This window comes from Streptomyces sp. JLBT605 (assembly GCF_058215555.1).
The window spans coordinates 3008778-3066448 of sequence record NZ_CM177087.1; the positions used below are offsets into that span (position 1 = coordinate 3008778).

48 protein-coding genes and 1 tRNA gene (2 of these 49 cut by a window edge) are annotated in these 57671 nt (G+C 68.2%); 25 read left to right on the plus strand and 24 right to left on the minus strand.

Annotated elements, in window-relative coordinates:
* Together AC4BDD_RS13225 and sp36 are read right to left on the minus strand one after the other, a co-directional pair.
* A protein-coding gene (locus AC4BDD_RS13225) for a RidA family protein (protein ID WP_490691201.1) crosses the window boundary here: on the minus strand, window positions 1–273 show its 5' portion. It extends 192 nt beyond the left edge of the window; only the first 273 of its 465 coding nucleotides appear in the window; the start codon lies at window positions 271–273; its stop codon lies beyond the left edge, outside the window.
* Window positions 273–431: a Sp36 family protein gene (sp36, locus tag AC4BDD_RS13230; protein WP_017947820.1), complete on the minus strand. Its 159-nt coding sequence runs from the start codon at window positions 429–431 to the stop codon at window positions 273–275. Before sp36 ends, AC4BDD_RS13225 begins: the two co-directional genes overlap by 1 nt.
* 143 nt (window positions 432–574) lie before the next feature.
* Here sp36 and bagA point away from each other — a divergent pair, with 143 nt between their 5' ends.
* Entirely contained in the window at window positions 575–1552 is a 978-nt protein-coding gene (gene bagA / locus AC4BDD_RS13235) for an ATPase BagA (RefSeq protein WP_490691202.1), read from the plus strand.
* Between the two features lie 58 nt (window positions 1553–1610).
* Window positions 1611–3020, plus strand: coding sequence for an ATPase BagB (bagB, locus tag AC4BDD_RS13240; protein WP_490691203.1), 1410 nt, complete (start codon window positions 1611–1613; stop codon window positions 3018–3020).
* Between the two features lie 217 nt (window positions 3021–3237).
* Here the strand turns inward: bagB and AC4BDD_RS13245 are convergent, their stop codons facing one another.
* Window positions 3238–3576, minus strand: coding sequence for a WhiB family transcriptional regulator (locus AC4BDD_RS13245; protein WP_490691204.1), 339 nt, complete (start codon window positions 3574–3576; stop codon window positions 3238–3240).
* Window positions 3577–3958: 382 nt separating this feature from the next.
* Here AC4BDD_RS13245 and AC4BDD_RS13250 point away from each other — a divergent pair, with 382 nt between their 5' ends.
* Entirely contained in the window at window positions 3959–6223 is a 2265-nt protein-coding gene (locus AC4BDD_RS13250) for a transglycosylase domain-containing protein (protein ID WP_490691205.1), read from the plus strand.
* Between the two features lie 253 nt (window positions 6224–6476).
* Here the strand turns inward: AC4BDD_RS13250 and AC4BDD_RS13255 are convergent, their stop codons facing one another.
* Window positions 6477–6944 (minus strand): GatB/YqeY domain-containing protein, encoded by a 468-nt coding sequence (locus tag AC4BDD_RS13255; RefSeq protein ID WP_490691206.1) that lies wholly within the window; start codon window positions 6942–6944, stop codon window positions 6477–6479.
* A gap of 77 nt (window positions 6945–7021) precedes the next feature.
* Between AC4BDD_RS13255 and AC4BDD_RS13260 the strand changes: the two genes are divergently transcribed.
* A complete protein-coding gene (locus AC4BDD_RS13260) occupies window positions 7022–7948 on the plus strand; it encodes a metallophosphoesterase (RefSeq protein WP_490691207.1) in 927 nt (308 codons plus the stop codon).
* Between the two features lie 71 nt (window positions 7949–8019).
* Window positions 8020–8093 (plus strand) — tRNA-Pro (locus AC4BDD_RS13265).
* A 492-nt stretch (window positions 8094–8585) separates the two neighbouring features.
* Here the strand turns inward: AC4BDD_RS13265 and AC4BDD_RS13270 are convergent.
* The 5 genes from AC4BDD_RS13270 to AC4BDD_RS13290 all read right to left on the minus strand — a co-directional run bounded on the left by AC4BDD_RS13270 (window position 8586) and on the right by AC4BDD_RS13290 (window position 12835).
* Entirely contained in the window at window positions 8586–9266 is a 681-nt protein-coding gene (locus AC4BDD_RS13270; RefSeq protein WP_490691208.1) for a helix-turn-helix domain-containing protein, read from the minus strand.
* Between the two features lie 828 nt (window positions 9267–10094).
* The gene (locus tag AC4BDD_RS13275) at window positions 10095–10241 is read right to left on the minus strand and encodes a hypothetical protein (protein ID WP_490691209.1); all 147 of its coding nucleotides are present in this window, start codon (window positions 10239–10241) and stop codon (window positions 10095–10097) included.
* A gap of 317 nt (window positions 10242–10558) precedes the next feature.
* Entirely contained in the window at window positions 10559–12076 is a 1518-nt protein-coding gene (locus AC4BDD_RS13280) for a LacI family DNA-binding transcriptional regulator (protein ID WP_490691210.1), read from the minus strand.
* 48 nt (window positions 12077–12124) lie between these two features.
* A complete protein-coding gene (locus AC4BDD_RS13285; protein WP_490691763.1) occupies window positions 12125–12505 on the minus strand; it encodes a helix-turn-helix domain-containing protein in 381 nt (126 codons plus the stop codon).
* Between the two features lie 72 nt (window positions 12506–12577).
* Entirely contained in the window at window positions 12578–12835 is a 258-nt protein-coding gene (locus tag AC4BDD_RS13290; RefSeq protein ID WP_490691211.1) for a helix-turn-helix domain-containing protein, read from the minus strand.
* A 501-nt stretch (window positions 12836–13336) separates the two neighbouring features.
* On the opposite strand from AC4BDD_RS13290, the gene AC4BDD_RS13295 reads away from it, so the two are divergent.
* From AC4BDD_RS13295 to AC4BDD_RS13315, 5 genes are all read left to right on the plus strand, one after another.
* Window positions 13337–14281, plus strand: a complete 945-nt coding sequence (locus tag AC4BDD_RS13295; protein ID WP_490691212.1) for a hypothetical protein — start codon at window positions 13337–13339, stop codon at window positions 14279–14281.
* A complete protein-coding gene (locus AC4BDD_RS13300; protein ID WP_490691764.1) occupies window positions 14278–14982 on the plus strand; it encodes an ATP-binding protein in 705 nt (234 codons plus the stop codon). The genes AC4BDD_RS13295 and AC4BDD_RS13300 overlap by 4 nt, the downstream gene beginning before the upstream one ends.
* A 127-nt stretch (window positions 14983–15109) precedes the next feature.
* Entirely contained in the window at window positions 15110–16453 is a 1344-nt protein-coding gene (locus AC4BDD_RS13305) for a hypothetical protein (RefSeq protein ID WP_490691213.1), read from the plus strand.
* Between the two features lie 210 nt (window positions 16454–16663).
* Window positions 16664–17191, plus strand: a complete 528-nt coding sequence (locus AC4BDD_RS13310; protein ID WP_490691214.1) for a plasmid mobilization protein — start codon at window positions 16664–16666, stop codon at window positions 17189–17191.
* Window positions 17188–18915, plus strand: a complete 1728-nt coding sequence (locus AC4BDD_RS13315) for a relaxase/mobilization nuclease domain-containing protein (protein ID WP_490691215.1) — start codon at window positions 17188–17190, stop codon at window positions 18913–18915. The genes AC4BDD_RS13310 and AC4BDD_RS13315 overlap by 4 nt, the downstream gene beginning before the upstream one ends.
* 63 nt (window positions 18916–18978) lie before the next feature.
* Here AC4BDD_RS13315 and AC4BDD_RS13320 read toward each other — a convergent pair whose 3' ends face one another.
* From AC4BDD_RS13320 to AC4BDD_RS13360, 9 genes are all read right to left on the minus strand, one after another.
* Window positions 18979–19947 carry a hypothetical protein gene (locus tag AC4BDD_RS13320; protein ID WP_490691216.1) on the minus strand — a complete coding sequence of 323 codons (969 nt, stop codon included), beginning with the start codon at window positions 19945–19947 and terminating at the stop codon, window positions 18979–18981.
* Window positions 19948–20101: 154 nt separating this feature from the next.
* Window positions 20102–20284, minus strand: coding sequence for a hypothetical protein (locus AC4BDD_RS13325; protein ID WP_490691217.1), 183 nt, complete (start codon window positions 20282–20284; stop codon window positions 20102–20104).
* A gap of 80 nt (window positions 20285–20364) precedes the next feature.
* Entirely contained in the window at window positions 20365–20811 is a 447-nt protein-coding gene (locus AC4BDD_RS13330) for a hypothetical protein (RefSeq protein WP_490691218.1), read from the minus strand.
* A gap of 115 nt (window positions 20812–20926) precedes the next feature.
* Complete coding sequence (locus tag AC4BDD_RS13335; RefSeq protein ID WP_490691219.1) at window positions 20927–21712, minus strand: SPDY domain-containing protein; 786 nt, start codon at window positions 21710–21712, stop codon at window positions 20927–20929.
* 379 nt (window positions 21713–22091) lie between these two features.
* Entirely contained in the window at window positions 22092–22481 is a 390-nt protein-coding gene (locus AC4BDD_RS13340; RefSeq protein WP_490691220.1) for a hypothetical protein, read from the minus strand.
* A gap of 48 nt (window positions 22482–22529) precedes the next feature.
* On the minus strand, window positions 22530–24599 hold the full coding sequence (locus tag AC4BDD_RS13345) for a PrsW family glutamic-type intramembrane protease (RefSeq protein ID WP_490691221.1): 2070 nt from the start codon (window positions 24597–24599) through the stop codon (window positions 22530–22532).
* A gap of 34 nt (window positions 24600–24633) precedes the next feature.
* Complete coding sequence (gene serS, locus AC4BDD_RS13350) at window positions 24634–25926, minus strand: serine--tRNA ligase (protein ID WP_490691222.1); 1293 nt, start codon at window positions 25924–25926, stop codon at window positions 24634–24636.
* A gap of 120 nt (window positions 25927–26046) precedes the next feature.
* On the minus strand, window positions 26047–27273 hold the full coding sequence (locus AC4BDD_RS13355; protein WP_490691223.1) for a damage-control phosphatase ARMT1 family protein: 1227 nt from the start codon (window positions 27271–27273) through the stop codon (window positions 26047–26049).
* A gap of 25 nt (window positions 27274–27298) precedes the next feature.
* Window positions 27299–30826, minus strand: a complete 3528-nt coding sequence (locus AC4BDD_RS13360; RefSeq protein WP_490691224.1) for an NB-ARC domain-containing protein — start codon at window positions 30824–30826, stop codon at window positions 27299–27301.
* Window positions 30827–31091: 265 nt separating this feature from the next.
* Here AC4BDD_RS13360 and AC4BDD_RS13365 point away from each other — a divergent pair, with 265 nt between their 5' ends.
* From AC4BDD_RS13365 to AC4BDD_RS13380, 4 genes are read left to right on the plus strand one after another with little or no spacing between them, the layout of a single operon-like run.
* Window positions 31092–31448, plus strand: a complete 357-nt coding sequence (locus AC4BDD_RS13365; protein ID WP_490691225.1) for a hypothetical protein — start codon at window positions 31092–31094, stop codon at window positions 31446–31448.
* A 5-nt stretch (window positions 31449–31453) separates the two neighbouring features.
* Complete coding sequence (locus tag AC4BDD_RS13370) at window positions 31454–32755, plus strand: radical SAM protein (RefSeq protein WP_490691226.1); 1302 nt, start codon at window positions 31454–31456, stop codon at window positions 32753–32755.
* Window positions 32752–33648 carry a radical SAM protein gene (locus AC4BDD_RS13375; RefSeq protein WP_490691227.1) on the plus strand — a complete coding sequence of 299 codons (897 nt, stop codon included), beginning with the start codon at window positions 32752–32754 and terminating at the stop codon, window positions 33646–33648. The genes AC4BDD_RS13370 and AC4BDD_RS13375 overlap by 4 nt, the downstream gene beginning before the upstream one ends.
* A 17-nt stretch (window positions 33649–33665) precedes the next feature.
* A complete protein-coding gene (locus tag AC4BDD_RS13380; RefSeq protein WP_490691228.1) occupies window positions 33666–34457 on the plus strand; it encodes a hypothetical protein in 792 nt (263 codons plus the stop codon).
* A 77-nt stretch (window positions 34458–34534) separates the two neighbouring features.
* Here AC4BDD_RS13380 and aspS read toward each other — a convergent pair whose 3' ends face one another.
* The 6 genes from aspS to AC4BDD_RS13410 form a co-directional block, all read right to left on the minus strand.
* On the minus strand, window positions 34535–35857 hold the full coding sequence (gene aspS, locus AC4BDD_RS13385; protein ID WP_490691229.1) for an aspartate--tRNA(Asn) ligase: 1323 nt from the start codon (window positions 35855–35857) through the stop codon (window positions 34535–34537).
* Window positions 35858–36332: 475 nt separating this feature from the next.
* The gene (locus AC4BDD_RS13390) at window positions 36333–37082 is read right to left on the minus strand and encodes a phosphoadenosine phosphosulfate reductase (protein WP_490691230.1); all 750 of its coding nucleotides are present in this window, start codon (window positions 37080–37082) and stop codon (window positions 36333–36335) included.
* 256 nt (window positions 37083–37338) lie between these two features.
* Window positions 37339–37995, minus strand: coding sequence for a hypothetical protein (locus AC4BDD_RS13395; protein ID WP_490691231.1), 657 nt, complete (start codon window positions 37993–37995; stop codon window positions 37339–37341).
* Between the two features lie 159 nt (window positions 37996–38154).
* Entirely contained in the window at window positions 38155–39066 is a 912-nt protein-coding gene (locus tag AC4BDD_RS13400) for a phospholipase D family protein (protein ID WP_490691232.1), read from the minus strand.
* A complete protein-coding gene (locus tag AC4BDD_RS13405) occupies window positions 39063–40922 on the minus strand; it encodes an ATP-binding protein (protein ID WP_490691233.1) in 1860 nt (619 codons plus the stop codon). The genes AC4BDD_RS13400 and AC4BDD_RS13405 overlap by 4 nt, the downstream gene beginning before the upstream one ends.
* Entirely contained in the window at window positions 40919–42538 is a 1620-nt protein-coding gene (locus tag AC4BDD_RS13410) for a DEAD/DEAH box helicase (RefSeq protein WP_490691234.1), read from the minus strand. The genes AC4BDD_RS13405 and AC4BDD_RS13410 overlap by 4 nt, the downstream gene beginning before the upstream one ends.
* A gap of 419 nt (window positions 42539–42957) precedes the next feature.
* Here AC4BDD_RS13410 and AC4BDD_RS13415 point away from each other — a divergent pair, with 419 nt between their 5' ends.
* The 11 genes from AC4BDD_RS13415 to AC4BDD_RS13465 all read left to right on the plus strand — a co-directional run.
* On the plus strand, window positions 42958–44142 hold the full coding sequence (locus AC4BDD_RS13415; protein ID WP_490691235.1) for a cysteine desulfurase family protein: 1185 nt from the start codon (window positions 42958–42960) through the stop codon (window positions 44140–44142).
* Window positions 44143–44207: 65 nt separating this feature from the next.
* Window positions 44208–45320, plus strand: a complete 1113-nt coding sequence (locus AC4BDD_RS13420) for a DUF4007 family protein (protein ID WP_490691236.1) — start codon at window positions 44208–44210, stop codon at window positions 45318–45320.
* Window positions 45317–48895 (plus strand): ATP-binding protein, encoded by a 3579-nt coding sequence (locus AC4BDD_RS13425; RefSeq protein ID WP_490691237.1) that lies wholly within the window; start codon window positions 45317–45319, stop codon window positions 48893–48895. Before AC4BDD_RS13420 ends, AC4BDD_RS13425 begins: the two co-directional genes overlap by 4 nt.
* Window positions 48892–49728 carry a phosphoadenosine phosphosulfate reductase domain-containing protein gene (locus tag AC4BDD_RS13430; RefSeq protein ID WP_490691238.1) on the plus strand — a complete coding sequence of 279 codons (837 nt, stop codon included), beginning with the start codon at window positions 48892–48894 and terminating at the stop codon, window positions 49726–49728. Before AC4BDD_RS13425 ends, AC4BDD_RS13430 begins: the two co-directional genes overlap by 4 nt.
* A gap of 143 nt (window positions 49729–49871) precedes the next feature.
* On the plus strand, window positions 49872–50471 hold the full coding sequence (locus AC4BDD_RS13435; RefSeq protein WP_490691239.1) for a hypothetical protein: 600 nt from the start codon (window positions 49872–49874) through the stop codon (window positions 50469–50471).
* Between the two features lie 72 nt (window positions 50472–50543).
* Window positions 50544–51815 carry a DNA sulfur modification protein DndB gene (locus AC4BDD_RS13440; protein WP_490691240.1) on the plus strand — a complete coding sequence of 424 codons (1272 nt, stop codon included), beginning with the start codon at window positions 50544–50546 and terminating at the stop codon, window positions 51813–51815.
* Between the two features lie 604 nt (window positions 51816–52419).
* Entirely contained in the window at window positions 52420–54612 is a 2193-nt protein-coding gene (locus AC4BDD_RS13445; RefSeq protein ID WP_490691241.1) for a hypothetical protein, read from the plus strand.
* On the plus strand, window positions 54609–55274 hold the full coding sequence (locus AC4BDD_RS13450; protein ID WP_490691242.1) for a hypothetical protein: 666 nt from the start codon (window positions 54609–54611) through the stop codon (window positions 55272–55274). The genes AC4BDD_RS13445 and AC4BDD_RS13450 overlap by 4 nt, the downstream gene beginning before the upstream one ends.
* Window positions 55275–55333: 59 nt before the next feature.
* Entirely contained in the window at window positions 55334–56317 is a 984-nt protein-coding gene (locus AC4BDD_RS13455) for an urea transporter (protein WP_490691243.1), read from the plus strand.
* A 192-nt stretch (window positions 56318–56509) separates the two neighbouring features.
* Complete coding sequence (locus tag AC4BDD_RS13460) at window positions 56510–57406, plus strand: VTT domain-containing protein (protein ID WP_490691244.1); 897 nt, start codon at window positions 56510–56512, stop codon at window positions 57404–57406.
* Between the two features lie 98 nt (window positions 57407–57504).
* Window positions 57505–57671, plus strand: partial view of an MDR family MFS transporter gene (locus tag AC4BDD_RS13465; RefSeq protein WP_490691245.1) — the beginning only. 1825 nt of this gene lie beyond the right edge of the window; 167 of the gene's 1992 nt are visible here — the first part of the coding sequence; it begins with the start codon at window positions 57505–57507; its stop codon lies off the right edge, out of view.

Sequence of the window (57671 nt, forward strand, 5' to 3'; positions counted from 1 at the left end):
GACCCGCACGATCTTGTCCAGGTCACCGATGACCGACTTCACGGCGGCCAGGGCGTTCAGCGCGCAGATGCGCGCCAGCTCCTTGGCCTCCTCCGGGGTCACCTCCGCCCCGACCTTGCCGGTCACGCCCAGCTTGCCCTCGACCATCGGCAGCTGGCCGGAGGTGTAGACGTACGCACCCGAACGGTGCGCCGGCACGTACGAGGCCAGCGGCGCCGCGACCTCCGGGAGCCGCAGGCCGAGCTCCGCGAGCTTCCGCTCCGCCGCGCTCATCAGGACTTCTCTCGCTTGAGGTAGGCCACCAGCTGCTCGGGGTTGTTCGGCCCCGGCACGACCTGGACCAGCTCCCAGCCGTCCTCGCCCCAGGTGTCCAGAATCTGCTTGGTCGCGTGCACCAGCAGCGGCACGGTCGCGTATTCCCACTTGGTCATGGTGCTGACTGTAATGCCTCCCTCCCAGCCGCCCCGGATGCTCCCTCCCACCCGGCCCGGATGCTCCCTCCCACCCGCCCTGGATACCTCCCTCCCCGGGGCCTGGTGCGTACTCCCGGCGACGACTGGCTAGGCTCCGCAATGTGAGCAGGCTGCATGTCGTCAGTGGCAAGGGCGGAACCGGCAAGACCACGGTCGCCGCCGCACTCGCGCTGGCCCTCGCGGACGAGGGCCGGCGGACTCTGCTGGTCGAGGTCGAGGGCCGTCAGGGCATCGCGCAGCTCTTCGAGACCGAGGCGCTGCCGTACGAGGAACGGAAGATCGCGGTCGCTCCGGGCGGCGGGGAGGTCCATGCCCTCGCCATCGACCCCGAGTTCGCCCTCCTCGACTACCTCCACATGTTCTACAAGCTCGGCTCGGCCGGGCGGGCGCTGAAGAAGCTCGGCGCGATCGACTTCGCGACGACCATCGCGCCCGGGCTGCGGGACGTACTGCTGACCGGCAAGGCGTGCGAGGCGGTACGGCGCAAGACCCGCAACGGCCAGTTCGTCTACGACCACGTGGTGATGGACGCCCCGCCGACCGGGCGCATCACCCGCTTCCTGAACGTCAACGACGAGATGGCCGGGTTGGCTCGCACCGGCCCGATACACCATCAGGCGCAGGCCGTGATGGGGGTGCTCAAGTCCCCGCAGACCGCCGTCCACCTGGTGACGCTGCTGGAGGAGATGCCGGTCCAGGAGACCGCGGACGGCATCGCCGAGCTGCGCGCCGAGGGGCTGCCGACCGGCGCGGTGGTCATCAACATGGTCCGGCCGGCGATCCTCGGCCCGGAGGCCGTGGACTCGGCGGCGAACGGGCAGCGGGCGGCGGTCGCCAAGGCGCTCTCCCTGGCGGGCCTGGGCGGCGCCCGGCGGGGCGGGCTCGCCGAGCGTCTGGTCGATCCGCTGCTGGAGCAGGCACACGAGCACGCGCAGCGGGTGGCGCTGGAGCGCGCGCAGCGCACCGAGCTGGGCCGGCTGGGGCTGCCGACCCATGAGCTGGAGCTGCTCACCGACGGGGTCGATTTGGCCGGGCTCTACCGGCTCGCCACCGACCTGCGCAAACAGTGGTCGGTATGAGTCGTCACGGCATCGGCGGGACGCGCGGCCCGGGCCACGCGGGAGAAGGCGGATCGGCATGAGCATGGACGCGGCACCCCGGCTGGAGGCCGACGCGCTGCTGGACGATCCGCAGACCCGGATCGTGGTGTGCTGCGGCTCGGGCGGCGTCGGCAAGACGACGACGGCCGCGGCGCTGGGCGTCCGGGCCGCCGAGCGCGGCCGCAAGGTGGTCGTGCTGACCATCGATCCGGCGCGGCGGCTGGCCCAGTCGATGGGCATCGGCTCGCTCGACAACACCCCGCGCCAAGTGCCCGGAATCGACACCTCCGCGGGCGGCGAGCTGCACGCGATGATGCTCGACATGAAGCGGACCTTCGACGAGATCGTCGAAGCGCACGCCGATCCCGAGCGCGCCCAGGCCATCCTGGCCAACCCCTTCTACCAGTCGCTGTCGGCCGGTTTCGCGGGCACCCAGGAGTACATGGCGATGGAGAAGCTGGGGCAGCTGAGGGCGCGCGACGAGTGGGACCTGATCATCGTCGACACCCCGCCGAGCCGGTCCGCGCTGGACTTCCTGGACGCGCCGAAACGTCTCGGCTCCTTCCTCGACGGCAAGCTGATCAAGATCCTCACCGCCCCGGCGAAGGTCGGCGGCCGGGCCGGGCTGAAGATGCTCAATGTCGGTATGTCGATGATGACCGGCACGCTGAGCAAGCTGCTGGGCGGGCAGTTCCTGCGCGATGTGCAGACCTTCGCGGCCGCCATGGACACGATGTTCGGCGGCTTCCGCACCCGGGCCGACGCCACCTACCGGCTGCTCCAGGCGCCCGGCACGGCGTTCCTGGTGGTGGCCGCTCCGGAGCGGGACGCGCTGCGCGAGGCCGCGTACTTCGTGGAGCGGCTGGCCGCCGACCGGATGCCGCTGGCCGGGCTGGTGCTGAACCGGGTGCACGGCAGCGGCGCCTCCCAGCTCTCCGCGGAGCGGGCGCTGGCCGCGGCCGAGATGCTGACGGAGCTCCCGGTCGAGGAGGGGGACCTGGGGACGGGCGGCCCAATGCGCGGCGGAATGCGCGGCGGAGCGGCCGGAACGGACGGGCTGGGCCCGGAGGGTGACAGCCCGTCGAGTGGCGCTGTAGAAAATCTTGACGAAGCCCGCATTGTCGATCGTATTTCCGGGAACGTTGAAGCACGAAGCTCCTCGGCACCGGATGCAGATCCCGGCCCGGCCCTCGCTCCCGACGACGACTCCCCCGCGTCGGCGGAGCAGCTCGCCGCGGGACTGCTGCGGCTGCACGCAGAGCGGATGCAGGTGCTGGCGCGCGAGCAGCGCACACGGGACCGCTTCGCGGCGCTGCATCCCGAGGTGCCGGTGGCCGAAGTGGCCGCACTCCCGGGTGATGTGCACGACCTGGCAGGGCTGCGGGCGGTCGCTGAGCGCCTGGCGATCCAGCCGGGCGCCGGGCAGCCTGTCGCCGACCGCGGCTGAGCGCGCCCGGCCGGTGCCGGGCAGGCGTGAGCACGCCGCCTGACCAAGCCGCGCGACCGCGCTGCCGGCCGCATACGCCGAGGGTCCGCTCGCGGCGTCGAGAGCCCGCTCGCAGCACCGGCGGATCACCGATGAATGCCACGGGATCGCCGATGCGCACCGCGGAAGCGCCAGACCCCGCCGTACGTCGCTCGTGCCGCCGCCACGCGGGCCGCGGTCAGCCCGCGGCGGCGTAGCTGCTGAATTCCTCGTCGTCCGCGACGGACAGGATGCCCGCGCCCCGCTCGTACTCGATGCGCGCGGTCTCCAGGAGCCGCCGCCAGGAGGTGACCGTCGGGCGACGGCGGAGCAATGCCCTCCGCTCCCGCTCGGTCATCCCACCCCACACGCCGAATTCGACGCGGTTGTCCAGGGCGTCCGCCAGGCACTCGGTCCGCACCGGGCACCCCGTGCAGACCGCTTTCGCCCTGTTCTGGGCAGCGCCTTGGACGAATAGTTCATCCGGATCGGTCGTGCGGCAGGCTGCCTGCGCACTCCAGTCGGTTACCCAGCCCATGCTGGTGCCGTCCTCTCCCGAATTGAGGCTCCCCCACGGCGACAAACGGCATATTCACCGTCGCCAGTTGAGGACGTTACGGAAGGCGGGCAGGGTTCAACACCCCCTGCGGGCCCAATCTTGAATGGCCCGAACGGACTATGCGTACGCGGCAGATCACCCAACGGAGTGACCTGGCGACATCACGGACTTCCCGGGAATACCGGGGCAATACACACGCGCCTCTCCGGGAAACTCGCGGCAAATTCCTCAAAACGGGCATGTCTCATCACTCACTTGAGTGATGAAGGAATTGACACGTAGCCGCAGTCCGGGATGGCGAGAAACAGCGTATGCGAACACCTGCCCCCCTGTCCGGCGATTCGCCACGTAGGCTGCCCCCATGGGTAAGAAGCGCTCGGGCGGCGGCTTGACCACCGCGCAGCAGGCCGCGAAATTCCTCGGCGTCAGCGTGCTCGCCGGTGCCGTCATGGCGGGTCTGGCACTGCCCACCGTCGGAGCGCTCGGCCTGGCGGCCAAGGGCACGGTCGAGGAGTTCGACGAGATCCCGGCCAACATGAAGACCCCGCCGCTCAGCGAGCGGACCACCATCCTGGACGCCCGGGGCGGCGAGATCGCGAAGGTCTACTCACGCGACCGCACGGTGGTGAAGCTCAAGGACGTCTCACCCCACATGCGCCGGGCGATCGTCGCGATCGAGGACGCGCGCTTCTACGAGCACGGGGCGATCGACCTCAAGGGCGTGCTGCGCGCGCTCAACAAGAACGCCCAGGACGGCGGCGTCTCCGAGGGCGCCTCCACCCTCACCCAGCAGTACGTGAAGAACGTCTTCGTGGAGGAGGCCGGGGACGACCCGGAGAAGGTCGCCGCGGCCACCCAGCAGACCGTGGGCCGCAAGATCCGCGAGCTGAAGTACGCCATCCAGGTGGAAAAGGAGCTCGGTAAGCAGCGGATCCTGCAGAACTATCTGAACATCACCTTCTTCGGTCAGCAGGCGTACGGGGTGGAGGCCGCCTCCCAGCGCTACTTCAGCAAGCACGCCAAGGACCTCAAGCTGGAGGAGGCCGCGCTGCTGGCCGGCCTCGTCCAGTCGCCGAGCCGCTACGACCCGGTCAACGACCCGCAGGAGGCGACGCTGCGGCGCAACACCGTCCTCCAGCGCATGGCGGACGTGAAGGACATCACCCAGGCGGAGGCCAACAGGGCCAAGAAGCTGCCGCTGGGGCTCAAGGTCAGCAAGCCGCAGAACGGCTGCATCACCGCGGTCCACGGCGCGGGCTTCTTCTGCGACTACGTCAAAGAGATCTTCCTGAGCGACCCGGTCTTCGGGAAGACCCCCGAGGAGCGCGCCAAGCGCTGGCACCACGGCGGGCTGACGATCCGTACGACGCTGGACCCGAAAGCCCAGAAGTCGGTGCAGCAGGCCATCGCGGACAACGTCTACGCCACGGACGAGGTGGCCACCGCGGTCACCCTGGTGGAGCCCGGCACCGGCAAGGTCCTCGCCATGGGCCAGTCCCGGCCGTACGGATTCACCGGGAACCAGACCCCCATCAACCTCTCCGTGGACGATGCCATGGGCGGCGGTATGGGCTACCAGCCCGGCTCGACCTTCAAGCCGATCGTGGCGGCCGCGGCCCTGGAGCGGGGCGTCAAGCCCACCAAGTCCTACTCCTCGCCGTACCGGATGCAGGCCCCCAGCCCGGTGCAGACGTGCAAGGGCGCCTGGCGCGACAACTGGCCGGTGTCGAACGAGAATCCCTCGGAGGAGGGGCCGTACGACATGAGGGAGGCGACCGCGAAGTCGGTCAACACCTACTACGTCCAGCTGATCAGCGAGATCGGCGTCTGCCCGGTCACCACCCTGGCCGACAAGATGGGCGTCAAGCGGGCCGACGGGCGGAAGATGGACCAGGTGCCGTCGATCACCCTGGGCACCCAGGAGATGTCCCCGCTGACCATGGCGAACGCCTACGCCACCTTCGCCAACAAGGGCGTCTACTGCTCCCCGGTCGCCATCGAGTCGATCACCGGCCCGGGCGGCAAGAAGCTGAAGGTGCCGCAGACCTCGTGCGACCGGGCGATGTCGGAGAAGACCGCGTCCACGATCAACACCCTGCTCAAGGGCGTCGTCGAGGACGGTACCGGCAAGGAGGCCGGGCTCAGCGGCCGGGCGAGCGCGGGCAAGACCGGCACCACCGACGAGCGCTACGCCGCCTGGTTCGTGGGCTACACCCCGAACATGGCCGGTGCGGTCTGGGTGGGCGACCCCAAGCACGAGCGCAAGATGAAGCGCATCACCATCGGCGGTCAGTACTGGGACAAGGTCTTCGGCGGCAAGGTGCCCGGCCCGATCTGGCGCCAGGCCATGACCGGCGCGCTGGAGGGCAAGCCGGCGCCGGGCCTGCCGACCGTGCCGATCGGGGGCGGGGACAAGCCGAAGCCGGACCCGGGCCGCGATGACAACAAGCCGGGCGGCGGCACCGGCGGCAGCCCGTGGCCGGAGGTCACCATTCCGCCGGGCGTGATCGGCGGCGACGACGGCGGCATCGACCCCGGCGACTTCGGTGACATCGGCGACCTCGGCGAGATCGGGGGCTTCGGCGGCCGCAATGGCAACGGCGGCGGCCACGGCCGCCGCGGCTGACCCCTCCCGGCGGCCCGTCCCTCGGGACCCGTAGGTAAGGGGCCCGGACAGCTCACCCGCCGTCCGGGCCCCTTCCCTTTCGTCGCACGCGTCACCGGACGGCCACGATCGCGCCACCCCGCCCCACCACCGGGCCGGGCCGACCGCGAGCGGGGATCACCGACCAGGCGCGGCCGAGCCGCGGGGCCGCCCGGCCACGGCCGGCTCCTGCCAGGCTCAGCCGGGACGCGCCGCGAATGCCCTGGTCAGGGCATCAGCCGGCCAGGAGGCGCTTGACGACGGCGGCCACTCGGCCGCCCTCCGCACGCCCCGCGATCTTCGGGTTCACGATCTTCATCACCGCACCCATGGCCTTCGGCCCCTCGGCGCCGCCCGCCTTCGCCTCCGCGACCGCCTCGGCGACCAGCGTCTCCAGCTCCTCGTCGCTGAGCTGCTTGGGCAGGTACGCGGCGAGCACCTCGCCCTCGGCCCGCTCCCGCTCGGCCTGCTCCGGGCGGCCACCCTGCGCGAACGCCTCCGCGGCCTCCCGGCGCTTCTTCGCCTCGCGGGTGATCACCTTCAGCACCTCGTCGTCGGAGAGCTCACGGGCGCTCTTGCCGGCGACCTCCTCGTAGCCGATGGCGGAGAGGGTGAGCCGGAGGGTCGCGGCGCGCAGCTCGTCGCGCGCCTTGATCGCCGCGGTGAGGTCGTCGTGCAGCCTGGACTTGAGCGTGGTGGTCATGGGGTCGAGTCTGCCAGCCCTGGCCGGTCATCACCCGAAAATTTCGTCCTGGTCGGGGGTCTGCGACCATGGTGCCCATGCGCGCGCGATACGGAGTACCCCTGGGAATCACGGCGGTCGGCGCCGCCGGCCTCGCCTATGCCGCCGGGTTCGAAGCCCGATCCTTCCGGCTCCGGCGGGTGTCCGTGCCGGTGCTGCCGCGCGGGATGCGGCCGCTGCGCCTCCTCCAGGTCTCCGACATCCACATGGTCAGCGGCCAGCGGAAGAAGCAGCGCTGGCTGCGTTCGCTGGCCGGGCTCCGGCCCGACTTCGTCATCAACACCGGCGACAACCTCTCGGACCCCGAGGGCGTGCCCGAGGTGCTGGACGCGCTCGGCCCGCTGATGGAGTTCCCCGGCGCCTATGTCTTCGGGTCCAACGACTACTACGGCCCCAAGCTGCGGAACCCGGCCCGCTATCTCATGGAGAAGGCCACCGGCCGGCACGGTCTGAACGGCAACCCGCCGGTCGTCGGCGCGATCCACAATCCGTGGGAGGAGCTGCGGGACGCCTTCGACACCGCCGGCTGGGTGGGCCTGTCGAACACGCGCGGCCGGCTCAAGCTGGACGGCCTGGAGATCGCCCTGACCGGCCTGGACGACCCGCACATCAAGCGCGACCGGTACACCGAGGTCGCCGGCGGGCCGGAGTCGGACGCGGACCTCTCGCTGGCCGTGGTCCACGCCCCGTATCTGCGGTCCCTGGACGCCTTCACCGCGGACGGCTATCCGCTGATCCTGGCCGGCCACACCCACGGCGGTCAGCTGTGCATCCCCTTCTACGGCGCCCTGGTCACCAACTGCGACATCGACGCCCAGCGGGTCAAGGGGCTCTCCACCCACCGGGCCGGCGGCCACACCTCCTACCTCCATGTCTCGGCGGGCTGCGGCACCAACCGGTACACCCCGGTCCGCTTCGCCTGCCCTCCGGAGGCGACCCTGCTGACGCTGACACCCCGCGACTGACCTGCGGCGGCGGGCGGGAAAACCGGATTTCGTCTCCGGCGTCGCGTGGGCTAAAGTAGAGCTCGTTGCACCGGGGTGTAGCGCAGCTTGGCAGCGCGCTTCGTTCGGGACGAAGAGGTCGTGGGTTCAAATCCCGCCACCCCGACTGGTGAAACACCAGGTCAGGGGCCTGATCCGCACAGCGGGTCAGGCCCCTGATCCGTTTCCGTGGGTCTTTTGGGAGCCATTTGGGAGCCGAGCACGGGAGACGGCTCCCAGTCGGCTCCCGGAAGCGGACCCGGGGCTCCAGGAGTGGAGCGCGATGGACTGCCCCGAGACCGTCCGCGCTATAGGCTCTGCGCGCCCGGCCTGACGTCACCGGACGGACTGGGCAGAGTGGCTCTCTGGACGGTTTCGGATCCGTCGGCGATCGATCTCATCAGCAGCGGCCCACGGGCGTCCATGCCGTTCGTACCGACGCTCTCCACCTAGACGCGATGGACCACGCACGCTCCAAAATGCCTGTGGGGCGACAGCAGACGGGATGGAAGCGGGGGTAGTGGGCCGAGGTGGCTGCGGACGCAGTGCGACAGCAGCCACCTCTCGCGACCCTCAGCCACCTATAACTCTCAGGCTGAGCCACATCACTTCAGGGAGATCAATTGTTCCACGGAACCCCCCATATCTTCGGAAGGTGTTCGCGCTGGTGCATCAGGTAATCTTGCGCAGCTGGCGATCCATCCCGGGCAGCCTCGCGAACGAACTCCATTCGCGCGCTACGCCATGCCGACTCCCAATGGAGCCATTCCTCCTGAGGGACATCACTGACTGCAATGACAGCAAGCATGATCCTCCGCGTCAGGGGAGTTCGTCGGGCAACGAAGTTGTGGAAGCTACCGCGACTGATCGGGCGCGCGAGCACACCTTGTTCAGCAAGACGCTTAGCCTTGGCCTCTGCCTTTCGGTACGTGAGCCCTGATAGGGCGTATACCGACACGAGTGCGTTCCAGAGGTCAGTAGGCGTCACCACCATGTCTGGGCGCATCGGCACCTCTTCGCGGAGCATGCGTCGGATCCTGAGCTCCCGCAAGCACTGCCAGTGCAAGCGTCTACCCGTGTTCACGTCGGCACCGCATGCCATGGCGAATCGCTCAACCATATTGAGCGACGGAAGTTCTGTACCGTTAGCCGCCCTACTCAAAGTGGACTTGTTGCAGTCGAGGCGCTCGGCAAGCTGCGTATATGTCAACCCAGTGCGCTCTCGCTGTTCTCGCAGCCAAGCTGCTAGTTCCACGAGAGGCGATGCGTCCTCTGGCAAGTCCTTGGCTCTTCGGCCCATTTGAGATCACGCCCGGCCACAGACGGTGATGTGGCCTGACCCCTGGGACGTAAATACTGCAGAGGTCAGCATGGCTCCACCGATGACCTGCAGTACCTCCGACACCGGATGCCCGAAGGACACAAGGGCGGCAGCCAGAGTCATAGCTACGACTACGACGATGACCACCTGTGTGCTTGGAAACGCAGATGCCTCAGGGGCTCCATGGATAACACACTCGGCTCCGGTGGTCGTGTCCGCTGGCATGGCACGTCTTCCCTTCTCCCACGGCTCGCTGGTCCGTGGGCTGCGCTGACGCCGCATGTCTTATGCGGCGCCGTTGCCCCCATGTTCAGCGCGCTCGCGGCACCGGCGCCACACGCATTGTTGTGCAGATGTCCAACACCTGGACCGCAACAATCCTCCTTGGATACCCGGAGAGTTCGCCAGGATGGAAGAAGAAACCGCAGGTGAGCGCCTCCCACGAAGCGAGGTGAAGCTGCAACCCTCGCCCAACCGTCCAGTGAGCCATCGTGGGGCACATCACTAGCAAGACATTCAAGTCTACTTTCGGCGGCAGGACTTAACGCACACCACGTGGCTTGAACTCTGGCCGCGTGGGTCGATCATGGCCAGTGCGATAGGGGCAAGGGGATGCCTGTCGGCCGGGCGGCAGGAGTTCGATGAGCGGTTGCGCTTGAAGGCCGAGCGGTTTGCGAAGGGTAAGAAGTTCGCAGATCGCCATGGACTTGCGGGGCACTGAGCGGTCGGTGCAGCGGTGACGGCGGGCCTGGGTCGAGGGAGGCCCACGGTCGGCCAGTCGGCCGTGAGGCCCCGGCTCAGCGCGGACTAGAGCGCCGCGGCCTGTCCCTTGGTCAGGCTGCGGTGCCGAAGGTTGACGGACAGGACGTAGACGTCCGGGTCGTCGCCCTCATAGATGACGAGAACCGTTTCGGCCAGCGCGTTCGCACCCGGTGAGTCGGCCCCGGTCGTCACGGGTGCGTCCTCAACGGCCGAGGAGGCGGCGAGAATGACCGGGTCGGCCTCGTCGAGCAGAGGGCGGAGTGAGGCAATGGTGGATCTTGCGACAAGCCCAGCCAGATACACGAGGCCCCCGCTGCCAGATCCGTCTTAGACATCTTCTCGCCGCTGCTGTGAACGGAACCCCGTGCCCCATGCCTTCGCATAGGTAGCCGCACCCGCGCACGGCCGGAGCGGTTGTCCATGAACCCACTGGGTACATGGACCCGGCTCCACAGAGCCTGCGAGTACGGCGGAGCCACCCGCAACACCGGCGCGAGGGCACCGTGGAGCTACCGGAGAGCGGCCGCGCGTGCGCCCAGGAGATCGTTGAGCACACGCACCGGCGATGCCGGACACATCGCCAACCGCGCGTCGAGTGCCGCCTCCCACTGCTCGGTCAGGCCGAGCATGAGCCGCTTGCGCATGCCCGGGGTGACGTGGGCGTAGCGTGCCGAGACCGAGCCGTCGATGTGGCCCATGCGTTCGTCCATGAGCACCTTCTCGGTGCCGAGGTCCTCCATCATCGTCCGGTGGGTGTGGCGAAGGCCGTGGGGTGTGAGGCCCTTGGCGATGGGGAGCCAGCAGGCGTCGGCCCGTTCGCTGGCTCCGCGTCCTCGTGCCGGGACGCCGGGCCAGGGCTCGCCGAGTAGGGGCACGGGCCGAGGCTCTTGCGGGGCCTTCTTTGGGTACCAGCCGGAGACCGCCGGGGTGAACAGCCAGGTCGCGAAACCGTTCCTGCGCCAGTGGGCTGCAGGCTGCGGCGTCGTGCCGCCTCGTACGAACCCGAGGTCGGCGACGGCCTTCTCAACGCGTACTCGCGTGGCTTCGGCGACCCGGTCGGGGCGGTTGAGGACGTTCGACACGGTTCCTGTGGAGACACCCGCGAGGCGCGCGACGTCGACGAGCTTCGCGCCGTGGTGACCGCCAGTGCGGGCCGTGCCCTGTCCACGGAATACGTACGTCTTCCCGTGGCAGGGACAGGGCGTCGGCTTCGTGCGGGCGATGTGGTTGAAGACCAGGGCGGACAGCCAGTCCATCGAGTCGATGGTGCGGTAGCTGTCGTCCTTGGGCGGGCAGCGCACCAGCTCGCCGGTGTCTAGCTCGTACAGCTGCCACTCGACGCGAAACGCGCCAGGTCGGACGAACTCCGTTTCCAGGCCGACGATCTCGCCCCAGCGCTTGCCGGTGTAGCCCTTGAGGACTACGGCGACGAACTCATCGTCGCGGCCGGAAAGCAGGGCGGCCCGCTCGGCGGTCAGCAGGATGCCGAGGGCGTCGGTGACGACCTTCTCCGGGCCTCGGTCGCGCGAGCGGCCGGCGCGTTTGCCGCGCCCGCGCCGCCTGGCCGCCGGGTTGGACGTGATCAGGCCCTCGTCGATCGCGTCCTCGAAGATCAGGTGGAGCGTCGAGCGCCAGGTCTTGACGCTGGAGGCCGCGTACACGGCCTTCTCCTTCTTCTCCCATAGGTCGACGTCCTGGCGCAGGATGCCGGCGAGCGCCTTGTCCTCGAACTCAGGGAGCAGGTGCTCCTCGATGTGGCGCCGGTAGTTCTGCATGGTCGAGGCGGCCAGGTCCTGGGCCTCGTACCAGCGGTTCGCGTACTCGCCGAAGGTCTCCTGGCCGAGCGCTGGGTCGCGCCAGTCGCCGCGTCGGTACTTGTTCTCGGCCTCGCTCGCGGCACGCTGGGCCTCACCTTTGGTGGCGAACCTGATGGCCTTGCCGCTCTCGTCGACGACCGTGAGGTGCTTGCCGGGCGCGATCTTGTATCGGCCGCGCCAGTAGTTTGCGCGCTTCTCCGCGAAACCCAACTTCCTTCTTCCTCCCCCTGCTGTTGGCTTGTGGCTGGCGCGGGCGCGCTACGCGACGGTGTCGTACTGGGTACGGCGCGGCGGCCGGGCTTGCAGACGCCCCGTCATCGGGGCCGCAGTAGGCCGACGAGGCTGGGCGGCGCGGGCCCGTGCGGCGGGAGGCGTTGTCGCTGCCGGAACGGCCACCGCGCCGCCGGGGGATCGAGTCGGGCGCTCTTCGTGGAGGCGGACGATCTCGGCGAGGTGTTCGGCGGTGAAGCGGTAGGCGCGGCCGACGCGGGTGTGCGGAATGAGGCTGCGCCGGGCACGGTCCTTCACCCACCAGGCAGAGCAGCCGAGGGCTTCGGCGATCTCCTCGGGGCGGTAGAGGCGGAGCAGGGAGGCCGTGCCTTGGGTCGGGCGCGGGGGGTGTGCGGGGGCAGGGGGCATTGCGGGGCGAGGCAAGGGCGGGCGGGTCCTTTCGGGTGAGCGACGGGATAGCGGGGTCCTACGCGGACGGGGTCACGAGACGGTCGGCCCCCGCAGGAGGACGAGGGGTGAGACGCGGAGTGCGTCAGCGATGGCGACGAGGTCGTCGACATCGCAGCGGCGCTGACCGCGTTCGATGCGGGACAGCATGGTGTTGGACATCGGCCGGCCGAGGCCGGTGACGCGGTCGGCCAGCTGACGCTGAGCGAGACCGCATTCGGCACGGAGGAATTCAATAGTGCGGGCGGTCCGGATACCTGCCGGACCGATTTCCAGGGATCGGGCTGCCATGGCTCCTTTGTAGCTCGCAATCCCCGGTTTGGTTAACCGGCGATCGTCGGCTATGTTGCGCCGCGCGCGGACGGCGAGAGGGACACTCATTCCCACCACACCCAGGGCGCCGCGGCCTCAGCCCAGACACCTGAATGTGCTTCTGACGTGGGGTGTTGTGTTGTAGCTTCCCCGTCGCAAGCCCGTCAACGGCGTCCCGATGTGATGCTTCTGGCTCGACCGGCAGGGCAACTATTTTGTCAACCGGGGATCGTGCCCTACCGTTTTGACACCGCCCGTTATCCAGCCTGATTCCCGCGGCCCTTTCTGCCGTCAGAGATTGCGCCGGATAGGGCTGGACTTGCGCGACGCGGGTGTGGCTATGTTGACGACACCCCCGGAAAACGCAGTCGGCTCCCGGCGCGCTCCGCGCCAACAGCCCGCCCCCCGTTCGAATCCCGCCCCGACCGACGGTGAGCCGTGGTTCCGCCCACAGGCCACCGAGTGAGGACCGCCCCGCTCTTGGCACGCATCCGCACCATCAAGCCCGAAGCCTTCATCTCCGAGTCGCTCGCCGAGGTGTCCATCCCCGCCGAGCGGACCTTCTTCGGCCTGCTCACCCAAGCCGACGACCACGGCTGCTTCCGCGACCAGGCCGCCGTCATCGCCGGCGCCCTGTGGTCCCTGCGCCCCGAGCACGGCCCCCTGGAGGTCGAAGACGACCTCAACCAGCTCGACGGCGCCGGGCTCATCTGCCGGTACGAAGGCCAGGACGGCAAGCGGTACCTGCACATCGTCACCTGGGCCAAGCACCAGAAGATCAACCGGCCTAGCGGCAGCCGCCACCCGCTCTGCCCGCACCACCAAGGAGGCCGCCCCGCAGCCACCGCCGCGCAGGCTCACGGCGTGGTGTGTGAGCAGGGCATGAGCCCTCACCCCAAGCTCATTGAAGACTCCCGCCATCGGCAGGAACCCTCAATGAACAGCGAATCCGCAGGTCAGACCGGTTTCAGTGAGCCCTCACCGCAAACGCAGGCAGATGCGGTGAGGGTTCACGGTCCGGATCTAGGACCTAGGACCAGGGATCTAGGAAGTACCCCGTTGGGGGGCGCAAGCGCCCCCGCGCCCGGCACCCCCTCGGCATCCGCATCCGGCACTGCCTCGGGCCAGGTGTCGGCGAACGAGCTGATCAGCGAATACGCCGCCGCCTGCACCCACCGCCCGCCCAGGGACGTCCTGGGCCAGCTCGGCCGGGAAGTGCGCAAGCTCCTCGACGAGGGCATCGACCCTGCCCACATCCGGGCCGGGCTGGAGCGGCACCGGGCCAAGGGCCTGCACCCCCGCACCCTGCCCAGCCTCGTGAACGAGGCCATGAACGCCACCACCCGACCCACGGCCGCTGCCGCCACCCACAGGCCGTGGACGAACCCGGCTGATGTGACCGCCGCCTACGGAGGTGAACTCTGACCGCCACCCTCACCCGCGACCCGCAGCGGGTCGGACCGCTCGCCAACCGGCTGAGCGAGATCCTCACCGCCCGGGGCATCGACCCCGACACCATCGCCGTCGAGGACCTGCCTGTCGAGCCGGTCACCGCGCTGGAACTGGCCGACGCCCGCATACCCGCCCGCTACCGACACGCCCTCGCCGACCACCCGCAGGTCACCGCTTGGGCCGACGAGATCGCCCGCACCGGACGCCCCGGCCCCGGCGGCGCCCCGGGCATCGCGGAGGGCCCGTCGCTGCTGATCGCCGGACCCACCGGCACCGGCAAGACCCACCAGGCGTACGGCGCCATCCGAACTCTCCTCGCCAACGGAGTCCGCCTGCGCTGGGAGGCGGTCACCGCCGCCGACCTCTACGCGCAGCTTCGCCCCCGCGCCGGCCAAGACCCTGAGCGGGACCTGCAGGCCCTGGCCCGCTGCCCGCTGCTGCTCCTGGACGACCTGGGAGCGGCGAAGACCAGTGAGTGGACCGAGGAACTCACCTACCGGCTGATCAACCACCGGTATGAGCACCTGCGCCCCACCCTCATCACGACCAATCTCCCCACCGCCGACCTCCGCACGGCCCTTGGCGACCGCGTCGCCTCCCGCCTCGCGGAGATGACCGAGCGCGTCATCCTCACTGGCCCTGACCGCAGGCGCCACCCCGCACCCGCAGCCTGACACCCGTCAGGCTCTCGCGACCTTCCCCCACCACCCCACCTGTCCGCCCCGCCATACGCCCGCCTGCCCGCGCACGCAGCGGACCCTCGGAGTAGCCGCATTGCCCCCTGTGATCCATCCGCTCGCCATGCCTGCCCTTCCGTACGGGCACAGCACATTCCTGCCCGTCGTCGTCCTGGCCCTAGCGACCTGCGCGCTGCTGGTGGGCCTACTCGCCAGGCGCCGTCAACGCCGGAACCGTAGCCCGGAGCGGCCCGGCTCGGCCGCGGTCGTCGCCGCTGCCGTGGCGGCGCTGGTGTGCACCGCCTACAGCGCGGACACCAGCTGGCGGTTCGCCGCCCACTACCTCGACATGCGCAATACCACCGAGCGCACCACGATGTTCGCCGCTGCCGAGCTCGCTCTGTTCGCCATGGCCCTGATGGCACGGCAGAACCTCCACGGCCCGCGACGGGCTGCCGGCCTGCCGGGAGTCCTGGTCTGGGTGATCACCACCATGCAGGCCATCCCCGCCTACGCCGAGTCCGGCCCTGTCGGCGGCACCATGCGCGCCTTCACAGGCCCCGTGATGGCAGCGGTGCTCTGGCACCTGGCCATGGGCATCGAACTACGCCAGCGCACCCCCGACGCTGCCTCCCGCGGCATCGCCGCCGTCCTCACCCGCCAAGCCCGCGAACGGCTGCTCGCCCGCCTGAGCATCATCGAGCAGGACCAGGGCGCCGCCCAGATCATCCGCGACCGGGCCATGAACCGGGCCGTCACCCTCGCCGCCCGCCTCGCCGAGATGACGCCCGAGCGACGCACCGGGCGGGCCGGGCGGCGCACGGTGCGTCGCCTGTCCAAAGCCCTCGCCCGCTCCGGCATCGACGCCGACCCGCACCTGGACGAGCGGCTGCTGCGCCAGCTCGCCACCCGCCGCCAAGCCGCCGCCCTGGCCACCATCGACCTGGCCCCGCGCTGGCCCACCCCCGCCCCGCAGCCCACCGGCCCGCCCGCAGCACGGCACGACCGCGCCCGGGCAGACGCCAGCGAACGGGCAAGCGCCGGTGGACGGGCGGAAGACGGACCCCGCCCGCACCCATCGGACCCGGGCGACGAGGAACCCCATCGGGGCGCCCGCCCGCAATCCGCCCGCCCGAATCCGCAGCCCGCCTCCGGCCCGGAACCGGCAGTCCGCCCGCAACAGAAGGCTCCGGCAATCGCAGGCAGTGGGCTGCCGCCGGGCAACGGCTCAGGCGCGGAGCCGGGCAAGAGCGGTGCGTCGAAGCCGAAGGAGCCGGGCCGCAAACCCCGTGCCTCCGACGAGATCCTTCGCGACTACGCCCACCGCCTCCTCGACGAGACGGGGCGCCTGTCCCGCGACCTCCTGGAACGGGCCGTGCGCGACGACGGCTACAGCGTCGCCAGCGACACCGCCGGCGACATCGTCCGCGAGGTCAAGTCCGAACTGAACGCCGCCGCCTCCCGCTGAGCCCCGCAGCGCCTCTGAAGGTCGTCCCCACACGACCACCTGGCTCAGCAGCCCCCATCCACGACCCCGACACGGAGACCCATGCACGACCGACACCACGAACTCCCCACCAGCCAGCAGGAGGTGACCACCCCGGCCACAGGCCGAGCAAGTTGGTGCGAGAGTAGTACTCCCGTTGGGAGTACTACTCTCGCGTCTCCCGCCCCAGGGGTGGCGGGAGCGGACCAGAGCCGGGGGGCACTGGACCGCAGCGATGCGACCGAGGGCGGCTCGCATCCCGAGGAGGGGACCCACCCCTGCCACAACCCGCACTGCGCGCACAGCGAGCCGCCGCACCCGCCCGCGCGTAACCGCCCGCGCAAGCTCGCCGAGCACAAGCGCCAACACCTGATCGCCAGCCGCTTCAACGACGCCGAGAAGGCAGACCTGCTCGCCGCCGCCACTGCCTGCGCGATGACCCCGTCCGGCTTCCTCGCCCATGCCGCCCTGCGCGCCGCCCGCGACCTCACCCGTACCGCCGCCGAAGTTGCCGGCGAACGCGAAGTCATCGCTGAGCTGTTCGCCCTCCGCCGCCACCTCGGGCAGATCGGCAACAACCTCAACCAGGTGGCCAAGGCCACCAACGCCGGCGTCGAGGTCCCGCACGCCGGGGAGGTGCTCGACGCGGTCCGCCGTGCCGCACAGCGCGTGGACACCTTCACGCAGCACTACCTGGACAACGAAACCCGAGCCGCGTGATCCCCCGAGTCCACAAGCGCGGCACGCGCACCATCGGCCTGCTGCACTACCTGTACGGGCCGGGCACCCACGAAGAGCACATAGACCCGCACCTCGTCGCGGCCTGGGACAGCCTCGCCCCCGACCCCGGCCGCGACCCACAGGCCACCTACCGCGACCTGCAGCGCCTCCTCGACCAGCCCGTCGAAGCACTGCCCAAGCAGGAGCGGCCCGCCCAGCACGTATGGCACCTGTCCGTACGCGCCGCGCCCGAAGACCCCATCCTCACCGACGAGCAGTGGGGCGACATCGCCCGCCGCATGGTCGCCGCCACCGGCCTCGCCCCCGACGGCGACGACACCGCATGCCGCTGGGCCGCCGTGCGCCACGCCGACGACCACATCCACATCATCGCCACCGTCGTACGGGAAGACGGCCGCCAGGCACGCATACGCCAGGACGGCAAGCGATCCCAGGAAGAAGCACGAAAGATCGAGATCGACTACGGGCTCAGGCAACTCAACACCGGAGATGGCACGGCAGCACAGCGGCCGACCAGCGCCGAGCGGCACAAGGCCGACCGGCAGAACAAGGATCAGACCGCCCGGGAAGAGCTGCGAGAGGCCGTACGACGCGCGGTGGCCGGGGCCAACAGCGAGGAGGAGTTCTTCGATCGGCTGGCCGCCGCCGGCCTGCTGATCCGCAAACGAATCGCGCCTTCCGGCGACCCGCTCGGCTACAAGGTCGCGCTGCCCGACGACTGCAACAAGGACGTCGAGCCGATCTTCTACGCGGGCTCCACGCTCGCTCCCGACCTTTCTCTGCCCCGCATCCGAGAGCGCTGGTCCGGCGACGACGAGCCGGGCCGGAGCACCGACACCTCATCGGACCGGATCTCCGGCATCGCCCCGAGTGGTCCGGCTGCGGCGCGGCGCCAGGCGACCACGGCGGCCTGGCAGGCGCTGCTCGTCATCGACCACGGCGACGACGCCCAGGTCGCCGCGCACATCGCCGCGGCCGGCGAGGTTCTCGACGCGCTCGCCAAGACCTCCGCCGCCCACACCCGCCAGCAACTGCGGGACGCCGCGTCCGCGTTCGAACGGGCCTCCCGTTCCCACGTGAAGGCCAAGCGTGGGCACGACCGCGCCCTGCGTCAGGCCGCCCGCGACCTCGTCTACAGCGGCCCAGCCCTCGGCCGCGGAGAGGACGGAGCCACCACGGCCATGCTGATCGACATGGCGTTTTTCCTCGTCACCGCCGCCGCCCACTGGCACGCCAAGAAGCAGCACGCTCAGCAGGCCGCCGCCGCACGCCAGGCCGCCGAGCACCTGCGCGCCGCCTACCAGGCCGCCGCGGCGATGCCCATGGGCGTGCTGTACCAGCGAGGACAGCGCCTGTCGCAGCCCCTGCGACAGCGACAGGTCGCCTACCTGCGCCAGGCGGTGCCGGAGCTGGCCGAGCAGGTCCTTGCCGAACCGGGCTGGTACGCGCTGGCCGCCACCCTGGCCGACGCCGCCCAAGCAGGCCACAACCCTGTGGCCTTGCTGGCCGAAGCAGCGGCCCGCCGGGAGCTCGACACTGCCGATTCCATCAGCGACGTGCTCGTCTGGCGCCTGCGCCGCACGGCCGACCTCCCTGCCAGCGCCCCGGCCCCGGAAGCCGCCCCCAACAGCCGGGCGACCGAGCAGCGGGCCGTCGCAGCGCATCGTCCGACACCGTCGGCCCCGCGAGCGCCACGGCGCTGAGTACCTCGCATCCGTAGCGCCCGTCCTCCAGGCAGGAGGGCGGGCGCTGGACGGTCGAGGAGGTCAGCTCGCCGTGCCGACGATCTCCTCCTGGGCTGCCAGCAGGAACGCTGAGCGAGCCACGCCAAAGCCGTTGATCCGGCTCTCGTGCTGACGATAGAACTCTCCCCGGTCCAGGTGCACGCGGGTCATGAGGAGGTGATCGTCCAGCTCGGGCAGGCCGGGCACGCCGTCGAGGGCGTAACCCAGGTCGCCGTAGGCGCCGTAGAGCTCGCGGAGCAGGGCTGAGCGCTCGTCCAGCGACTCACCCTCCTCGGGGGGATAGGGGCAAAGCTCTCCCGACTGGATCGCCTCTTCGGCTTCTACAAGAGGCCGGGCTATCCCCGCAGCACGGGCGGTAGAGCCGAGCCGCTGGATGTGCACCAGCGCGGCAAGAGCGGCGCAGGCCGGGTGATCCGAGGGGCAGGTCGGCCAGTCCTCTCCAGGGCCGATGCGGATGCGGGGATGCTCCTCTGCCCACATAGCGTTCAGTCGCTCGAATACCGGCTCCACCCCCGTAGTGAAGTAATGGTCGTCGACGAGGCCGGAGAGCGCCCTCACTACGTCGTGGGCGAGGGTGCCGATGTGCCCGGAGCTTACAAGTTCGAGCTTCACCAGCGAGCGCTGAAGGGCCCGCCATGCGTCGCTCATGCTCTCCGTGGTGCCGACTGGGGAGCCGGTGTGTATTCGGCTCGTGCAGATGTCTTCCACGTGGTCGGCGCTGTGCAGGAACTCGGTCCAGGTGTCGCGGCGCTGTTCGCGGCGCCACTGCTCGGCGGTTCCCTGGGCGTTGGTGCGCGCCCCGTCGAGGGCCGCCTTGTAGACGGCTTCCGCTTGGACACGCCCGGCGTCGCGGGTGGCCTGGGCGGCCTCGCGTGCGACCTGGGCGGCCTTGCTGGCGGCTCGGGCTTGCATGAAGACGGCGGGCAGGCCGACGAGGGTTGTGACGGCGGTTATGCCTGCGGCTATCACAGTTGCGGCTTCTTCGGACATCGTTTCCAGTCAGGCAGGGGCGGCTGGGGTTGGTGACCAGTCACGCTAGCGGGCGGTCGCATTTTGGTGACGGTGAGCTACGGCCGCGCGCAGCGGGTGCTCAGTGAGTGGCCACCGAGCACGGACATGTCCTACTCCGCGTAGGAGACGACTACTACCACCGTCCCGGTACGAACGGCAGCGGCGCGGGAGCCGCGTCGTCCTTGGCATCGCGGTGCGCCGGGGCTGTCGCCGAGGATGCCGGGCCAGCGGAGGTGGAGGAGCTGGTGGAGCAGCCCGCCAGGGCCAGGACGGCGTGGGCGCTCAAGCCGAGAGCGGTGATGGTGTGACGACGCATGCAAAACCCCCAGGGTTCTGTGGAGCGGATGGCCTGACCGGGCCGACCCGGTTCCGGCGTCGGCGGGTAAAAGTGGGGGCTCAGTGGCCGAGGTAGCGCAGACCGTCTTCGAGCGTGGGGTGATACCGGTCCACCGGACCGGAGTTGCGGTTGTACCAGGCAGCGTCCAAGCGCGGTTCCTGCGTCTCGTGCCCGGCACGGCAACGCAGCCACACCGAGCCGTCGCGCATGCAGAAGACGATCCAGTTCCGGTATCCGCCGCACTCCGGGCAGGTGCGGACCTCGCCATCGACGACGAGCGGCTGGTCGTAGTGCATCATCAGTCCGGTGATCTCGTCGCGGGGCACCCGCAAGTCCGGTGGCAGGAAGTCGGGCACCCTCGCCTCTGGCACGGCCGGCGCCGGCGCAACCCCGCCGCTGGCATGGTCGGGCAGGGGCGGTTCAGTGTGCATCTGGAACAGCGCGTAACCCGCGAGCTGAGCTTCACGGAAGGCGCGGTCCGCGCGAGCGCGTCGGAATCGGAACAAGAACTCTTCCTCTCTGTCGTTGGGTCGGCCCGGGATATGTGCCTCATACGTCTGAGCTGTGACTCGGGGAGATCGGCCGCGAGCGGCACAACAACCTCCGCTAGAGCGCGGGCGGTCAGCCGTGGCGAACGACCGTGAGCCGACCTTCCGCGCTCTCCGGCACGGTGCGGCGAGGCACCGGGGCCGGTGACGCAAGTGAGGAGGCAAACGCGGCGACCAAGTCGTGGGGGACGCTCGCACTGAAGCTGGCGCACCACAGATACGGGGCGCCGAGCACAGGTTCCGCCCACGCCTGCCAGCCCACCAGGCCAGGGCGCGGATCGGCGTCCTGGATGAGCGGCGGCACCATCTCCAGCGAGACACTGGAGGAGAACCCAGGGTCCGCGGCAGTGGTCCGGGGCCGATCCACGTCGCGGATCCAACCCCGTGCGCCGAGCACGGTGAGGACCGTCTCGGGCCCCTCGTAGTTGCCGTCGGGCGTCTCACGGGCGTCGATCGCAATGAGGAGATCGGCCAGTGCCTCGTACGGGACGCCGGCGGTGAAGTACGCGTTCCACTCCGTCATCACCGAAGCGGCATGCCGGCGGGCACTCAGCTGCCAGGCAACGGGCAGTCCGCCCAGCTCGAACGGGTACGCCGCGAGGACCCACTCGGCGCCGCACAGCCCGTCCGGGCTCACATACAGCAGGGTGTGGCGGGAGGTAGGCCACATGCGCCAGCCGAGACCGACCAGGGTGTCGCCGATCCGCTCGGCGAGCACGCCGTCGTCGCCAGCCAGATGGCGCGGAGTGACCCAGTACACCGGGTCCGGAGAGGCGGGGTGGGAGGGGTCGCTGGGGTTGTGCGGGTGCAGGGGCGCCTCCGTGGGTTCGGGTTGGGTACTGGCTGTCGCCTCGGCCATGTCACGCCGCGGTGGTGACTCGGCGCTGGTGCGGTTGGCGATGGGGAAGGCTGGGTCGATGGCCAGTCGGGCCGGTGCGCCGGGGTCACAGGCAAGCAGTCAGTCGATGAGGGGACGACTTTCCATAGTCGCAGGCATCACCCCCTTGACCCGGACTTCGGCAAGCCCTTGTACGTTGACATGCCGCTGCCACAACGCACCAGCGTTTGCGGAATCTTTCCTGTCTGCCCCCGGCGAACTGATATGGCCGCGATCCCCGCGGGCCTCACCGTGGTGAAGGATGTCGTGGGCTCGCCGCTCGGCCGCACTGTACGGCGCCCTCACTCCGGGCGAAAGCCGACCCGGCACCTATTCCCCGAACACAAGGCGCGGATTTTATTCAGTCAGCCACGTCTTGGGCCTTGTACCCCAGTAGGCCGATCTTGAATAGCGGTGGGAGCATCTGCTCAAGGTACCAAGGCAGATCGGTCATCTCCTCCGCCACAGGGTGGGGCCGCCTATTGATTGAAGGAGAGAAGGAGACATCCGTCCTGCCGGAGAAGAAGAGGAGCAGCCCGCCGGTCTCCCCCTCTGGATGGTAAATAGAGATACCAATATTTTGCCGATGGCGTTCGGGGGAGTCCAGGGTTGCGACGACGTGTCCGAACGTATCGGATGGCGTGCTGTACCAGTCCAGGTCGCCGTCTTCGTCAGGGACGGCGTACGAGATCCCTCGGAGCTCCACTGGTGACCATCCGGATTCGGACAAGGCTTGGACTACGAGGGACACGGAAACCGGCGCCTGGAATGTAAAGTCAATGTCTGCCGTCCGGGACACTTATCCCGCCCCCTTGGGAATCACTCGCCACGTGTAATTCTTCTTGTCGAGCCACTTGACGATATTTTCTGGTATTGGCTTCTCTGAGATCAGGGAGAATTTCCTCCCGCCTTCCTCGGCTATTCGACGCGCGTCGCCGAGATTCGACTTAAACTTCTCCATGACCTTCGGGTTCTCGTTCGCTAGCTCCCAATACCTCCCGGACTTCGCCTCATACCACACTTCGACACCATCATCTCCCGTGAAAGCCCCATCGAACTCGCGTCCCCCTTGTCTGAACGATCCGCGGCCACCCAGATGCTCCTGCAGGTGGTCCTCGTACTCCTTACCGCGCTTCACCCTGTCTCTTCCGGATGACTGCGCTGGCTTCGTCTGCCCCTCAGACTCCGGACTCCCTCCGTCGCCACCGGATCCCGCGGTCATGAGCACGACGCCCAGGGTGCCGAGGGCGGCGGCGTGGATGGCGGCTTCGATAGTGATGGTGCCGGCTACGGCACGGGTGCCTGCGAGGGCGAGTCCGCCGCCGGGTGGGAAGAGCGCGAGCAGGGAAAGCAGGATGAGGGCGAAGCCGAGGTAGGCGAGGAAGTTGTTGAGCGCCTCCAGCAGGTGGAACTTGCGGAGCAGTGCGTCGTCCGGCCCCAGCCCCTTCTGCTGCATGCGCAGCAGAACCACGGTGCCAGTGGTGAGGCCGCCGAGTGCGGTCCAGATTCGGAAGCGGACGATGGCCTGTGCTTCGGCGAGCGCGATCATGCTTGTCGCTTGCCAGGTGCGCAGCAGTTGGGTGAGCTGCCAGGTGATCCAGAGCAGTCCGGCGATACCGAAGCCCATAAGGATGTAAGGGCCGTTGCCGGTGCTGAGCTGGTCCTGGAGTTCGGCGGCGGCCGGGAAGGAGCCCGCGCCGAGGAGGACCAGGGCCGGGAGCATCAGGACGAAGGAGATCAGGATGCCCCATAGCCGGCGCCGGTTCCGCATGGCGCGGGCGGCTTGGCGCACGGTGCGCAGCCCGATGCCGTGCCAGGCGTGTTGGTGGTCGGTGGCGTCGATCTGTCCGGCCGTCCAGACGACGGTGCGGTGCAGGGATTCGGCGCCAGGGTAGGGAGCACGGCCGACCGCGTAGAGGAGGGCGCGGCGCATACGGGCGAAGCGCAGCGCGATCAGCGTCGACCAGGGCACCCGCCACAGGCCGTACCCGGTCAGTGCCTCCAATCCTGTGCGGCCGGCCCGCTCCGCCTGGAGCAGCACGCCTGGGACCGAGCGCTTGGCCCGGCGTATCTGCCACATGTCGACGGACACCGCGATGGCCAGGCACGCTAGCGGGATGGCCCACAGGATGCCGTCGAGGTCGTCGACCAGCGATTTCGTGTCCCGGTCGGCGGGGTGTTGGGCGGAGTAGTTGGCGAGGATGTGGTGGGCGCAGGCGGCCGCAACAGGGACTAGGCCCACGACTCGTACCCACCTGCGGGCACGTATGAGTACGCCGATCCCCAGAGCCGCCGCAGCGGTGTAGGCCAGGTGGGGGCTGGTGTCGGCGGCCGGGTGGACCTCGCCCAGGTCCAGGGAGCTGGAAGGGGCGGGGAACCAGGACGAGAAGATCTGATCGGGGCCTGGGATGTAGGGCGGGGAAAGGCTGTCGGGGATGATCCATCCGCCGGCCGGATGGTCGAGTGCACGGTCCGCATCCAGGCCGAACCGGACCACCGCCTCCAGCAGACCGAACCCGGCTCCCAGCGCCGCGCCGACCACCACGTAGTCGGTAAGGCCCCACTGACGGCGGATCTTGACGTTCCATGCCGCCAGCAGCAGCGGCGTGACCTTGACCAGTTCCTCGATCACCGGGTCGACCGTGTAGCTGGCCGTATTCACCGCCTTGAGCAGCGCCCCGCCCCTGGGCTGATCAGCGGTGGCCCGCGTGTACGCGTACTCCAGCAGTGCGGTAGCGATTCCACAGCCGTAGACGCCCACCGCGATCGCCAGCAGCACTGTGCCAAACCGCACCGACCGGGTCGGCGACGACAACACCAGCAGCTGCGCCACGCCGTACACGGTCGCGGCCACCATCAATAACGCCACGCGCCCATCCCCCTACGGCCGCCGACTCAATGCGCTATGCCTCCGGGGTTCCGTCCGCCGAGATCCGGCGGAAGCCGAGGTACGGGAAGAGTGACTCTGGCAGAAGGACGGAGCCGTCCTGCTGCTGGCACTGCTCGAGGAGAGCAGCCAGGGTGCGGCCGATGGGCAGGCCGGAGCCGTTGAGGGTGGCGACAAGCTTGGGCTTGCCGTCCGCACCGCGGGTGCGGATGTTCGCGCGGCGGGCCTGGAAGGTGCCGAAGTTGGAGACCGAGGAAATCTCGCGGTATGTGTTCTGGCTCGGAATCCAGACCTCGATGTCGTAGGTGAGCTGGGCGGAGAAGCCCGTGTCACCGGCGGCCAGGGTGACGACCCGATAGGCGAGGCCCAGTTCCTTCAGGCACGCCTCGGCATGGCCGACCATCTTCTCCAGCTCTGCCTCGGCGTCCTCCGGGTCGACGATCCGGACCATCTCGACCTTGGCGAACTGGTGTTGACGGATGAGGCCCCTGGTGTCGCGGCCGTACGACCCGGCTTCGGACCGGAAGCACGGGGTGTGCGCGGTCAGGGCCAGTGGCAGCTCCGCCGGCGGGATGATCTCGTCGGCGTAGAGGTTGGTCAGCGGCACCTCAGCCGTCGGGATCAGGAACAGCTCGCGGTCGGCGACGCCGGTCTTGAACAGGTCCTCCTCGAACTTCGGCAGCTGCCCGGTGCCGGTCATCGTCTTGCGGGTGACCAGGTACGGGACCGCGTACTCGACATACCCGTGCCGACGGGTGTGGAGGTCGAGGAAGAACGTGGCCAGGGCACGCTCCAGGGCTGCTCCAGCGCCGCGCGAAACTGCGAACCGGGGGCCGGACAGCTTCGTCGCCCGGGCGAAGTCGAGGGTGCCGGTGGCCTCACCGAGGTCCACGTGATCCTTCGGCTCGAAGGAGAACGCGGGCGGAGTGCCCACGCGCCGGACCTCGACCGCGAACTCCTCGGAGTCACCGTCCGGTGCCGCGTCGTCGGGCAGGTTCGGGATGCTGAGGAGGAGGTCACGGAGCTGCTCCTGGACCTGCTCCTGCTCGGCTTCGATGTCCCGGATCTGGTCCTTCAGCTCGCGGGCGCGCTCCTTCAGTTTGGAGATATCGCCGCCCTGCTTGGCCGTCTGCTGGACCTCGCTCGCCACCCGCTTGGACTCTGCCCGCAGTTCGTCGGCTGAGCGGATGCTCTGGTTGCGCCGGGACTGGAGGTCCTCCAGCACGGACAGGTCCAGAGAGTAACCGCGACGAGCGAGCCGACGAACCGCTTCGGCACCCATGTCAATCAGGGCGCGGGCATCATGCATGAGGAAGATCCTTCTTATCCAGCGAGTGGGATACGGAATCGACCGTAGCAACGGCCGAGCGCTCGCCGATCCGGAATATCTCCGTGTCCCCGCGGTCGGCCGATCTTGGCTCAGATGCCATTACGGTCGAGCTTGAATCAGAGCGTGGGTCCCGCTGGTGCGCCACGCCTGACCGGACTGCTCAAGGGCGCTCAGCATCTGCTCGTCCAGCCCGACGATGACGTCGGACTTCAGGGTGCGGAGTGCCGCGACGGGTCCGGGGAAGTAGGCCGTGAGGTCCGTGAACGGCGTCGTCGCATCCCATAGCCGATCACCGACCAGACGGCGGTAGTTGAGGTCGCCCTTCAGGATCGTCAATGTGGCAGCCTCGAACTCCTTCCGTAGATCCTCGGGCATTGCCTCGTACGGCAGCGGCGCGCAGAAGAACGGGTGGGTGCGCACCTCCAGTTGCCCGGTTGCCATTGCCTCCCAGAGGCGCTTGCCGATCTCGCCTGCCTGGCCGGGCCCCTGGACGAGCCGTCGGAGACAGTCGATGACGTCCGCGGTCGTCGCGTCGGAGACGTAGTACGGGTAGGGCTTCACGTGGAGTACGACGCGGTTCGCACGGCCGCGTTCCAAGAGGTGGTCGATGAGGATCAGGTCGGGGATCAATTCCCTCCCCGCGTTGTCCGCCACCACTGCGACGGTGGTGGGCGCTCCCACGGGGAGCAGCGACCACAACGAGGTGCTGTCGTCGGCGACCAGGCTCGCACCGGTATCGGCGTGTTCCGGATCCCCCGCCGTCACGCGGAAGCCGAGGTCGGCCCGATTGCCCCAGAGCGAAGCGTGCAGCAGGGCCGCGGCCCGTTCCTCGTCACGCAGGTCGACGAGTGCGTCGAGGGCCTGGAGCTCCTCGTCCACTGCCGCGCTGAGCAGCTCGGCCTGCTTGAAGGGCGCGAAGGGATCCACTCCCCGCCATGGCCCCTCGCCGAAGTAGCCGATGGCCGCGAGGAGCTTGCGGTAGAAGTAGCTTTCGGCCCAGAGGAACGGGGCATCGAACCACGATCGTCCGAAGTGTTCACGCCCCCACGCCGCCCAGACCTCGTGGTCCTGGTCCGTGGCGTCGAGAGGTTCGACGACCCCCTTGGTGATCTCCTCCAGCAGAGCGTCGAGCGCCTGGCGCTGTCGCGGCCCGTACGGGAAGGCGTCGCGGACCTGCTGGACCAGAGCTGGATGGCGCTTTTCCAGGACACTCCAGGCGAACGTGCCGGGTTCATTGCTCACGATCACAGGGGCGCTGAGCTCGGACATCTGGCCGGGGCTTCGGCTCGCCCGGTCGTCTGAGGCGCGGGGGGTCTTGGCTGTCATGGTGTCTGAGCCCTTCGCGTGTCGGTCATGTGTCCTTGATGTTCAGCGCCACTACGCCTGCCGCGCTGCCGACCAGCACTTCACCGGTTCGGCTGTCGAAGGTCGCGCAGTGCAGAGAGGCGTCCACCCTGACCTCGGCGATCTGCCGTTGATCGCCGAGCGACCACAGGCGTACGGTCCCGTCTGCCGCGGCCGAGACCAGACGGTCTTCATCGCTGGTGAAGCCGACCATGAGGATGCGCCCCGTATGGCCGGAGAGCTGCGCGGTGAACCTGTCGGTCCCGAGGTCTCGTACGGAAATGTCCCCGGTGCCTGCCCCGACAGCGGCCCGGTTGCCCATCCCGTCCACGGTGACCGCACGAGCCCACCCGCTGGGACAGGTGAACCGGCCCCTGAACTCTCCGGTAGGGGCATGCCACACGCGTACGGAGCCGTCGCCACCGCAGGCCGCTAGAAGGTCTCCGCTGTCGTCAAACGCGATCGACCGCAATCGCCCGGCGTGCACGTCCTGGCTCCACAGCAGTGACCCGCTGGGGAGATCCCAGCATCGGATGTGCCCGTCGCCGGTGCTCGCGGCAAGGCGGGGCACAGATCGGGCCATGGCGGCCGCCCACGTCCGTGTGACGTCCTGGTTCAGCGTGAGGTCCCAGGCCGTGTCGACCAGTGACCAGACTCTGACCGTTCCATCACCGCACGCCGCCGCCACATGATCGGTGCCGCCCGCCAGAGACCATACGCGCCCGTAGCCCGCGGAGAGCCTGCGGCGGAGCACCGAGGTCGACGCGTCGAGGAGCCCTACGTTGCCGGCGCCGTCACCGACTACGGCGATACGCCCATCGGCCGCGAACTGCGTGGACCACACCGTGTTCGACCCGCGGCCCAGCGTTTCGAGCTTGCCCCTCCCTGTGTTCCAGACGCGGACACCGCCGTCCTCGCAGCCTGCGATCACTTTGCCATCGTCCGTACGGGCGGCCGAGCGCACCCAGTCGACACCGGGCGGCAGTTGGGTCTCGCCGGCTGGGCCCTCTGCCGAGAACGCCTGGATCCTCGGTTCTTCGGTAGCGGCGATGACGACGTCGGCGCGCGGGGATAGGGCGACGGCGCGTACGCGTGACTTGAGGTCGGCAATCCGGCGGATGGCTGCAAGCTGCCCGCCGACCGTGTTCCAGACGAGGACGGAGCGATCTCCGGAGCCGGAGGCCAGCAGAGAGGAGTCCGGGGCGAAGGCCACGGTACGCACCCAGTCCCGGTGCGCCGCGCGTTCATCCAGGAGGCGGCCAGTGTTGAGGTCGAAGAGGCGGACGAACTCGTCCTCGCCAACCGCGGCCACGGCTGAGTCGGTCTCTCCACCGATCGCCACGGACCACACCGGAGTCCCGGCCGTATGCATCTTGCGCATCAGCACGAGTCGGTCCGTGTCCCATGCGCACACGGCTCCGTCCTCGGCTCCCGAGACGAGGACGGAGCCAGAGGAGGAGAAGACCAGGCCACGGATACGACGGCTGTGACCCGTCAGCACACCGAGAGGGTCACCGGTATCAGTCCGCCAGAGCCGGATCACCGCATCGTCTCCCGCCGACGCGACGGTGAGTCCGTCCGGGGACAGCACGGTGGCGAATACCCAGCCGGTGTGGGCCTGATGTGCTCGTAGGAGCTGACCGGTGTCCAGGTCCCACAGCCGGACCACTCCGTCTTCCCCGCCCGAGACCGCGAGGTTGCGCACCGCGGAGACGCTGACGACGGCGCCTACGTGCCCGGACGCCACGGACTCCGACGCGGCGTCTTCAGGCGGCAGCAGCCACTTCGCCTCAAGCACGGGCCCGGATCCGGTGACGTGATCAAGAGCCTGGGCCGAAGCGGGCAGCGGCGATCGGCGTAGCACGATGGAGAGCGTCGAAGCGACGTCCGCCGGCTTCTCCAGACCGCTCAGGAGATACCCGGCGCCGGCCATTATGCGCGCGGTCTTCCAGACCTGGTGCTGTGGATGAGTGTCCTCATGCCTCCGGGGCAGGGTGTCCAGCACGGCGCCGTCCGCTGTCAGCGCTTGGTGACCGACTCGGCTGACCTTACGCAAGACGTACGAGGGGGACGCCAGGAGGCTGACCAGCTCAGCGTCGAGATCAGCTTCACGCAGGTGATAGGGGAGATGCCGCCACAAGTAGGTGTGGGCGTCACCCAGCGTCTCCCAACCGCCATCCGTGGTCTGTCGGTACGCCTCGACCAAGGATCGGTGGAGCGCAGCCCAGCGATCCCCGACCAGGTGGCGCAGGCAGGAGCGAAACACGTCGTGCAGCACGACGGCATCCCGATCGGCAAGGTAAGCGCTGACAAGGGAGCGGTCCGACAGAACCCGACAGAACTGCCGTACGACGTGGGGAGACCAGCCGTGAGCGGTGTGCCACCAGTGGGCGAGCACAGACACGGGGATGGGTGCTGCTGGTGGAAAGATCGCAAGGGAGAGGTATCTGTCACGGAGGCCCGAAATCCCGCCGATCGAGACGTTCTCGTCGAGGCTGCGCAGGCTGGATGCGAGGGCTTGCCCGATCGCGTTCTTCCGCTGGTCCGAGTCCCATACGTCGAAAGCCTGGGGACCATACGTACGGATCGCCTTGGTCGCCTCCACGGCGACGCGCTCGGCCGGCGCGCCAGCAACCACATCCTGCGAGACATTCGCCCCCACGATCGCCGCCAACAGCGGCCAGCCACCGCACACGTCGGCGAGTCGAGCGGCTTCGTGATGCCTCAGGGCTCCGACATTACGGGTGAGCAGTTCGCTGATCTCGCTCGACGTCATGGGGCCCAGCCGTACGACACGAGCAGCGGTGGGGCACACGCGGACGTTCCGCGTGGTGACGAGCCGCACGCAGTCTTCCCCGCCCAGTAGGAAGGGCCCGAGATCGGCGGCGGACCAGACATTGTCGATCACCAGGAGAGCTTGGCGCCCTTGGAGTAGGCGTGCCAAGTGGAAGCCGGCCTGTTCCGGATCCGTCAGCGCTGGGCGACTGCCGTCCAGGTGGACGCAGAGGTCGGAGATCAGCTCGACGACTCTGGCCGCCGTGCACCCTTCGCCGGTTTCCACCCACAAGATCTCGGAGAAGGATTCCCGAATCCGGGGATCGTGGCAGACCTGGGTCGCCAGCGTCGTCTTCCCGAAGCCTCCGGGGCCGCAGACTGCCACAGTGGCGATGCCGTCAGCCGCCGACGCCTCTCGCAGAACGGCGACGAGCCCCTCGAAATCGTCTGACCTGTGCACCAAGCCGGGCTCCGGAACGGGTATCGGGAGGTGGTTGTCCGGTGCGACCGCGGGAGCGGGTATCGGAGCACCAACGGATCCCCAGAAACGCTGCTGGACATCCGCGTCACTCCGCTCCAGGGCCGTGTCCAGTAACGCCTGAGAGTCCGGTGCCAGGACGATCTCCTTGCCCCGGGCCTCCCAATTGGACACCGTCCGATCGCTGACGCCGAGGTAGGCGGCGAAGCGGCGCACGCTCTGACGCGTCGCCTGCCGTAGTGCTCGCGCCTCTTCGCCTGTCCAGCGCTGCACCGTGCCCACCGAAGCTCCTTCGACTGACCTCAACGACGGTAACAGCGTAGGACGCGCTGACCAGCGACGTACGGCCTTCGCTGCGACGGGAGTTCAGCACCAGTTCGACGGTCCGGCCTCCAGACCGGCGTGAGCCGGCACAAGCGCGACCGTGTCCCCGTGTCGGCGGTGGTGCTACACGGGTGCGGCGCTACGACAGCCCGCTGACCAGCGCGCCCCGGCAGTCTGCTGACCGCGGAGCACAAAGGCTCCGGAACCGACGGAGAGGTAGGACATGCCGACACCACGTCGCAGCAAGAATGATCACCTCATCTACGCGGATGTCGTGGACTCCAAGAGCAAGGCCGGCGTCTGGATGGGAGAGCGTGCCTCCTTCCAGGACCGGCAGCGCCAGATCATGGAGGCCGTGAAGGACGGACTGGACTGGGTTCCGGTCGAGGGAGCGATCATGGCGATCAGCACCGAGCCCGCGGGGATCGCCGTCATCGCCCCGAACCCGAGCCTGCCCGGCGTCATCGTCCTGGCGGACGGCGGCTCCCCCGCCGCCACGGCCGATCTGCAGGCCCGCTACGAGGAAGTCGTCCGCAAGTCCATGGCGGACCTCGGTATCGCCGCAGAGGGAGCGGCCTGATCATCATGGCCGCCTCCCGCCTTCTGTGGGGGAAGTACGTTCAGTACGACCGGGAGAGGGAGTCCGTACTCCTCGACCCGGTCGGGCTGGACAGCGTGTACCTCAACCGCGGAGAGGTCGCCGACCTCTCCGCGGTTCCCCCGACCGCGACCCACGACGCTCTCACCGAGCTTGGCTTCACGCCGGAGACCCCGCTCGTCGACCGGCGCGAAGCACTCCACCGCCGACTGCGAGACCTCGACCTCGACCCGACACCGTGCCGGATCAGCGGCCTGCGCGTGGTGCTCACTGACCGGTGCAACATGGCCTGCGACTACTGCTTCGTCAAGACCAACTCCGGTAAGCCAGACATGACGCACGAGGAGCTCGCCGAGGGGCTCGCCTACCTCTTCGAGCAGAATGCCGGCCAGGAGGAAGTCTCCATCCAGTGGTTCGGCGGCGAGCCAACCATCCGCTTCGACCTCATGCGCTACGGCGACGAGCTCGCCGACCATCTCGCGTCCCGACACCGGATACAGCGCATCCGTCGAACCGTCGTCACCAACGGTGCCCGCCTGACCGACGAGATGCTGGACCACTTCCTGCGCTACCAGTACGGGATCGGCATCTCCATCGACGGTCCCCCAGCGGTCAACTCCGTCAACCGCAAGTTGCTGGGTGGTCAGCCAGCCGACGACCGCATTCGCACCAATGTGCGCCGCCTACTGGGGGCCGACGGCCTTTACGTCGGCTGCAACCTCACACCCACCGCTGCCAACATCGGGCGTCTCGGCGAGACCGTGTCGTGGATCATCGACGAGCTGGGGCTGAAGTTCATCTACGCCAATACCCCCATCCCCTCGCGCGGACGCTGGGTTGTGAAGGGAAGGGATCTCGCCCGCGAGCTGCACGAAGCCCGGCTGGTCGCCCTGAGCAAGGGCGGCATGCTCTTCTCCGTACTCGACCGCGCCTTCCAGGCGCTGGACACCCGCCGCCCCATGCTCTTCGACCACATGCAGGGCGACCGCAGCCTCAACGCGGCCCTGCTCCCGGGCCACCAGGTCAGCCTTTGCGACATCAACTTCACCGAACCCAGCTTCCTCCACACCCTCAACGAACTGCGCTACCACCCCGAAATCCTGAGCACGATCGCCAAGCAGGTCGCGCCGTACGACGCCTGCGTTGACTGCCCCGCGCTGGCGATCTGCGGTGGCCCGTCTCGGAACGAGCAGGCCCTGGTCGGCGCGGAGGCACCCGATCCGGAGATGTGCGCCTTCTACACCAGCACCGTCGAGATTGCCGCTTGGGACAGCACGGGGGTGCAGTGAGTACCGAAACCGTGCCCGAGCGCGCCACACCGACGGACCCTCCCTTCCGCACGGCGCTCATCAGTACGGCCGGCCACTGCGCGGTCGCGTGTGGCTTCTGCTTCCGCACCGACCGCGCTCACGGGTTCCTCCGCGTCGACACCTTCACTCGGGCACTCTCCCGTCTGAAGGAAATCGGCGTCGACGGCATATGCCTGACCGGTGGAGAACCCACGCACCACCGCAAGCTGCGCCAGCTCGTCCGGCTCGCCCACCAGTTCGGCGTATCTGTGTCGGTGGTGACCTCGGCCCGCACGAAGCCCGAGGTCGGTCGTCTCAGCGAGATCTCGCATCTGCTAACAAACGTCACTCTCTCGGCTGACTCCGTCAACGCGATGAGACTCGGGCGCACGACACGCTCGGTGGCATCCGGGGTCTCGGTCCTGTCGGGGATCGAGACCCCAGTCAAGGTGCTCCACCTCACGTACTGGCAGGTCACGGCGGACGAGTGCCGCGAAATCCACCAGCTGCTGAGCGACGCGGACATCGACATCCAGCTGAGCCCTGTGACCCTCGACGAGAAGGCCCGCGACCGCGTAGGGCTATCGCTCAACGACTACGTCCAGCAGCAACGAGCCGATGCCGACCTCCTCGGCCGCTACGTCCGTCTCAGCCCGCGGTTCCAGGAGCACCTCGTTGCTCTGCGCGCCATGCAGCTCTATCCGGAGCGGCAGCGCCCGTGCCGATCCGCTGCTCTGTACGTGTCCGCGAGCGGCGAGCTACGGCGGTGCCCGTACAGCCGGTCCGGAATCTCCGTTCACGCACCACGCGGCGACATCGGCCGCTTCCTAGCCCGCGGCACGCAGGACTGGACCACACCGGACTGCGCGGCTATCTGTCGTGCGGACCCCTGACCCTTGCGAGGCCCCCAGTGTCGACCGCCGTTACCATCACCGCCCCCGACGAATTCACTGAGCGATGGAGAACACCGCCGAACTTCCGGCTCGCCAGCGACCTCGCCCCGATCGGATTCGAGTTCCCCGCGGCCGTCGACGTCCTGGACGCCATCCGGCAGGACGACGAAGCCCGCTTCACGATCCTGGGGGACGACGACTGGGTCATCCGTATGGACCGCACGGCTACCTTCCGCGATGCTCCCGCCAGCGAGATCGCCACATGGCCCTTCCGTCTCGTGCACTTCAACCTCAGCCGCTTCTACGTCGGGCTGCTGCACGGCTTCCAGGAACAGGTCATGATCCCCTGGCGGACGTTCCTCTCGTCCCTGGGATTCACGTGGCAGCGGTGCGCGCCCATCCTCTTCATCTCAACCGCCGGCTGCTCCTCCACGTACCACAACGACAACTCACACGGCCTGGTGTGGCAGGTGGAAGGCACCAAGACCTTCCACAGCTACCGGGACCCGGACCGCGTCCTGCCGGCCGAAGCGGCGGTCATCGGAGAGACGACCGCCGAGGAGCCGCCGCCACACGACCCCGCTGACCGCCTGTCCGTACGCATGGAACCGGGCGACCTGCTGTGGAGCCACGCCCTTACGCCGCACTGGGTCGCAGCCGAATCACCCCTGGCCATGAGCGTCACCATCTCCCACGGCGGCCTCTGCCACCAGGGCCGCTACGCGGAACGGGAGCTTGCCCTGCGCCGCTACTGGGACGACCACCCCGATGAGGCGTGGCTGCGGGACCTCCGCACCACCCGCTACTGATCCCGTCAGACCTGGGCTGTGCCAACGACGAACCCGTTGGCACAGCCCAGGCACGTCAGCCGCTGGGCGGCCTGGCCCTACGGCGTGAGCCGGTTCGGTCCGCGGAACAGGAACGTGGCCTCGCGGATCGACTCCAGGCCCAGCATCACCATCAGCACCCGCCCGAGCCCCATGCCCAGCCCACCGTGCGGCGGGCACCCGTACCGGAACGCGTTCAGATAGTCCCGCATCGGCTCGGTGCTCATCTCCTTCTCCGCGGCCTGCCTGAGCAGCACGTCGTAGCGGTGCTCGCGCTGGGCGCCGGTAGTGATCTCCAGCCCCCGCCACAGCAGGTCGAAGCTGAGGGTCACGTCCGGCTGGTCCGCGGGCCGCATGTGGTAGAAGGGCCGGATGCTCGTCGGGTAGTGGGTCACGAACACGAACTCGTGCCCGGTCTGCTCCTTCATGTGCGCGGCGATGCCCCGCTCACCCTCCGGGTCGAGGTCCTCCTTGACGCCTACCGGGTCCCAGCCCTTGGCCCGCAGGATCTCCTGCGCCTCGGCCATGGTGACGCGCGGGAACGGCGTCCGCGGCACCACCACCTCCACCCCGAAGTGCTCCTGGATCGCCTCTCCGTACGTCTCGGCGACCTTCGCGATGGCGTGCGCGAGCATCCGCTCCTCGAAGACCATCACGTCCTCGACGTCGGCGATCCACGCCAGCTCCACGTCGACACCGGTGAACTCGGTCGCGTGCCGCGAGGTGAACGAGGGCTCGGCACGGAATACCGGCCCGATCTCGAAGACCCGGTCGATGCCGGCGGCGATCGCCATCTGCTTGTAGAACTGCGGCGACTGGGCCAGATAGGCGGAGCGACCGAAGTAGCCGAGCTTGAAGACCTCGGCACCGGACTCCGAAGCGGTGCCCATCAGCTTCGGGGTGTGCATCTCGGTGCAGCCCTCGGCGTACGCGTACTCGCGCATCCCCTGCTCCAGCGTGGTCTGCACCGCGAACAGCAGCTGGGCAGTGGGCCGCCGGCGCACATCCAGGAAGCGCCAGTCCAGGCGCTGCTCCAGCCCTGTCTGCTCGTCGATCGGCAGCGGGGTCTCAGCCCGGTTCAGGACCTCGACCGACTCCGGGACGATCTCCAGGCCGCCAAGCTTGACCACCGGGTTCTCGACCACCCGGCCGACAATCCGTACGGCGGACTCGGTGGTGAGGTGCTCAAGCTGTTCCTCCAGCTCGTCGCCTTCTCCGCCACGCTTGTGCGTCACCTGCGCCATTCCCGTGTGGTCCCGCACGAGGACGAACTGCATCTTGCGCTGCAGGCGGAGCGTGGTTACCCAGCCTGAGATCGAAACGGTCTGGCCGATGTGTTCTCGCAGGTCAGCGACCAGTACACGGGTCGTCGGGTGGATCATCGCAGCCCTCCAAGGGCGTCGTCATGATCCCTTGGGAGCGTGGGCGAGAAGGGTACTCGCGGTGCCACCACGCCTTTGCCGCCGCCAACCAGCGGCGACCTCATTCAGGCCCGGTCACGGGGGCCAACCGGCGGGGCATTGGGCTAAAGCCGTTCCTCCCCGCGCTCGGGAGGGTCTTCACCCAGGGTGCGAGACTGCCTTCCCAGCTACCGGCAGCTCTCTCGGCTCGCGTGATCCTGTGGCTAGTCGTCTCCGTCAACGCGTTCCCATGAGAATAGGGCGGCGTCCACTGGCGCAGCAATGGAAAACACGATCTTGCCGGGACCGCCCGAACGATTGCTGGGCAATACGGGTGAGACCTCGGCCCGGCCCCCCGCTCGGGAGCCCTGAGCGGGGGGCCGGGCCCGGGCCCTACCTCGGCACTACAAGACCACCGTTCCCCACGGCGCAACCCAGTCCGTGTTGCTGTGGTAGCTCAAGTCATGCACCAGCCGGAGTCGCAGGTGCCGTCCGGCTCATCCGCCGGGTCCGTCTCCGCGGCCATGGGGATGGCGGTGGCGAGTGGGCGTCCGTAGCGAGTGAGATACACCGGATCGCGTCCAAGCACCTCTCGGCGCTGGTTGATCGTGTCTTCCAAGGCGGCGGCCTGCGAGAAGAGATCGGGTTCATCACGCCGCAGCTGACGCCACCCTGCCACGGTCTTGAAGGGACAGAAGAAGCAGGCGCTCTTGGGAGGGATGGGCAGTCCGGCGTCCGCGATGAGCCTCTCGCAGTCGGCTCGGCGCAGCCCCAAATCCAGAAGGGGGTACGCGATGCGTTCGTACGGCTCCGCCCGACGCCGGTTGGCTCGATAGATCTCGTCTACGGAGATACCTATGCCGACCGTGGCCGGAGCCTGGGCGGTGGCGCCCTGTTCCCGCAGCCACCGTCCGATCACCTTGATCTTGAACTCGGCGGTGCAGGAGCGGCGTCCGGGGGCGCCGTTAGCCATCCGCACAGGGATGGGAACGGATCGGCTATCGGGGCGCTTGAGCTGCTGCATGAGCGTCTCGGAGGAGCCGTCGCGTCGACGGCGAGCAAGTTGCATGAGTTCCAGCCCATGGCGCATCGCGAACGGGGTGGCGACTTCCCGCAGGTAGGTGAGGGTAGCCGGATGCTCGCTGTCGTCCCCGACATTGGCGAAGAGGAAGGTCCGGTAGGGAAGACGTTCCTGTGCGGCGAGCACGAGGAGGGCGGTCGACTGGACTCCGCCTCCATACGAGATGACCCTCATTCCATCCCCCGGTTCCTCTGGTGCTCGGCAGCCAACCGACTCCCGGTGGTGGACATTCCATGACTCGTCTGCGGGGATCTGCATGCGAGAGACATTATTGATGTAGCTTGGCTGAATCAAGTATTCATCTCATCAATGCGTGGAGGGCCCTACGATGGGAGGTGTTACAGCCGGGAACGGGCGGGGCGCTTCGGCGCCTACCGGTAGCTCACTGCCCTCTGCGCGTAGCGCGGATGACTACCGCGAGGTCCTCGGACAAGAGGGCCTCAAGGAACGCCACGGCCTCGGCACGTTCCTCGTGGGTGAACGTCCTGCCTGGCGGGAGCGGCTTGCGGGCAGCGCGTGGCCTCTTGTCGCCTACGCGCCGGCCACGTGGCTGCTGCTCCGGGCGCTCGCCCGACAGAAGTCGCTGCACGTACTGGTCATCGACGGAGCGCTCCCGCGAACGTGCATCCGCCAGGATGGTGTCCAGCAGCCACAGCGGCGATCTCGACAAGATGAGGTCGGCCGGGGCGATCTGCCCTCTGTTGCGCCATCGTGCGATGGTCTGGTCGTCTCGTCCGAGGACGAGGGCGGCCTCCTTGATACCGACGATGGGCGCCAGCTGATCGCGAGACTTGACGTCATAGCCCTGCGGGATGCTGTGCTGGAAAGCCGCGAGGCGTTCGGCCGTCATCACCCGGTTGCCCACTCCGCGGAGTTGCAGCACCGTAGCCAACAGCCAGTAGGGATTCCCGGAGGCGATCAGATCTGGCTCAGGCAGGGTCCCGTCGGTGCGCCACTTCTGCGATGTTTGCCTTTCAACGCCGAAGAGGGCGGCGATCTCGGCATGACCGAGCAGATACGGCACGCGTACCGCTGCCATGCCCTCTACCTTTTCCGTCGTCGCAGTGACTGCCTCCGCCGCGCTGTGCAGAGCTGCCCCAAGATATCGCGCGCGGACGCTCTGACGGGGGAGCCGTCCCTGCCGCGTGGCAGGGACAGCGCAGGTGGCTCCTGTCGCGCACCCTGTCGTCTCTGGCCGTTAGATGATCCGCTTCCCCTGCCTGATCTCCCACGGTCCGGTCGGCACGAAGTGGACCTCGTCGAAGTACCGCAGCCACTCGGCGATGGTCTCGACGGCGCGCTGGGCCTGCTCCTCAGTACAGGCGCCGCTCGCGACCAGCTCGCCCTTCGCGTCATCCATGCTCAGACGGCCGGCCGCGCTGAGCTTGCTCAGCCCTGGCAGCTGATGGAGGCGGACGCGAACGCTGGCCGCGAATTCCTGCTCGGAGAAGCCGGGCGAGACGTCGAGTTCGGCGAGATCACGGAGTGCACCGGCGAGTACGTCCGTGCCGATGTTGCGGTGCCGCCCGCAGTACACCCGGTACAGACGCTCTGGGCGCCGTGTTTCGGGCAGCCAGCGGGCAGCCAGAGCCTGCTGCCCGGGGATCACGATTCTGGGAGCCTCCTCATCGCCCTGGAAGAGCTCGGCCTGCTCGCGCAGCTGCCGGGCTAGCTCGAGCGTTGCTGGCACCGCGCTGCGTTCGATGGCGTCGAGTACTCGCTGCACTTCCGGGTGGCTCGCCTCCGCCTCCAGGAGCAGCTCGATATTGGCCTCTGGGACGAGGCCGGTCGCCTTGCCAGTGAGGTTGGCCGAGCCGACAAGGCAGCGGGTGTCGGCGACGTACAGCTTGGCGTGCAGGTTATGGCAAAGCCGTACACGGGCACGCCCGTCGTCGACAGCGAGTTGCATGATCTCGGGATCGGAAACGCCTGCGGCGACCTCTGCGACTGACCACCGGGTCACGCAGCTGATGTCAGTGACGCTGGCTGGGATGACCTCGAGCACCTTCTGAAACAGGTTCTTCTTGATGAAGGGGGCTATGAGGACAACGCGTTGTCTCGCATCCCGCAGAAGCTGCTCGAGCTGCTGCCAGACGTGATCGTTTGTCACTCGTCATCCTCGTCATCAGGTGCGAGGAACTCGCGGGCGATCCGGCCCCAGTCCTGCCGCATCTGCTTGGCTCGAGCGCGGGGCTTGTCAGGCTGCTCGTCTTCATAGCGGGCCCACGACAGCAGCAAGAGTTTGAACGCCTCGGCGGCGGCGACGAGGCGTTCAGCGAGCTCTTCTCGGCTGGCACCGTCGAGGTCCTGGTCGAGCACGGCGACAAGGTCGTTGTAGGCCGGATGGTCCATATTGAGTGCGACCTGCAGCATGCCCGGGATGAACTCGACGTTGAAGAACGCGGGAGAGTCGGGATTCCTGCTGGTGAGAAGCTGGATGTGGCGGTTGTTGGCCTTCGTCTCCGCGATGATGCGCTCGGCGTCTGCCGGGCTGTATTTGTGGATCTTGACGAGGCTTTCGAACTGCTGCTGCTGGCTTTCCTCCTCGGTCGTCTCCTTCGCGAGCACGTCGGTGAGACTGGGCTGGGTCTCCTCCCTCCGACGCTGCAGAGCGTGCTCGGCCTTGGCCTCGACCTCTTCGTGCCGCTTCCGGTTGGACCTCGTACCGCGGGTCTGATCGGTCAGGTGGGTGCGCAGGTTACCGAGCAGCTTCTCGCGGATGTAGTAGACGATCTCGATCAAGGGCAGGCGACGATCGCCCTCTTCGCGGAGTTGGTCGCGGAACTCTTCGAACGAGAGCCCTGCCGCCTCCTCTTTCCAGTTGAAGCTGGAAAGGCTGGAGAAGATCGTGGCAGCCTGTTTGTTGTTCGTGACGCCAAACACTTCGTCGAGCTGGGGTGGGAAGTCGATCTCGATACCCCACCACCGCTCGACTGGATCGTAAGAATTGGTCCAGCCCGTGTCGAGGTCGAGCTCGCGGTCGGCCCGAATGAGCGAGATCCCCAAGTTCTTGGCTGCGTGCTTGCCCCAGGGCGTGTCACCAGGGTTGTGGGTCGCAGACACCTCCGGAGGCCATTCCTCTCCAGAGATGTCGGGCCGCCGGGCGGCGTCGACAGCGATGGATGCCCTCACAAAGACGGGGTACTCCGCGCCGTCCAAGCCCTTGACCATGAACCGCTCGACCCCGATCTCGCCGACGTTGCCACCTCCATGGGGGCGGAACATTGGCTTGGTGTCGAACGGAAACGGCGTGGAACTCGGCGCAGTGAGGTAGAGAGGATCGTTGGGGCGAGCATCGCGTTCTCCGTCGAGTGGAAACCATCCCCGGACGGGCACGAGTCGGATGCGGGTTCCCTTGGCGATCAGACGCCGGTAGATCCGGCCGATCAGGCTCTCTGTATTGGCGAGCGTGGCCTCTGCGCCGCGCCACTGCACACGCTCAAGCTGCGTCCACTGCACCAGGGTGCCCGTGGGGCCGAGAGCGTGCGACAGGCGGTGCCACTCCTCCGGGATCGGTTCGGGCTTGGGCTCGGGCACCTCTTCGAGGCCCGCACGCAATTCAGCGAGGTCCAAGTAGGTGCGCAGCGCGTTGTCGGGCCCGTTGGTCCAGGACCAGACATCCACTCGATCGCACTGCGAGATACTGGAGTTGGGAAGGCCGACGCCAAAGCGCCCTATCCCCTTGCGGTGCTGCCGCGTCCCGGCGCCGAAACGCAGGGACTGCCTAAGCGTCTCGCCGTCCATCCCGTGGCCATTGTCGATGACGGCGATCGTTTCCACACGGTGTCGGGCGCGCTCGGACGGCCGATGCGTCCCCTCAACGACGAGCAGCTCTACGAGGTCGGCGCCGGCCTCAATGCCGTTGTCGATCAGCTCAGCGATGGCGTGTGCGGTCGACTTGTAGCCGCTGTCCTGCAGAGCCTTGACCGTGAGGTCGGAAGTGACGATCGAGTACTTGGATGTCATCGGGCCTTCCATACGTCTTCCCAGTTCGTGAACGCCTCCGCCACGTCACCGAAGCCGGGCAGCTCCGGGTCGACGACGGTGACCACTTCGCAGGTGGCGGTGCCGCCTGCCTTTGGCCCGCGGATGACACGGCCGACCATCTGGCTGTAGAGCACAAGGGAACGGGTCGGCCGAGCAATGACCGCGGCGCTTGCAGCCGGCGCGTCGAAGCCGGTCGTCAGCACGCCGAAATTGGACAGGACCATTGGCCGGGTGCCCGGCCCTTTGAATCGATTGATCACCCGATCCCGGTGACGGGTAGACGACTCGGCCGTCACTTGGTCGGCGTCGATCCCGAGCATGGACAAGATGGCTGTGATCAGCCGGCTGTGCTCCACAGAGGCAGCGAACAGCAGGACACGCCGATGCTTCACAGTGAGGTCGAGGACCGTGCGGACGACCTGTAGGTTCCACTGCACGCTCTCGGTAAGCCGATCAATAAGCGCGTCCGGGATGTCGAACGACGCCGCGAGGCCCCTCCGGTCCTGAGCGCTGAGCTTCAAGCCGGACTCGGCCGCGACGGTGCGGAAGGTCGGCCGCGCCAAGTAGCCCTGCTCGATGAGAGCGGTGACCGGATTCTCGTACCCGTCGATCTCCAGCATGATCTTCTGGCGCGCGAAGAGATCCGCGAGCCTCTCATCCTCAGAGATGTCGGCCCATGTGCGACCAGGCGTGGCAGTGAGCCCCAGAAAACTGGCGTCACTCCGAAGCGTCAGCGCATCGAGGACTTTGCGGTACGTGGGGGCGATCGCTTGATGCGTCTCGTCGAAAACGGTCAGGGTCGTCCGCAGGGCCAGACGATCTAGAAAGGTCTGGTCGGCTTTGGCCACCGAGCCGGCCTTGTCCAGTCCGAGGACGACGATGCCGTCGGTGATGCCGTCGAGCTCTGTGGGCGCGTCGCCCCACATCCGCGCGACTGTGACATCCCGATCGCCGAGGACCGCCCAGGCCCGCTCGAACTCCAACGCTGCCTGCTCCAGGAGCTCACGACCTCGGGCCAGCCACACCACCACCGTGGGCTCGTGGTGCCGCAGGTGGTCGCAGACCAGGTTCATGGCAGTCCGGGTCTTGCCGCCTCCGGTAGGCAGGTGAAGCACGGTCCGTCGCTCCCCGGAGTACAGCAGACGGCGCACCTTGCTCGCCGCGGTCCGCTGGTATGGGAACAGCCCGTAGGCCGGCTCCACACGCCGGAGCGCAGAGACGGGGACCTCGGGCGCGCGGTCGACCACCAGGCCGAGGAATCCGAGCAAGATCCGGCGGTGCTCCGGAGACCAGGGCAGGTGCGCTAGAAACGTCGATGCCAGCGTGTTGTCCGCGTGCCCGAGCCGGCCAGCGAGTTCCTCCTGTTTGCTCGCCGGTAGCAGCTGAAGCAGCAGTGCGCGTTCCTCGGGATCGGCCACGAGCCGCTCGACGGAGACCGCCGAGGCAGCCACCGCGCGAAGAGTCTCGCTTTCTGCCTTGCTACCCTGAAGCAGATCCAGCAGCTCGCAGACATGCTCGCCCACCAAACGGCGCACGTATGCGAGCGGGGCCGCGGTGAGGACGGCCCGGAACGCTATGCCCGGGGAGCCGATCACGCCGCCCCCTCCCGCACGCTCCGCCGCGAGAGGCCCTCCCCCTGAGCGAACTGCAACCGTTCCCCCCCCTCCTCCGGATACCGCCCTGCGCGACTTCACCCACACATGTGGTGACGGCCGAGTCAACCCTAGACCGCCGCGCCAACAACGTGGGCTCCTATGGCCGATTTGCATGCAGTCCCCGTGGCGTATGCCTGCAGCCGCCCTTCCCGGCTACCCGAGCTGCATGACCTGGATCTCATATCGAAATAATGTTCACATCTGACGGGTGGCGCGCCCGTGACGTCGCCAAAGCTTGACTTTGGTCTTCTCTGTCTGTGGGGGCGGCTAGGATCTCAGTGCACTCCTGGCGGAACAAGAAGCTCCGACGAGCGAGCGCGCCAGGAATGAACTTAGGTCCGTTGCACGAGGGGGCACATATGGCGGAGGAGCCCGCAGGGGCCGACGTGATCTACCTCGACTACAACGCCACCGCGCCGCTGCGCCCGGAGGCACTCGATGCCACGTTCGCCGCACTCGGGAGCGTCGGCAACGCCTCAAGCATGCACCACGCCGGGCGGGGCGCCGCCAGTCGGGTTGACATGGCGCGCCGTCAACTCGCTTCCCTGCTCAACTGCTCCACTGGAGAGATCGTTTTCACGTCTGGCGCGACAGAGGCCAACAACCTCGCGCTCCGCGCGGCGTACGCCCGGGGCGGGGTTCTGGTGACCACCGCAACGGAGCACCCGGCTGTGTTGGAGGCGGCTCGCGCGATCACCGAGGGAACGCCGGATACCCTCGTGCTTCTGCCGGTGGACGCGGAGGGCGTCGTCGACCTGGCGAAGCTGGAGCAAGCGCTGGAGGAGGCCGGTGAGCGCGGAGCGGCCCTCGTTTCGGTGATGCTCGCGAACAACGAAACTGGAGTCCTCACCGACCTGCAGCCCATCATCAAGGCCGCGCGCGCGGCGGGGGCCGTGGTGCACACAGACGCCACGCAGTACGTCGGCCGACTGCCCGTCGACCTCAACGAGATGGACGTCGACCTGCTCTCCTTGTCCGCCCATAAGTTCGGGGGACCACAGGGCGTAGGCGCCCTGTTCGTACGCCGCGGCGTCTCGTTGCCGTACCGCCCGCTATTGATCGGCGGAGGTCAGGAACGTGGCTGGCGTGCAGGCACGCTCAACGTCGCTGGCATCGTCGGACTTGGGGCAGCCGCCGAAGCCGCCGGCCTCAAGTTGCGCGAGGAGGCCGCTCGGACCGCCGCGCTCCGCGACGAGCTGGAAGCTGGTCTGCTGGCCGGGGTGCCGGGCTGCCGGATCAACGGAGCGAAAGCGCCGCGTCTCCCGGGCGTGACCAGCGTCACTTTCCCGGGCCTACCCGCCGACGCCGTCCTGGCCGCCATGCCTCAGGTAGCAGCGTCCGATGGCAGTGCCTGCGCTTCGGGCGCCCCGAGCCCCAGCCATGTCCTGCTTGCCATGGGCCGCAGCCGTGAGGACGCGGATTCCACGGTCCGGTTCTCGCTTGGTTACGCCACAACGCTTCGAGATGTTGAGCGGGGCGTCGAGGCCGTCGTGGATGCAGTTGCGAAGATCCGTTCGGTGATGGCTGCCGACACCGAACCGTAAGCCGCACTCGGCACTGAATCTCCTGTTTCCCGAGAGCTCCACGAACTTGGAAAGGCTCCCCGCGCATGTCAGACAGTCCGCTTGCCGAGGCCGTCGACCTCCACTTCAACCGGCACGAGTCGTTCGCACCGCGGTTCGGCTGGTTGCACAAGGCATACGTGCAGGTCAAAGACGTGCCCGATATCTTCTATCGGGAAGACGCACCCGTCCTGCTCGGAGTCGGTAAAAACATGGTCCACGCCATGCGCTACTGGTCGCGGGCGTTCAAACTGACCAAAGAGTACTCCCACAGCGACCCGTCGGCCCGCGCACTTCTCTCCGCGCCGACGTGGCGGGCGCGCTGGCTGCTCGACGAGGACGGTGCGGACCCCTACCTGGAAGACACCGGCAGCCTGTGGCTGCTGCATTGGTGGCTGCTTTCATCTGAGCCTGAGGCCAAGTGCCAGGTGCCAAGCTGGTACGTCACGTTCAACCTCGCAGCGCGCTCCCGCGCCACCTCCGAGGAGATGCAGAGCGTCATTACGCGCTATGTCAATGAGAACGTCGCTGGAAATAAGCGGCCTGCGCCCGAGTCCATCAAGCGCGACGTGGAATGCATCATCAAGATGTATGCGCAGGAGCAGGAAGTCAATTCTCTCTCCCCGGGCAGCTTCGAAGACCAGCTGATGTCGCCCTTCAAGGAACTTGGCTTGCTGGAGGGCCGGGGTAAGGGCAAGGAGCGCACCTGGCGCTTCACCAGCGGCACTCGTTCGAACCTGCCCGCAGCAATCCTTGTCTATGCCAGCCTGGACTACGCCGCACGGCTCTCTGCGAATGCTGGCCAGACCTCCCTCGCTCGGCTCGCTGGTGAGCAGGGTTCCCCAGGCCGGGTATTCCGCATGAGAGAACCGGAACTGGCCAAGGCCATCGAAGCTCTGGTCGGCACCCACCCGGATCTGCAGATCGTTGAAGCACTTGGCCAGCGCAGCCTCGCCTTCGCCAAGCCTCCTCAGGAGTTGGCCTGGGACGTACTGGACGAGTACTACGGCCGTGTGCGGGAACGCCACGGCTTCCCCACCCCACAGGAGTGGACGGTCAAGTACCCGGGGCTGGTCGGTACCGCGCCCAAGGGCACACGCAAGAAGGGTCCTCGCCAGGTCGAGGAGTTCAATCTGAGCGAAGAGAGCATCGGATCATGACCGACAATCGTGCCCAGCTCCCTGCAGGCATCACCCTGGTTGGATCCGAACTGCGGTCTACCAACCTCGAACGCGACGTACGTGAACGTCACCTCAACGCTCCTTACGTCGGAGCACGCGCCCTCGACGTCCTTGAGCGGATCGCTAACGCTGTTGAGAACCCACGGCGTACCCGCGCCTGGTCGTTCACCGGATCGTATGGTTCAGGCAAGTCCACCTTGTCGAACCTCATCGACGCCCTACTGGGACACGACAAGGCCCGCCGGGCCGAGGCGGAAAGGGCGGTGGCGGCAAGCAACCCGCACACTGCAGCTCGTCTGAGTCAGGTGCGCGACGAGTTTGCCGAGCGCGGGTTCCTCGGAGCGGTCGCCACCGCAAGTCGCGAGCCGCTTGCAGCGACGGTCCACCGAGCCTTGCGGACTGCGGCTGAACGCCGTTGGAAGACGCGCCTTCCGAAGACCGTTGCCCAAGCGTTCGACGTATGCGCTGAACGAGAGGTGCCCACGGCCGACAGCCTCATGGACGCCGTTACCGCGCTGTGCGATGCCGCTCCGGTGTTGCTGATGATCGACGAGTTCGGCAAGACGCTGGAATATCTCGCGGCTGCCGGCGATACCGGCGACGCCGACAGCGACGTCTTCCTGCTCCAGAGGCTCGCTGAGAAGGGCGCTGGCTCCTCGGGCCTGCCGCTGTTCATGCTTACCCTGCAGCACCTGGCCTTCACGGACTACGCGGCTCGCTCCAGCAGTGTGCAGATCCAGGAATGGGCCAAGGTTCAGGGGCGTTTCGAAGACATCACCTTTGGCCCAAATCTTGGCGACGCCGTCCACCTGATGCGACGGCGCCTCGACCTCAGCCAGGTCACCGAACCGGGACGCACCCTCATCCAGGCCCAGGCAGAAGCCGCCGCGGATGCCTGGACGCTGCGCGGCCTCAACGCCGTCGTCGACATCTCCTCGCAGATGTTCGCCGATCTGTACCCCCTGCACCCTCTTACCGTCGTCGCCGCGCCGCTCATGGCCTCTCAGATCGGACAGCACGACCGCAGCCTCACCGGCTTCCTGGCCAGCGACGAGCCCAACACGGTTCGCCGCTCCTTGGAGCGTGCGTCCAAGACGCCAGAGCGAGCCTCCACCATCCGCCTTCCTCAGCTGTACGACTACTTCTTTGCCTCCGGCCGCACCACCATCCTGGCCTCTTCGAAGGCCAGCCGCTGGCTGGAGATCGACATGCGGCTCACCGAGGCCCACGGGCTCTCTTCTGAGGACCAGGATGTCCTTAAGGCGATCGGCGTTCTCAACCTCATTGACGCCGACGGCCTGCTGCGCGCCACCCCATCTATGATCCACTTGGCGCTGCAGGACCCGGTCGATGCCGCTGATCCCGAGCTCTACACCGCCTTGCAAGAGCGTCTGGGCAAGCTCGTCGAGGACGGCTTCCTCGTCCACCGCGAGTACAGCAACGAGTACCGGGTGTGGCAGGGCACCGATGTCGACATCGACGCGCGAGTCAAGGAGAACGCCGCCCGGGTCAAGCCGGCAGATGTCGTCAGCTACCTCAGCAAGCACCTCGGTGCCGTGCTTCCCGACGCGGTGGTGGCTGGCAAGCACAGCCAGCAGACCGGCATGCTCCGCTACTTCGTTACCGCCGTCAGCCCCAGTGACGACAAGATCGACGGACCCGAAGTCGTCAAGGACGCGGCGAACGGTCTCGTCGTGTTTCACCTCGGCCCTCTCGACACCCTTCCCGCGGTCAACTCCCCCCTGCCCGTGCTGGTAGGCACTACAGAGCACCCAGAGAGGGTCCTCCAAGCTGGCATTGAGCTCGTGGCACTCGAGGAACTCCTCGACGACGACACGATCGACCATGTCGCTGCACGAGAGATCACCGAACGCATCACCGACATCTCCCAGAGTCTCGGAACCCTGCTCGAAGAGGTGTTCAATCCTCGGAGCGCACACTCCACCTGGCGCTTGTGGCACGTGGGTACCGAGACCGACAACGCTCCTGATGCCATCATCGAGGCCCGCAGCTATTCGAGCCTCGTCTCCCAGGCATGCGAGCGCGTCTACCCCTTCACCCCTCACATCCGCAATGAGATGGCCGGCCGCCACCAGCTCACCAGCAACGGCGCCAAGACCCGCCGCGAGCTGCTTACCGCGATGATCCAGCGCTCCGGTCTCCCCCTCCTCGGATTCGACGAGAAGCGATACTCCGCCGAACGCGCCATGTACCACGGCGTTGTCGAGTACCTCGGTCTGCACCGCTTCGCCGGGGAAGCCAGCAGTGGCGGCGGGCAGGACAGCATCCTCACCCACGGCATCGCGCGGCCGAACCCGGAGAAGAACTCCAGCGTCATGGCAGCCTGGGAAGCCCTCGACGAAGCGTTGACTGACGCCAAGCGGCCTACACCGATTGTGGACATCTACCACCAGCTCATGGCGCCGCCCTACGGCGTCAAGGCTGGAGTCGTGCCCATTCTCGTCGTGGCCGCTCTAATCCTGCGCGCGGAGGACATTGCCCTGTTCGAAGAGGGGAACTACTGTCCGCGCCTGACCCCTGAGATCGTCGAACGGCTGACCGTCGACTACCCCCACCGCTTCACCGTCAAGGCCGCACCAGTCGGCCGCGGACAGCGCCATCTCGTGGTGAACAGCCTTGCTAAGGTTCTCAGGGTCGACGTTCCACGCTCGCGCTCGGCGCGCAACCCTCTCCTCCTCGCCGTCACACGCACCATCCTGGAGCGAGTGATGGTCCTCGACCCCTATTCCCGGCAGACGAGGAGACTCAGCGAGCAGGCCCTGGCAATCCGCGGGCTTCTGTCGAGCGCAACCGACCCGGACGAGCTGATCTTCACTTCCCTACCCAAGGCACTCGGGTACCCCGAGATCAGGATCGATGCGCCCAAGGACGAGGAGACAGCCAAGGCGTACGTGGCCGACCTGACCAGTGGACTTAACGATCTATCCGGCGCCGCCGCAAGTCTGCGCCAGGAAGTCGCTGCAACGCTCGGCAAGAAGTTCCGCCTCCCCTCCGAAATCCGGGAGCTGAGGATCGGCCTCGCCGAGCGGCTCCGGGGCTTCGCCGACGCCCCCCTGGAACTCAGCTTGCAAGGCTTTGTCTCCCGGGCCCTCGATGAAAGCCTCCCGGACGAGGACTGGCTCGACCCAATCGTCATCCGCCTGGCGAACAAGGCCCTCGGAGACTGGACGGACGCCGATGCTGAGGGCTTCTCCCGCAAGGCCAAGGAGGTCGCCAGCGCCCTCGACCGCGTCGGACACCTCTACCACGTACGCCAGGCACCCGTCATCGAGCAGGAATCTACACCGTCTGCGCGGCAGATCGAGACCCGCCTGCTGACTCTCACCACTCCGCAAGGCACCGAAGAACGCGCCCTCATCCACGTGCCCAAGCAGTCCCGCCACACGGCCGACGAACTCGTTGTCAGTGTCATCAGGCAGGCTGAAGAAGCACTCGGTCCCGATGGAGCCCGCATCCTGCTTGCAGCCTTGGCTGAGCGCCTGGCTGCTGCGGACGGCGCCACCACGATCGCTAGGAAGGAAGGAATGCTGTGAGTTCCAGTGACAGCTCCGGCAGCGAGAAGCGCCACGTCCTCGGCCTGTCCGGCGGCAAAGACTCCTCCGCTCTCGCCATCTATATGCGGGACCGTGTCCCCGACATGGAGTACTTCTTCTGCGACACCGGCGCCGAGCTACCCGAGACCTACGAGTACCTCAACCGACTTGAGGCCGCCGTTGGCAAGCCCATCATGCGCCTCAACGCCAGCCGAGACTTCGACCACTGGCTCGAGGTCTACCAAGGCACCCTGCCCAGCCCCCAGATGCGCTGGTGCACCAAGAACCTCAAGATCAAGCCCCTGGAAGAGTGGGTCGGCGACGACGAAGTGGTCTCGTACGTCGCCATCCGCGCCGACGAGAACCGCCTCGGCTACGTCAGCACCAAGCCCAACATCACCGCCGTCTTCCCGTTCCGTGAGGACGGCATCGACCGCGCCGGTGTCGACCGCATCCTCGACGAAGCCGGCATCGGCCTGCCTGCCTATTACGAGTGGCGCACCCGCTCCGGCTGCTACTTCTGCTTCTTCCAGCGCAAGCACGAGTGGGTCGGCCTCCGCGACCGGCACCCCGAGCTGTTCGAGAAGGCCATAGCCTACGAAGAGAAGGTCAACTACCGGCAAACTGCGATGCAGGACCGGCAGTACACATGGTCCCAGGGTGAGTCGCTCCACGAACTCATCGCCCGCCGCGAAGAGATCGAAGCCAAGCACCAAGCCGCCCTCGAGCGCGCCGCCAAGCGCGTCAAGCCGAACCGCCCGCTCCTGGAGATACTCGCGGACGCCCACGACGAGGACGACGACGAGGCAGGCTGCGCGGTCTGCCATCTGTGAGCCCAACGGCAAACGCCGCGGAAGCGCTGGTGTGTGACGGGACGTCACACACCAGCGCATTTCTGTCTCTAGACGTCACATGTCAGTGGCGCGTGCGAGGATGCCCCCCATGATTCTCAAGCGCAGCGGGAGCAGCTTGCGGCATGACGACACCTGACCTCATACGCTCCGTCATCCGACACAGCGCCGAGAGCAGCCCCGCCCTGGAGATCCAGTTAGGGATAGCCCCGATGCTGGATGTCCCTGCGCACAAGGTGCTGCAGGACGACCTGAGGGCGGACGCATCGCCATGGGAAGCGCACGTCGCGGCCGAGAGCCTGACAGACGTCCTCCCCGATCGATCTGGCCTGTACATGTTTGTCTGGCGCCCGTCTATCCGGCTCACCATGGCGGACAGCTCAGAGAGCAGCTTTCACCAGGTGCTCTACATCGGGCAGGCCGGCGGATCCGGCCAGGGCGGCAACACGATCCGGAACCGGTTCAAGGACTACCGGAAGCACCTGCGCGGTGATCCTGAAGCCCTGTGGACGCAGGAACCACCCACGACGAGGGCCGCGAGGTTGACCCACTACCTCGCTCTGCGCCCGCTGGAATTTTGGTTCGCCACTGTCGAGGACCGTTCCAAGATCAGAAACTTGGAAGGCCGCCTGATCAACCTCTACAACCCGCCGCTCAACAGCCAGAACCGTCCACGGCTCCGCGCGCGGGTCAGCGCTAACCCCCGCCCGGCCCTCCGGCCCTGACTCCGTCCTGACTAGCCCGATCGAGGTACTCCATTGCCGTCTAAAACCTTTGTCCCTGCCTTCGAAGCCAAGGTGGGCAACTGGACCTACTACTCCTGCCTGATGAGCTACGCCCAGGTGGCCCGAGAGATCAACTTCGCCCACGAACTCGGCGGCAACCGCGACCTCGGCACCATGATCCAGCGCGGAGTCGGCGACCGTACCGACAAGATCACCGACTACCTGCTCACCAACGAGAACCGGTTCCTCGGCGCCATCATTGTCGCCGTCTGGGGCGGTGACGCCAACTACCATCCCCTCGAGATGGACTCTGAGGCAGAGAACCAGGCCATTCTCAATGGCATCGACCGCAACTTCGGCGTCCTTACCTTCGACGGCACCCAGCAGTTCTTCGCGCTCGACGGCCAGCACCGCCTCAAGGCCATCAAAGATGCGATCAAGCGGAACCCCGAGCTCGGTGCCGAGGACATCAGCGTGATCGTCGTGCCTCACTTTGACACGTCCGAAGGCCGTCAGCGCACTCGGCGTCTGTTCACCAACATCAACCGCAACGCCAAGAGCACCAGTACCCAGGAGAACATCGCCCTCGACGAGGACGACAGCTTCGCAATCCTCACCAGGCGCCTCCTGGACGACCACCCGTTCCTGAGCAAGGACAAGGTCGTCCTCGTCTTCAGTAAGGTCGGCGACGACGGAAGGATTGTTCTGGCGCAGCGCTCGATCGGCCCGAGCAGCCCCGCTTGGAGCACCATCGGCGTGCTCTACGACGTCGTCAAGGAGATCGGCTTCGACCTCCCCTGCACGGCCGACGAGTCGAAGCAGCGCGCCACCGACGAGCTTCTCGATCAGAGCTACGAGACCCTTGCCAGTCGGCTTGACGACTTCCTCGATGCCTGCGGCAACCTGCGCCAGCGCTACCTCGCCGCGCAGTCGCCGAAGGATGTCCGCGCCCCGAAGGGGCGGGAGGGTTCGGGCCATCCACTCATGCGCCCTGCCGTCCAGGCGACCGTCGCCAAGGTTGTCCGGCACATCCTTGAGCAGGAGTCGCTCGGGTGGGACGACATCATGAAGCGGCTCGCGTGCCTGGACTGGCGTATGGTCGCGGCGCCGTTCTCCGCCATGTGGATCGAAACCCCCGACGGCCGGACCAATGGCAAGATGGCCAGCGGCAAGGACCACCTACAACTCCTGTACAACCTCCTCATCATCCATCTGGCCCCGCGCACGAAGGTCCAGGTGTCCAGGGCGCTGCGGACGTACACGGACCTCAAGAAGGACAAGTACCCGGTTGCCATGGATGATCTGGTTGCACTCATCCCCAGCGGTGTCGACGGGGTCGAGTAGACGCTGACCGCGTGAGCGCTGCGTGAGCGGATGGGCATCCTCCAGCAACCGCGTGGACGGAGATCTTGAGAGGAGCGACCTCGTAGAGCACCCTGGAGTAGCTGACGAGGAAAGTGCCCTGGGAGCCATTTGGGAGCCGACCCGCTCCCGAAGCCCCTCCCACACCACGCCGGACCGGCCGGGACCACTCCTCTGACCAGCGCGAATACCATCCGCGCAGGCAAGATCAGCGACCGAACCTCGTTCGGGACGAAGAGGTCGTGGGTTCAAATCCCGCCACCCCGACTGGTGAAACACCGAGGTCAGGGGCCTGATCCGCATCGCGGGTCGGGCCCCTGATCCGTTTCCGGGGGTGGATGGCCGGGCATGTGGTGCGGCTCACCCTGGCGGATCTCACCGGGTGCGGGGGTGTCGGACATCTGCTGATGTTGTCGGCATGGGGCTTCAAGCACGTACTCGACGCGAGTCAGTGAGCGTAAGCCGGGATGTCGCAAGACCTGAGGCGCCGAAGGGAATGGCCCGGTGGGCCCGTCCCGCGACCACCGTCGGCACGGTCTTCATCAGCGGGATGCACAGCGGCCCGAACCCGTCACCAGGCTTGAGCGTGGCCCGGTCCCTCCGTCTGGCCTGGCCCGATCTGCGGATCGTCGGACTGGACTACATGGCGGACAGTTCGGGGTTGCACTCCGATCTCCTCGACGACCTGGTGTGCCTGCCGTCCTGGAAGAAGGCGCACCTGTCCATCTGGACCGAGCAGATGAGCCGCCTGCTGGAGCCCGATGACGCGTTTCTGATCCCCTGTCTGGATCTGGAAGTCCGGCTGCTGGCACGGGAGCTGGGCTCGCACGACCGGATCCTGGGACCGCCGAAGACCGCCCTGGAGATGGTGTGCAAGCCGCCCGTGGAGGCCGCCGAACGGCTCGGTGTGCGGGTCACGGAGTACGAGACCGACACCAGCTGGCCGGCCGTCGACCGGTTCATCCGCCGGTCGCCGCTCGGGGTGTGGGTCAAGGGGCAGCACTACGACGCGTATCGGGCCTACACCGCGGGCGCCGCGCTGCACCTGGGGGATGTGGTCCAGCGGACCTGGGGCGGGGCGTGGCACGTCGAGCGGCACGTCGCCGGGCAGGAGTGCAGCATCGCGTTCTGCGCGCTGGACGGCCGGCTCCTGGACGCGGTCTTCGTGACGAAGGCGGTGATCACCGGCGAGGGCAAGACCTGGGCGGGTGAAGTCGCCGAAGTGCCCGGGCCGCTGCGGGAGCGTCTGGCGGCGCTGGTCGAGGAGGCCGAGTGGAACGGCGGCGCGGAGCTGGAGCTGATCCGCGGCTGGGACGGCGAACTCACCCTGATGGAGATCAACCCGCGGCTGCCCGCCTGGATCCACGGCGCCTCGGTGTGCGGGGCCAACCTGCCCGCCGCTCTGGTGGCGGGGCGGGCCGCCGATCCGGAGCGGCATCTGACGCCGGGGTTCACCCGGGTGGTGGAGGAGATCCCGGTCCATCCGGGGCTGGGGATCGCCCCCTTCCACTGGGTCGCCGGCGGGCTGTCCCGCCCGGCGGACAAGAACCACTCGGGGATGCCCTCCCTCGGCCAGCGGCGCCTGCTGCCGTCCGAACGCGACGCGGCGGCCGAGGAGACGATCGAGAGCCGGGTCGTCAGCGCCCCCCAGGAGAGCGGGTTCGAGGCGCTGCTGGAGCCCCCCGGGCAGGGCGGCACGCCGCGCCGGCACCTGCTCCTTCCGCTGTTCACGGAGCGGGTCGAGGCACTGCGGCAGCAGCTCGACGGGCTGGGCAAGGTGCTGATCGCGCACAGTGTGAAGACCTCCCCGCAGCCGGAGGTGCTGCGGGAGGCCGCGCGGCTCGGTCTGGTCGCCGAGGCGATCAGCCTGGCGGAGCTCGACGCCGCCGCCGGCTACGGCCTGGCTCCTGAACAGGCCGTGCTCAACGGGCCGGCGAAGTGGTGGCCGGCCACCGACCGGGTGCGCTGCTGGGCCTTCTTCGCCGACTCGGTGGGCGAACTGCACCGGCTCCACACCCTGCTGGACAGCGGCTTCCAGCTGGAGGCCGAGGTCATCGGGATCCGCGTCGCGCCCGCCGGCTTCGCCAGCCGGTTCGGCATCCCGCTGCACGAGCGGGACGTGATGGCCAAGGCGTCCCGGTTGCTGCGTACGCTCGCCCGGCGGCTCGGGGCCCAGTGGGGGCTGCACTTCCACTTCGCCCAGAGCGTCCTGGGGGTCTCCCGCTGGCAGCGGGCCTGCGCGGCGTCGCTGCGGGCCGCCGATCCGCTGGCCGAGCAGTTCGGCCATCCCCCGGCCGTGCTGGACATCGGCGGCGGCTGGCACCCCGACGACCTGCCGGACATGCGGGCGGCACTGGAGTACGTACGCGCGCACGGGCCCGCCGTCGCCCGGGAGTCGGACCCGACGCTGGTGCTGGAGCCGGGGAAGGTGCTGAGCCAGCCGTCGGCCGCCGTGGTGACCCAGGTGCTGGTGCGCCAGGAGTCGCACCGCAGCAGCGACATCGTGGTCGACGCGGCGGAGGGCGACATGCCCGAGGCGCCGTTCCACCCGCACCCGGTGGCCCGGTTCGACGGCTCCCGCTGGGTGCCGCTGCCGCCCGGGCGGAACACGATCTTCGGCCGGTCCTGCATGGAGCACGACGTGCTCGCGGTCCGCCTCGACCTCACCGGGGTCCAGGAGGGCGACTACCTGGCGTTCGGCATGTGCGGGGCGTACGACACCTCGATGGCCTACGACTTCGGGCGCGGAACCGCGCCGCGGGAACTGGGGCAGTCATGACCGGTCTGCTGGAGGAGCTCACGCGGTTCGACCGGATCGAGCTGTCCCGTATCGCCGGCCATCCCAAGTCCTGCTGCGCGATGGTCCGGCACGGTGTGTTCGCCCGGCTCACGCAGTTCCACGACATCGGCGCCGCGCTCGCCGCCGTCCCGGAACTCTTCCGCTGGGGGCCGGTGCAGTGGCCGGCGTACTGGTGCGAGCTGGCCGAGCACGGCGAGCTCACCGGCGACTGCGGGGTCCATGCCGATGTGGCGGCGGCGGTGCTCCTCCAGGAGGGCGTCCCGCACGTGCGGGCCCGCGCCGCGCTGCTGACCCAGCCGCTGGCTCCCCCGCACTGGCAGGCCAGTTGGAACGAGGCACAGGCCGGGGTGGCGTGGATCGGGCGGACCCTGGTGCACCACGAGGTGATCCGGGTCGGGGACCGCTGGTGGGATCCGAGCGAGGCCGGCTGGTTCTCGGGGGCGGGGGCGCACCTGGCGAGCGGGCACGTCCTGGCCGTCCGTGAGGACGGCGGGCAGTGGCAGATCGCTCCCGACGCGTCCGCGGCGCTCGACCTGCGCCTTGCCGGCTCGGTGAAATCCGCGGTCCTGCGCACCGTGGGGGCGGCCGCCGGTCCCGTCACCAGGCCGGCGCCGTCGTGCGCCGCGGGCGGCACCGGCTGAGCGGTTCCCTGCCGCGGGCGGGCCCACCCCCAGTGCATCCGGAGCGACTTGGAGAGACCATGACCACTTCCGACACCCGGGACACCGCGCCGCCACAGAACGCTCCGGCCGCCGCCCCGACCGGCCCGGCCCGCCTGGCCCTGCAACTGGTCCGCAGCTTCTCCCAGCTCACCTTGCAGTCGAACGCGGCGGCCGGGTGCCTGATCCTGATCGCGATCTTCGTGGGCAGCCGGCAGGTCGGACTCTTCGGGCTGCTCGGCGCGGTGGCCGCGCTGGCGACCGCGTACGCGCTGGGTGTCGACCGGGAGAGCCTCGATCTGGGCGTGCAGGGCTTCAGCGGGTGTCTGACCGGCATGGGGCTCCTGGTCTTCCTGGGCGACTACCCCTCGACCTATCTGCTGGCCGTCGGCGGCGCGGTCGTCAGCGTCCTGCTCTACGCGGCGCTGAGCTCCGTGCTGGCACCCTGGAAGCTGCCGGTGCTGACCTCGGCGTTCTGCGCGGTCTGCGGGCTGGTGGTGGCCGCCGCGCCTGCCTTCACCCGGGCCTGGCACGGCGGAAGCCCCGCCGCGCTGCCGGTGATGGCCATCCCCGGCGCGCGCTACACCTGGACCGACCTGTGGCACGGGTTCTTCGCCAACATCGCCCAGGTCACCCTGTCGGCGCACTGGTACGTGGGCCTGATCATCCTGGCCGGGCTGTTCGTCGCCGGGATCCGCCAGGGGCTGGCCGCCGTCCTGGGCAGCGCCACGGCGGTCATGATGGCCTGGGCGATGGGTGCGCCGCCGGGCGCCGTCGCCGTCGGCGTCTACGGCTACAACGCGGTCCTGGTGGCCATCGCGCTGGGCACCCTCTTCCTCGCCCCGCGCGCGTCGAGCATGGTCTACGCGCTGATCGGGGTGGGGGCCGCGACCGTGCTGACGGCCGCCGCGAACGCGTACTTCGGGCCCTTCGGCGGTCGCACCCTCACCTGGCCGTTCACCCTCACCACCTGGGTCCTGCTGGCCGCCGCGCCCGCCTTCCCCCGGATCCGGCGCGCGGACTGACCGCGCCGGCTCCCGGCACCGGGGGCGTTACGTTCCGAGGGGTGTCGGGAATGGCGGGCATTTCCCCGGCGCGGCCGTGTCCTCCATGTCCACCACGGGGGTAGGGGTAACGCCCCACCGATTGCCGGGGCACCCCCTAGCGCGCCCCTAGCCCTGTGGTGTCGCATTCCCCCGTCTGTACTGTGTCGGCACATGACTGTCGCACTCAGCACGACGGCGTCATTCAGCTTCAAGACGCTGTGGGATCTCGACCAGCTTTCCGACTCTCTCGGCCCGTACCTGCTGCTCGGGCTCTGCCTGATCGTTTTCGCCGAGTGCGGCCTGCTCGTCGGGTTCTTCCTGCCCGGCGACATCCTGCTCTTCCCCGCGGGCATGTTCTGCGCCCGGGGTGTGATCGACACGCCGTTCTGGCTGACCTGTGTCGCGCTGGCCGTCTCCGCGTTCATCGGAAATGTGGTCGGCTACTGGATCGGCTGGAAGGCCGGACCGGCGCTGTTCAGCAAGCCGAATTCGAAACTGTTCAAGCGTCAGCATGTCGAAAAGACGAACGAGTTCTTCGACCGTTATGGCGCGCGTGCGATTGTCATCGGCCGTTTCGTGCCGATCGTGCGGACTTTCATCACCACGATGGCCGGCGTCGGCCGGATGAACCCGGTGCGCTACTTCACCTACTCGGCCATCGGTGGCGTGCTGTGGGCCGCCGGTGTTCCGGCCGCCGGCTACTACCTCGGCAAGGTGAAGTTCGTCCACGACCACTTCGAGCTGGTCATCATCGGCATCGCGGTGCTCTCGGTGCTGCCGATCTACCTGGAGATGGTGCGGGCCAGCAACGCCAAGGAGAAGGCGCAGAAGGAGGCCGAGGCGGCCGCTCAGCAGCCCGCCGCACCGCAGGCCGCCGCCCAGCAGCCGGTCGCGCCGCACGCCGTCGCACCGCACGCCGCCGGTCAGCAGCCCGCCGGGCCGTACAACGCGCCGCAGCACAACCCGGTGCCGGACAACCCGTACAACTCCGCGCCGCACCACCCCGCGCCGGGCAACGTGCCGCCGCACAACGCGACGCAGCCCCACCCCGGGCCGTACCGCTACTGACGCAGCGCCTCACCCCGCCTCGGCGGCCGCCCGTGACCGCGGCGGCCGCCTCCCCCACCCCCACAAGAAACGCAGCCGCCCCCGAGGGAGCCGTACTCATGAACCGCCCCCCGTCAGCGGACGACGCGCCCCGCGCGGACCTCAGCCCGCGACAGATCAAGCTGATCATCGCGGGGCTGATGCTCGGCATGTTCCTGTCCTCGCTGGACCAGACGATCGTGTCCACGTCGATGCGGACCATCGCCGACGATCTGCACGGCCTGGA

Coding starts and splice junctions, on each gene's coding strand:
- sp36 (WP_017947820.1), bottom strand. CDS start 431: ATGACCAAGTGGGAATACGCGACCGTGCCGCTGCTGGTGCACGCGACC.
- bagB (WP_490691203.1), top strand. CDS start 1,611: ATGAGCATGGACGCGGCACCCCGGCTGGAGGCCGACGCGCTGCTGGAC.
- AC4BDD_RS13245 (WP_490691204.1), bottom strand. CDS start 3,576: ATGGGCTGGGTAACCGACTGGAGTGCGCAGGCAGCCTGCCGCACGACC.
- AC4BDD_RS13250 (WP_490691205.1), top strand. CDS start 3,959: ATGGGTAAGAAGCGCTCGGGCGGCGGCTTGACCACCGCGCAGCAGGCC.
- AC4BDD_RS13255 (WP_490691206.1), bottom strand. CDS start 6,944: ATGACCACCACGCTCAAGTCCAGGCTGCACGACGACCTCACCGCGGCG.
- AC4BDD_RS13260 (WP_490691207.1), top strand. CDS start 7,022: ATGCGCGCGCGATACGGAGTACCCCTGGGAATCACGGCGGTCGGCGCC.
- AC4BDD_RS13270 (WP_490691208.1), bottom strand. CDS start 9,266: ATGGGCCGAAGAGCCAAGGACTTGCCAGAGGACGCATCGCCTCTCGTG.
- AC4BDD_RS13285 (WP_490691763.1), bottom strand. CDS start 12,505: ATGCCCCCTGCCCCCGCACACCCCCCGCGCCCGACCCAAGGCACGGCC.
- AC4BDD_RS13290 (WP_490691211.1), bottom strand. CDS start 12,835: ATGGCAGCCCGATCCCTGGAAATCGGTCCGGCAGGTATCCGGACCGCC.
- AC4BDD_RS13305 (WP_490691213.1), top strand. CDS start 15,110: ATGCCTGCCCTTCCGTACGGGCACAGCACATTCCTGCCCGTCGTCGTC.
- AC4BDD_RS13320 (WP_490691216.1), bottom strand. CDS start 19,947: ATGTCCGAAGAAGCCGCAACTGTGATAGCCGCAGGCATAACCGCCGTC.
- AC4BDD_RS13325 (WP_490691217.1), bottom strand. CDS start 20,284: ATGCGTCGTCACACCATCACCGCTCTCGGCTTGAGCGCCCACGCCGTC.
- AC4BDD_RS13335 (WP_490691219.1), bottom strand. CDS start 21,712: ATGGCCGAGGCGACAGCCAGTACCCAACCCGAACCCACGGAGGCGCCC.
- serS (WP_490691222.1), bottom strand. CDS start 25,926: ATGCATGATGCCCGCGCCCTGATTGACATGGGTGCCGAAGCGGTTCGT.
- AC4BDD_RS13355 (WP_490691223.1), bottom strand. CDS start 27,273: ATGACAGCCAAGACCCCCCGCGCCTCAGACGACCGGGCGAGCCGAAGC.
- AC4BDD_RS13365 (WP_490691225.1), top strand. CDS start 31,092: ATGCCGACACCACGTCGCAGCAAGAATGATCACCTCATCTACGCGGAT.
- AC4BDD_RS13370 (WP_490691226.1), top strand. CDS start 31,454: ATGGCCGCCTCCCGCCTTCTGTGGGGGAAGTACGTTCAGTACGACCGG.
- aspS (WP_490691229.1), bottom strand. CDS start 35,857: ATGATCCACCCGACGACCCGTGTACTGGTCGCTGACCTGCGAGAACAC.
- AC4BDD_RS13395 (WP_490691231.1), bottom strand. CDS start 37,995: ATGGCAGCGGTACGCGTGCCGTATCTGCTCGGTCATGCCGAGATCGCC.
- AC4BDD_RS13405 (WP_490691233.1), bottom strand. CDS start 40,922: ATGACATCCAAGTACTCGATCGTCACTTCCGACCTCACGGTCAAGGCT.
- AC4BDD_RS13415 (WP_490691235.1), top strand. CDS start 42,958: ATGGCGGAGGAGCCCGCAGGGGCCGACGTGATCTACCTCGACTACAAC.
- AC4BDD_RS13420 (WP_490691236.1), top strand. CDS start 44,208: ATGTCAGACAGTCCGCTTGCCGAGGCCGTCGACCTCCACTTCAACCGG.
- AC4BDD_RS13425 (WP_490691237.1), top strand. CDS start 45,317: ATGACCGACAATCGTGCCCAGCTCCCTGCAGGCATCACCCTGGTTGGA.
- AC4BDD_RS13435 (WP_490691239.1), top strand. CDS start 49,872: ATGACGACACCTGACCTCATACGCTCCGTCATCCGACACAGCGCCGAG.
- AC4BDD_RS13450 (WP_490691242.1), top strand. CDS start 54,609: ATGACCGGTCTGCTGGAGGAGCTCACGCGGTTCGACCGGATCGAGCTG.
- AC4BDD_RS13455 (WP_490691243.1), top strand. CDS start 55,334: ATGACCACTTCCGACACCCGGGACACCGCGCCGCCACAGAACGCTCCG.
- AC4BDD_RS13460 (WP_490691244.1), top strand. CDS start 56,510: ATGACTGTCGCACTCAGCACGACGGCGTCATTCAGCTTCAAGACGCTG.